This is a genomic window from Psychrobacillus sp. MER TA 171 (assembly GCF_023713305.1).
Classification (GTDB): Bacteria; Bacillota; Bacilli; order Bacillales_A; family Planococcaceae; genus Psychrobacillus.
Genome location: NZ_JAMAWN010000022.1, coordinates 1 through 57313, shown reverse-complemented (window position 1 = coordinate 57313; position 57313 = coordinate 1). Strand labels below are relative to the sequence as shown.

At 37.1% G+C, this 57313-nt stretch carries 65 protein-coding genes, 1 rRNA gene and 1 riboswitch (1 of these 67 cut by a window edge); of the genes, 42 read left to right on the top strand and 24 right to left on the bottom strand.

Annotated features, from left to right (window positions below; translation table 11 throughout):
- From sufB to M3627_RS16565, 5 genes are all read left to right on the top strand, one after another.
- Nucleotides 1–326: the 3' end of a Fe-S cluster assembly protein SufB gene (gene sufB, locus M3627_RS16585; protein ID WP_251556641.1), read on the top strand. The gene continues 1072 nt to the left of window position 1, outside the view; 326 of the gene's 1398 nt are visible here — the last part of the coding sequence; the start codon falls outside the window, past its left edge; its stop codon occupies nt 324–326.
- A gap of 406 nt (nt 327–732) precedes the next feature.
- On the top strand, nt 733–1128 hold the full coding sequence (locus tag M3627_RS16580) for a hypothetical protein (RefSeq protein WP_251556639.1): 396 nt from the start codon (nt 733–735) through the stop codon (nt 1126–1128).
- A gap of 192 nt (nt 1129–1320) precedes the next feature.
- The gene (locus M3627_RS16575; protein ID WP_251556637.1) at nt 1321–1773 is read left to right on the top strand and encodes a hypothetical protein; all 453 of its coding nucleotides are present in this window, start codon (nt 1321–1323) and stop codon (nt 1771–1773) included.
- A gap of 162 nt (nt 1774–1935) precedes the next feature.
- Nucleotides 1936–2460 (top strand): cysteine hydrolase family protein, encoded by a 525-nt coding sequence (locus M3627_RS16570; RefSeq protein ID WP_251556635.1) that lies wholly within the window; start codon nt 1936–1938, stop codon nt 2458–2460.
- A gap of 58 nt (nt 2461–2518) precedes the next feature.
- The gene (locus tag M3627_RS16565; RefSeq protein WP_251556633.1) at nt 2519–3112 is read left to right on the top strand and encodes a hypothetical protein; all 594 of its coding nucleotides are present in this window, start codon (nt 2519–2521) and stop codon (nt 3110–3112) included.
- Nucleotides 3113–3704: 592 nt separating this feature from the next.
- On the opposite strand, the gene M3627_RS16560 is transcribed toward M3627_RS16565, so the two are convergent.
- Complete coding sequence (locus tag M3627_RS16560) at nt 3705–4562, bottom strand: manganese catalase family protein (protein WP_251556631.1); 858 nt, start codon at nt 4560–4562, stop codon at nt 3705–3707.
- 165 nt (nt 4563–4727) lie between these two features.
- Between M3627_RS16560 and M3627_RS16555 the strand changes: the two genes are divergently transcribed.
- The 8 genes from M3627_RS16555 to M3627_RS16520 all read left to right on the top strand — a co-directional run bounded on the left by M3627_RS16555 (nt 4728) and on the right by M3627_RS16520 (nt 12567).
- Nucleotides 4728–4907, top strand: coding sequence for a hypothetical protein (locus M3627_RS16555; RefSeq protein WP_251556630.1), 180 nt, complete (start codon nt 4728–4730; stop codon nt 4905–4907).
- A gap of 490 nt (nt 4908–5397) precedes the next feature.
- On the top strand, nt 5398–6249 hold the full coding sequence (locus M3627_RS16550; protein ID WP_251556628.1) for a DUF72 domain-containing protein: 852 nt from the start codon (nt 5398–5400) through the stop codon (nt 6247–6249).
- On the top strand, nt 6250–7068 hold the full coding sequence (locus M3627_RS16545; protein ID WP_169359636.1) for a sulfite exporter TauE/SafE family protein: 819 nt from the start codon (nt 6250–6252) through the stop codon (nt 7066–7068). It abuts the gene before it with no gap.
- A gap of 32 nt (nt 7069–7100) precedes the next feature.
- The gene (locus M3627_RS16540) at nt 7101–8480 is read left to right on the top strand and encodes a bifunctional metallophosphatase/5'-nucleotidase (RefSeq protein ID WP_353056477.1); all 1380 of its coding nucleotides are present in this window, start codon (nt 7101–7103) and stop codon (nt 8478–8480) included.
- A 42-nt stretch (nt 8481–8522) separates the two neighbouring features.
- Nucleotides 8523–9293 carry a sporulation protein YunB gene (gene yunB / locus M3627_RS16535; RefSeq protein WP_285841733.1) on the top strand — a complete coding sequence of 257 codons (771 nt, stop codon included), beginning with the start codon at nt 8523–8525 and terminating at the stop codon, nt 9291–9293.
- 50 nt (nt 9294–9343) lie between these two features.
- Nucleotides 9344–9527, top strand: a riboswitch (Lysine riboswitch).
- Between the two features lie 88 nt (nt 9528–9615).
- On the top strand, nt 9616–11187 hold the full coding sequence (locus M3627_RS16530) for a Na+/H+ antiporter NhaC family protein (RefSeq protein WP_251556625.1): 1572 nt from the start codon (nt 9616–9618) through the stop codon (nt 11185–11187).
- Nucleotides 11188–11256: 69 nt separating this feature from the next.
- Complete coding sequence (gene lipA, locus M3627_RS16525) at nt 11257–12204, top strand: lipoyl synthase (protein ID WP_205964058.1); 948 nt, start codon at nt 11257–11259, stop codon at nt 12202–12204.
- Between the two features lie 21 nt (nt 12205–12225).
- Nucleotides 12226–12567, top strand: a complete 342-nt coding sequence (locus tag M3627_RS16520) for a YutD family protein (protein ID WP_169359687.1) — start codon at nt 12226–12228, stop codon at nt 12565–12567.
- A gap of 120 nt (nt 12568–12687) precedes the next feature.
- Here M3627_RS16520 and M3627_RS16515 read toward each other — a convergent pair whose 3' ends face one another.
- Nucleotides 12688–13704, bottom strand: coding sequence for a hypothetical protein (locus M3627_RS16515; protein WP_251556624.1), 1017 nt, complete (start codon nt 13702–13704; stop codon nt 12688–12690).
- Nucleotides 13705–13949: 245 nt separating this feature from the next.
- Between M3627_RS16515 and M3627_RS21120 the strand changes: the two genes are divergently transcribed.
- Nucleotides 13950–14468, top strand: coding sequence for an alpha/beta hydrolase (locus M3627_RS21120; protein WP_251556623.1), 519 nt, complete (start codon nt 13950–13952; stop codon nt 14466–14468).
- Between the two features lie 102 nt (nt 14469–14570).
- On the top strand, nt 14571–14927 hold the full coding sequence (locus tag M3627_RS21115; RefSeq protein ID WP_251556622.1) for an alpha/beta hydrolase: 357 nt from the start codon (nt 14571–14573) through the stop codon (nt 14925–14927).
- 136 nt (nt 14928–15063) lie between these two features.
- On the opposite strand, the gene M3627_RS16500 is transcribed toward M3627_RS21115, so the two are convergent.
- On the bottom strand, nt 15064–15330 hold the full coding sequence (locus M3627_RS16500; protein ID WP_169359644.1) for a DUF3055 domain-containing protein: 267 nt from the start codon (nt 15328–15330) through the stop codon (nt 15064–15066).
- An 87-nt stretch (nt 15331–15417) separates the two neighbouring features.
- On the opposite strand from M3627_RS16500, the gene M3627_RS16495 reads away from it, so the two are divergent.
- Both M3627_RS16495 and M3627_RS16490 read left to right on the top strand, forming a co-directional pair.
- Nucleotides 15418–15879 carry a DUF86 domain-containing protein gene (locus tag M3627_RS16495; RefSeq protein ID WP_251556621.1) on the top strand — a complete coding sequence of 154 codons (462 nt, stop codon included), beginning with the start codon at nt 15418–15420 and terminating at the stop codon, nt 15877–15879.
- Entirely contained in the window at nt 15866–16630 is a 765-nt protein-coding gene (locus M3627_RS16490; protein WP_251556620.1) for a TIGR01457 family HAD-type hydrolase, read from the top strand. Before M3627_RS16495 ends, M3627_RS16490 begins: the two co-directional genes overlap by 14 nt.
- 106 nt (nt 16631–16736) lie before the next feature.
- Here the strand turns inward: M3627_RS16490 and M3627_RS16485 are convergent, their stop codons facing one another.
- Nucleotides 16737–16973 carry a YuzB family protein gene (locus M3627_RS16485; protein WP_251556618.1) on the bottom strand — a complete coding sequence of 79 codons (237 nt, stop codon included), beginning with the start codon at nt 16971–16973 and terminating at the stop codon, nt 16737–16739.
- A 128-nt stretch (nt 16974–17101) separates the two neighbouring features.
- Between M3627_RS16485 and M3627_RS16480 the strand changes: the two genes are divergently transcribed.
- Entirely contained in the window at nt 17102–18169 is a 1068-nt protein-coding gene (locus tag M3627_RS16480) for an NAD(P)/FAD-dependent oxidoreductase (protein ID WP_251556616.1), read from the top strand.
- Nucleotides 18170–18221: 52 nt separating this feature from the next.
- Here M3627_RS16480 and M3627_RS16475 read toward each other — a convergent pair whose 3' ends face one another.
- Both M3627_RS16475 and M3627_RS16470 read right to left on the bottom strand, forming a co-directional pair.
- Nucleotides 18222–18548, bottom strand: coding sequence for a YuzD family protein (locus M3627_RS16475; protein WP_169359649.1), 327 nt, complete (start codon nt 18546–18548; stop codon nt 18222–18224).
- Nucleotides 18549–18739: 191 nt separating this feature from the next.
- A complete protein-coding gene (locus tag M3627_RS16470) occupies nt 18740–19219 on the bottom strand; it encodes a hypothetical protein (protein ID WP_251556614.1) in 480 nt (159 codons plus the stop codon).
- 334 nt (nt 19220–19553) lie between these two features.
- Between M3627_RS16470 and M3627_RS16465 the strand changes: the two genes are divergently transcribed.
- Entirely contained in the window at nt 19554–19787 is a 234-nt protein-coding gene (locus M3627_RS16465; RefSeq protein WP_144538629.1) for a NifU family protein, read from the top strand.
- Nucleotides 19788–19831: 44 nt separating this feature from the next.
- Here the strand turns inward: M3627_RS16465 and M3627_RS16460 are convergent, their stop codons facing one another.
- Entirely contained in the window at nt 19832–20503 is a 672-nt protein-coding gene (locus tag M3627_RS16460; protein WP_169359651.1) for a DUF2225 domain-containing protein, read from the bottom strand.
- Between the two features lie 143 nt (nt 20504–20646).
- Here M3627_RS16460 and M3627_RS16455 point away from each other — a divergent pair, with 143 nt between their 5' ends.
- From M3627_RS16455 to M3627_RS16430, 6 genes are all read left to right on the top strand, one after another.
- The gene (locus tag M3627_RS16455; protein ID WP_169359652.1) at nt 20647–21009 is read left to right on the top strand and encodes a HesB/IscA family protein; all 363 of its coding nucleotides are present in this window, start codon (nt 20647–20649) and stop codon (nt 21007–21009) included.
- Nucleotides 21010–21343: 334 nt separating this feature from the next.
- Nucleotides 21344–22555: an NAD(P)/FAD-dependent oxidoreductase gene (locus M3627_RS16450; protein ID WP_169359653.1), complete on the top strand. Its 1212-nt coding sequence runs from the start codon at nt 21344–21346 to the stop codon at nt 22553–22555.
- Between the two features lie 193 nt (nt 22556–22748).
- Nucleotides 22749–22922: a hypothetical protein gene (locus M3627_RS16445; RefSeq protein ID WP_251556613.1), complete on the top strand. Its 174-nt coding sequence runs from the start codon at nt 22749–22751 to the stop codon at nt 22920–22922.
- A gap of 111 nt (nt 22923–23033) precedes the next feature.
- On the top strand, nt 23034–23528 hold the full coding sequence (locus M3627_RS16440) for an NUDIX domain-containing protein (protein ID WP_169359655.1): 495 nt from the start codon (nt 23034–23036) through the stop codon (nt 23526–23528).
- Between the two features lie 364 nt (nt 23529–23892).
- Complete coding sequence (locus M3627_RS16435; RefSeq protein ID WP_169359656.1) at nt 23893–24015, top strand: YuiA family protein; 123 nt, start codon at nt 23893–23895, stop codon at nt 24013–24015.
- A gap of 94 nt (nt 24016–24109) precedes the next feature.
- The gene (locus M3627_RS16430; protein WP_169359657.1) at nt 24110–24439 is read left to right on the top strand and encodes a YuiB family protein; all 330 of its coding nucleotides are present in this window, start codon (nt 24110–24112) and stop codon (nt 24437–24439) included.
- 976 nt (nt 24440–25415) lie between these two features.
- On the opposite strand, the gene M3627_RS16425 is transcribed toward M3627_RS16430, so the two are convergent.
- On the bottom strand, nt 25416–25892 hold the full coding sequence (locus M3627_RS16425; RefSeq protein ID WP_169359658.1) for a divergent PAP2 family protein: 477 nt from the start codon (nt 25890–25892) through the stop codon (nt 25416–25418).
- Between the two features lie 122 nt (nt 25893–26014).
- On the opposite strand from M3627_RS16425, the gene M3627_RS16420 reads away from it, so the two are divergent.
- The gene (locus M3627_RS16420; protein WP_251556612.1) at nt 26015–27517 is read left to right on the top strand and encodes a leucyl aminopeptidase; all 1503 of its coding nucleotides are present in this window, start codon (nt 26015–26017) and stop codon (nt 27515–27517) included.
- 59 nt (nt 27518–27576) lie between these two features.
- Nucleotides 27577–27837 (top strand): hypothetical protein, encoded by a 261-nt coding sequence (locus M3627_RS16415; RefSeq protein WP_169359659.1) that lies wholly within the window; start codon nt 27577–27579, stop codon nt 27835–27837.
- 278 nt (nt 27838–28115) lie between these two features.
- On the opposite strand, the gene mnhG is transcribed toward M3627_RS16415, so the two are convergent.
- The 7 genes from mnhG to M3627_RS16380 are packed head-to-tail and all read right to left on the bottom strand — an operon-like array spanning nt 28116 to nt 33896.
- The gene (mnhG, locus tag M3627_RS16410; protein ID WP_169359660.1) at nt 28116–28490 is read right to left on the bottom strand and encodes a monovalent cation/H(+) antiporter subunit G; all 375 of its coding nucleotides are present in this window, start codon (nt 28488–28490) and stop codon (nt 28116–28118) included.
- Nucleotides 28474–28755 carry a Na(+)/H(+) antiporter subunit F1 gene (locus M3627_RS16405; RefSeq protein WP_169359661.1) on the bottom strand — a complete coding sequence of 94 codons (282 nt, stop codon included), beginning with the start codon at nt 28753–28755 and terminating at the stop codon, nt 28474–28476. The genes mnhG and M3627_RS16405 overlap by 17 nt, the downstream gene beginning before the upstream one ends.
- A complete protein-coding gene (locus M3627_RS16400) occupies nt 28752–29231 on the bottom strand; it encodes a Na+/H+ antiporter subunit E (RefSeq protein ID WP_169359662.1) in 480 nt (159 codons plus the stop codon). Before M3627_RS16400 ends, M3627_RS16405 begins: the two co-directional genes overlap by 4 nt.
- Nucleotides 29231–30721, bottom strand: coding sequence for a Na+/H+ antiporter subunit D (locus M3627_RS16395; RefSeq protein WP_251556611.1), 1491 nt, complete (start codon nt 30719–30721; stop codon nt 29231–29233). The genes M3627_RS16400 and M3627_RS16395 overlap by 1 nt, the downstream gene beginning before the upstream one ends.
- Nucleotides 30714–31055, bottom strand: coding sequence for a Na(+)/H(+) antiporter subunit C (locus M3627_RS16390; RefSeq protein WP_251556610.1), 342 nt, complete (start codon nt 31053–31055; stop codon nt 30714–30716). Before M3627_RS16390 ends, M3627_RS16395 begins: the two co-directional genes overlap by 8 nt.
- On the bottom strand, nt 31055–31477 hold the full coding sequence (locus M3627_RS16385) for a Na(+)/H(+) antiporter subunit B (RefSeq protein WP_251556609.1): 423 nt from the start codon (nt 31475–31477) through the stop codon (nt 31055–31057). The genes M3627_RS16390 and M3627_RS16385 overlap by 1 nt, the downstream gene beginning before the upstream one ends.
- Nucleotides 31464–33896 carry a Na+/H+ antiporter subunit A gene (locus tag M3627_RS16380; protein ID WP_251556608.1) on the bottom strand — a complete coding sequence of 811 codons (2433 nt, stop codon included), beginning with the start codon at nt 33894–33896 and terminating at the stop codon, nt 31464–31466. The genes M3627_RS16385 and M3627_RS16380 overlap by 14 nt, the downstream gene beginning before the upstream one ends.
- 306 nt (nt 33897–34202) lie before the next feature.
- Here M3627_RS16380 and M3627_RS16375 point away from each other — a divergent pair, with 306 nt between their 5' ends.
- Nucleotides 34203–34763 (top strand): DUF5366 family protein, encoded by a 561-nt coding sequence (locus M3627_RS16375; RefSeq protein ID WP_251556606.1) that lies wholly within the window; start codon nt 34203–34205, stop codon nt 34761–34763.
- A 79-nt stretch (nt 34764–34842) separates the two neighbouring features.
- Nucleotides 34843–35430, top strand: coding sequence for a TetR/AcrR family transcriptional regulator C-terminal domain-containing protein (locus tag M3627_RS16370; protein WP_169359668.1), 588 nt, complete (start codon nt 34843–34845; stop codon nt 35428–35430).
- A 27-nt stretch (nt 35431–35457) separates the two neighbouring features.
- Here the strand turns inward: M3627_RS16370 and M3627_RS16365 are convergent, their stop codons facing one another.
- Nucleotides 35458–37320: a transglycosylase domain-containing protein gene (locus M3627_RS16365; RefSeq protein ID WP_251556605.1), complete on the bottom strand. Its 1863-nt coding sequence runs from the start codon at nt 37318–37320 to the stop codon at nt 35458–35460.
- Nucleotides 37321–37571: 251 nt separating this feature from the next.
- Here M3627_RS16365 and M3627_RS16360 point away from each other — a divergent pair, with 251 nt between their 5' ends.
- Nucleotides 37572–38390, top strand: a complete 819-nt coding sequence (locus M3627_RS16360) for an SDR family NAD(P)-dependent oxidoreductase (RefSeq protein WP_251556604.1) — start codon at nt 37572–37574, stop codon at nt 38388–38390.
- Between the two features lie 59 nt (nt 38391–38449).
- Here the strand turns inward: M3627_RS16360 and M3627_RS16355 are convergent, their stop codons facing one another.
- Nucleotides 38450–39685 (bottom strand): MFS transporter, encoded by a 1236-nt coding sequence (locus M3627_RS16355; protein ID WP_169359670.1) that lies wholly within the window; start codon nt 39683–39685, stop codon nt 38450–38452.
- Between the two features lie 134 nt (nt 39686–39819).
- Between M3627_RS16355 and M3627_RS16350 the strand changes: the two genes are divergently transcribed.
- From M3627_RS16350 to M3627_RS16340, 3 genes are all read left to right on the top strand, one after another.
- Complete coding sequence (locus tag M3627_RS16350; protein ID WP_251556603.1) at nt 39820–40569, top strand: peptidylprolyl isomerase; 750 nt, start codon at nt 39820–39822, stop codon at nt 40567–40569.
- Nucleotides 40570–40587: 18 nt separating this feature from the next.
- Nucleotides 40588–40815 (top strand): hypothetical protein, encoded by a 228-nt coding sequence (locus M3627_RS16345; protein WP_240949709.1) that lies wholly within the window; start codon nt 40588–40590, stop codon nt 40813–40815.
- Between the two features lie 257 nt (nt 40816–41072).
- Nucleotides 41073–41318, top strand: a complete 246-nt coding sequence (locus M3627_RS16340) for a hypothetical protein (protein ID WP_251556602.1) — start codon at nt 41073–41075, stop codon at nt 41316–41318.
- Nucleotides 41319–41506: 188 nt separating this feature from the next.
- Here M3627_RS16340 and M3627_RS16335 read toward each other — a convergent pair whose 3' ends face one another.
- Nucleotides 41507–41944: a general stress protein gene (locus M3627_RS16335; protein ID WP_251556601.1), complete on the bottom strand. Its 438-nt coding sequence runs from the start codon at nt 41942–41944 to the stop codon at nt 41507–41509.
- Between the two features lie 214 nt (nt 41945–42158).
- Nucleotides 42159–43328 (bottom strand): MalY/PatB family protein, encoded by a 1170-nt coding sequence (locus M3627_RS16330; RefSeq protein ID WP_169359673.1) that lies wholly within the window; start codon nt 43326–43328, stop codon nt 42159–42161.
- 76 nt (nt 43329–43404) lie between these two features.
- On the opposite strand from M3627_RS16330, the gene M3627_RS16325 reads away from it, so the two are divergent.
- Complete coding sequence (locus M3627_RS16325) at nt 43405–43665, top strand: DUF1871 family protein (protein WP_169359674.1); 261 nt, start codon at nt 43405–43407, stop codon at nt 43663–43665.
- A gap of 86 nt (nt 43666–43751) precedes the next feature.
- On the opposite strand, the gene M3627_RS16320 is transcribed toward M3627_RS16325, so the two are convergent.
- Nucleotides 43752–43964, bottom strand: a complete 213-nt coding sequence (locus tag M3627_RS16320) for a helix-turn-helix domain-containing protein (protein ID WP_169359675.1) — start codon at nt 43962–43964, stop codon at nt 43752–43754.
- A gap of 122 nt (nt 43965–44086) precedes the next feature.
- On the bottom strand, nt 44087–45424 hold the full coding sequence (locus tag M3627_RS16315; RefSeq protein ID WP_251556600.1) for a sodium-dependent transporter: 1338 nt from the start codon (nt 45422–45424) through the stop codon (nt 44087–44089).
- 193 nt (nt 45425–45617) lie between these two features.
- Between M3627_RS16315 and M3627_RS16310 the strand changes: the two genes are divergently transcribed.
- From M3627_RS16310 to yugI, 3 genes are all read left to right on the top strand, one after another.
- Nucleotides 45618–46175, top strand: coding sequence for an RNA polymerase sigma factor (locus tag M3627_RS16310; RefSeq protein ID WP_251556599.1), 558 nt, complete (start codon nt 45618–45620; stop codon nt 46173–46175).
- On the top strand, nt 46165–47391 hold the full coding sequence (locus M3627_RS16305; RefSeq protein ID WP_251556597.1) for a hypothetical protein: 1227 nt from the start codon (nt 46165–46167) through the stop codon (nt 47389–47391). Before M3627_RS16310 ends, M3627_RS16305 begins: the two co-directional genes overlap by 11 nt.
- Nucleotides 47392–47598: 207 nt before the next feature.
- Nucleotides 47599–47973, top strand: a complete 375-nt coding sequence (yugI, locus tag M3627_RS16300; RefSeq protein WP_251556595.1) for a S1 domain-containing post-transcriptional regulator GSP13 — start codon at nt 47599–47601, stop codon at nt 47971–47973.
- A 67-nt stretch (nt 47974–48040) separates the two neighbouring features.
- Here the strand turns inward: yugI and M3627_RS16295 are convergent, their stop codons facing one another.
- Entirely contained in the window at nt 48041–49351 is a 1311-nt protein-coding gene (locus M3627_RS16295; protein WP_240949710.1) for a sigma 54-interacting transcriptional regulator, read from the bottom strand.
- 136 nt (nt 49352–49487) lie between these two features.
- Between M3627_RS16295 and pruA the strand changes: the two genes are divergently transcribed.
- From pruA to M3627_RS16275, 4 genes are all read left to right on the top strand, one after another.
- Complete coding sequence (gene pruA, locus M3627_RS16290) at nt 49488–51032, top strand: L-glutamate gamma-semialdehyde dehydrogenase (protein WP_169359680.1); 1545 nt, start codon at nt 49488–49490, stop codon at nt 51030–51032.
- Between the two features lie 74 nt (nt 51033–51106).
- Nucleotides 51107–52300, top strand: coding sequence for an ornithine--oxo-acid transaminase (locus tag M3627_RS16285; protein ID WP_169359681.1), 1194 nt, complete (start codon nt 51107–51109; stop codon nt 52298–52300).
- Between the two features lie 82 nt (nt 52301–52382).
- Nucleotides 52383–53627, top strand: a complete 1245-nt coding sequence (locus M3627_RS16280) for a Glu/Leu/Phe/Val family dehydrogenase (RefSeq protein WP_169359682.1) — start codon at nt 52383–52385, stop codon at nt 53625–53627.
- Between the two features lie 75 nt (nt 53628–53702).
- Nucleotides 53703–54866 (top strand): iron-containing alcohol dehydrogenase, encoded by a 1164-nt coding sequence (locus tag M3627_RS16275; protein ID WP_251556593.1) that lies wholly within the window; start codon nt 53703–53705, stop codon nt 54864–54866.
- Nucleotides 54867–54969: 103 nt separating this feature from the next.
- Here M3627_RS16275 and M3627_RS16270 read toward each other — a convergent pair whose 3' ends face one another.
- Together M3627_RS16270 and M3627_RS16265 are read right to left on the bottom strand one after the other, a co-directional pair.
- Nucleotides 54970–55968 carry a cation diffusion facilitator family transporter gene (locus tag M3627_RS16270; protein ID WP_251556592.1) on the bottom strand — a complete coding sequence of 333 codons (999 nt, stop codon included), beginning with the start codon at nt 55966–55968 and terminating at the stop codon, nt 54970–54972.
- 17 nt (nt 55969–55985) lie between these two features.
- Nucleotides 55986–56708, bottom strand: a complete 723-nt coding sequence (locus M3627_RS16265; protein ID WP_251556591.1) for an MgtC/SapB family protein — start codon at nt 56706–56708, stop codon at nt 55986–55988.
- A gap of 545 nt (nt 56709–57253) precedes the next feature.
- On the opposite strand from M3627_RS16265, the gene M3627_RS16260 reads away from it, so the two are divergent.
- A 16S ribosomal RNA gene (locus M3627_RS16260) occupies nt 57254–57313 on the top strand; the annotation flags it as partial.

The window sequence follows — 57313 nt, the reverse complement described above, 5'->3', positions numbered from 1 at the left end:
GAATCGTTCACTTTGGACGTAAAGCAACAGGAGCACGTGCTAACATTGAATGTGATACGTTAATCATGGATAATCAGTCTACTTCTGATACAATTCCATACAACGAAATCTTGAACGATAATATTTCTCTAGAGCATGAAGCGAAAGTTTCTAAAGTGTCAGAGGAACAATTATTCTACTTGATGAGTCGTGGTCTAAGTGAAGAAGAAGCAACTGAAATGATCGTAATGGGCTTCATCGAGCCATTCACAAAAGAACTTCCAATGGAATATGCGGTAGAAATGAACCGTCTGATCAAGTTTGAGATGGAAGGTTCAATCGGTTAATAAATTAATAATTAGTCGTTTCAAATTTATGGCGATTTGTTATTTAGGTGAAGGCGAACTTTATAGTTCGTCTTCTTTTTTTTAGGTTAGGTTAAAGGCTAGAGTTGTTTTTTCTTGAGGAGATTTAGTTTAAAAAATGGGTTTCATCTAATCTAATATTCAAGTATTCCTTGGACTGATGAACAATGGAAAACAAGAATCTTGATAGCAAGCCTTATTTGAGTAATGGGTACTTTAGAAAAATATGGCTATCATTTCGATGGTCTATTTTTTTGTGCAATATATTAAGTTGATCTCAGAATATGCATTGTGAAATGTTACACTTAAATAACGCAACTGTTTAGTTTAAGAATATATGTTCTGGAGTAGTAAAGAAAATAAAGAAAAAATAGAAAAGTGGTTTTTTATGATAATGAAAATGGATATTCGATGTCATTTTTACGGTGAAGAATTTTCTCCAAAAGTGGTTGAACAACTAACGGGTCTTACATTAGTGAAAAAAATTGAAGTAGGGGAAACTTTAAGAGTAGGAATAAATAAAGGAAACGCTTCTGATTATGGTTGCGGTCAACTATGTCCTCCAATAGAATTTCAAGGGAATGAAGATTTTGGACTTGGCTGGATGGCTTTAAACTTATCAAAACAGATAGAGGTCCTTCGCAGATGTGGTACAGAGAAGATTGAATTTATAATTGGAGTTTGGTATGACAAACAGTGCAATCTTGTATTTGAACCTGAGTCACTTAAGTTAATTGGTGAATTAGGAATTCCTTTGCAAGTAAGCTGTTACGAGGATTACTAATTCTTCTTAAACTTACAGGTAGCTTTAACAAAATGTCGGCATCATTTCGATGGTCTATTTCAAAGCATTAAGTTATTCTTAAGTTGATCTCAGACATGCTTTGTGAAATGTTACCATTAATCTAAGCGGCAGGTTAATTATATAAGTTCGAATACATTTTTTATGCAGAGACTTGAATAAGGGGTTGAGGTTTTGGTACAGGAAATAGTGATAGAGGTGGATTTGGACTCATTAGAGAAGAAGTCAAACATTATGGGCAATATTAGTTTTAGTATTGATTATCATCATTATTTTCCAGAACAAGACTGGTCAGACTTTGTAGTTATCGTTTTATCTTGGTGGATAAAATCCTGTAAGGGAATTATTATTTCTGAAATAGGGAGAACATATGAATTCGATTTTATGGATGGTACTCCAATTGTTTTGGCTAAGAAGATAAGCAGTGACAAAGCTGAACTCTCATTTTACGAAAATAGTTCATCGAAAGTCCTCTTTAAAGTAGAGTGTACTATTAAACAATTAAGAGATAGTTTACTGTCTACTTCCAAAAAAGTAATGAGAGCAATAGACAAAGAGAAGTGGCAAGATGATGATAGTGAAGAATTAAAAGATTTGGTAAATTCCTTAGAAAAATACCCTTTTTAATGACCTGAAAAGCATTTAATCTTATTCAACTAACTGCTATTTAAACTTCAAGAAGGAGTAAAGCGTTTTTTCTTATTGAACTGAAGGTGCAGTATGTTGAACAAGAAATTTTGAATAATTACTATTTATATAGAACGTCTATTCTGTATTAGGGGGATGAATATGACAAAAAAGGCGTTACTAATTATCGATGTTCAAAATGGAATGTTTCAAGAAGGAAATGTCGTCTTTAATGGTGAAGGATTACTAAAAAAAATAGATGATTTAATAAAAGAAGCACGATTAACTGAGACATCAGTTTTTTATATCCAACATAATGCACCTGCTGGAAAACCATTAGAATCGGGAACAGATGGGTGGAAGATCCATTCAAAAATTGCACCTGAAGATGAAGATATATTAATACAAAAAGCAACTCCAGATTCATTTTTAAATACATCTTTAGATGAAGAGTTAAAAAAAAGACGGATTGAACATTTATACATTACTGGGATTCAAACGGAACTTTGTGTAGATACAACATGTAGAAGGGCATTTAGTATGGGATATAAGGTGACTTTAGTTTCGGATACACATAGTACCTGGGATTCTAATGAGTTGACAGCACAACAAATTATAAATCATCATAATAGTGCCTTGAATTGGTTTGCAGATGTTTATTCGAGTAGCGAGATTAAATTCAACTGATTTTGACATAACCATCCGAATAAACAAGCGGATGAGTCTGGGGATAAAGGGGATTAATATGAATATAGAACCTAAAAGGAAGGTCTGGGGGAAAGGTTCAGTAGTAATTATTGTACTTATTATAACTTTCATAACTTGGTATTATCCATTATCGTTTTTTAGCCTCTATCAAAGCGTAACATATCATCCTGATTCGAATACTCATAATGGCAAAACCTACGAAGAAGAGATTGGCGAGTTTAAAGCTGCCTATGAGGAGGATCTAAAAAAGGATTTAGAAACTGATAATTACAATCCTACGGTAAATCGTACTCAATTTATTCTTCCAATTTTTGAACAAGAATGGCTAATCGGCACGGACTCTAAAACAATTGACAAAGATAAACTGGATCGAATGCTTTTCGATGTACAACAGGCAAGAAATACCCTATTACACCTTGTCACTGAAGGAGATTATTCCAGAGAAGAAAGGGGATACCTGGTTGATAGTATAAATAATTTCCTGAACTTGGAAGATTATATTAGATTTATTAGAAACGGCAAATATTTTTCGAGAAGTGATTTGCAAAGGATGTTAAGTAATTTACAAGGATATTTCTGGGCAAGTTTTAATATCTATACCACCGTTTTTTATGATGAATCTCATAAATGAAATTTTGAAGCAATTGGTTACAATTGTTTAATAAGCGTCGCTGTTCTAATTTAACCAACGGGTAGCTTTAGTATAAAGCCATATCAATGTAAAATGAGCCAGGAAAATATCCTAGCTCATTTTTTATGTGTATTTTAAATAAACCTTAACCTTTAACATAGCCTTTTTTAATTAAATTTGGCTAGGTTAAAGTTAATGGTTGATTTTGACTAACAATCCTTTTTTTTAGTGACTGTAAACATTAAGATAGAAATATTCAAACGGCTATTAAGAACATAAATAGATTATGAAACTGGGGTTGGTGATAGTTTTTCAGCTTTATTTTTGAGAGTAAATTAATTAGCACGTTTATCGTTGCTAAAGCTGTTCCCGTTTATTGATTGGAGCACCAGACGGCGACTCCTACGGGATGGGTGAAGGCTTATCGCTCACCCCGAGGAAAGCGTCCAGCTGGAGCGGAAATCGAATTCTACTTTGGTGATTATAAGATTTCTTTGCATTATAAATCATCCTCCCCTTTAACTAAGCTTTTTTTATTTCTTATCAATATATAAAAATTCCCAAATCACATTAGTGACTAGGGAAAAGTAATTTAGTTATTCATATCCTGAATTCCAGGGCTATGCTCATTTGGCATATCAGGCATTAAAGGTACCGGAAATCCTTTTGGAGGATCAACTACGGAAAGTGTGCCGTCGTTACGACTCGGGCTCTGACCTTGGAATATTTCGCCTATGCGAGTTGGGTCCAGCCTAAAGTTGAATTGTGCATTATGGTATCCCATCTCTACATATTTTCTGCATTCTGGATATTTATTTATATCGTAGTTTGGTACAGGGAATAGCTTGCCCCAATCCACGCCTAACGTTTCTAAAGCTTTAGCAAATGCGTTTTGGTGAGCATTATCTCGAACTATAAGAAAAGCTAGGGTCTCTCTGAACGTTTTGTTAGAACTCATTTCATAAATACGTGTTTTTTGAAGCACACCTGTTGACTCAAGGACAAGGTTATTTAGCAAATCGGCGATCAGGTTTCCATGAGAATATACCCAAGATCCGTTCCAAGGGTTCCCTGCTGCATCAAACGGAATAGATGCCTGTGCGCCAATGATGAAATGGTGTGGGTTCGCATGTCTCGTAGCATCATTTAGCGGTGCATTGTCTACTCCAGCATTACCTGGAATAGCTGACTCACCAGAATTATTTAGAAGTTGATTGATTGTGTTTTGTACTAGCTCTACATGTGCGATTTCCTCTAGGAAAATTCCGCGGAGTAGATCTCTAAACTGAGTGTCTTTCCCTCGGAAATTCGAGCTTTGAAAAAAGAATTGCATCATAGTTCTCATCTCACCATAATGGCCACCTAGTATTTCTTGTAATACTCTCGCTGCTTCCGGATCTGGACGGTCAGGCATAATAGGATTTATTAGTTCCTCTTTATAGTAATACATGCTAGTTCCTCTTTTCTGGATTCAAATTAGATTATACTTTCGTACATGTTTTATGTTGTACTAATAATGGCGGTTTATTCCTGTACTAAAGATTTTCATTGAAAGATATCTGGGTTTATATAAACTAAGGAGGAAGACAATATTATTGTTTTGCGGAAGGAAATAATGGGGAGATATAAAGAAGTAAATGCGGAAGCTAAAAAGTATAGATTTAATAAAATAGTAAAACACAAAATAATAGAAAACTCCTTTCTTAAGGATGCACCACAAGATTACATAGATTCTTTAGTGGAAGTTGGATATGGTGCAGTGTCAGATGGTTATTTTATGTTCTATTCAGGCTAATTGAGGCTGAGAAAATCTATGATACTTCGGTAAATCCAAAAATTAAACACATATTATTATTCGGAGATAATTTTACAGGGGACGCGATGGGATTTTTACCTCATGAAGATTGGGCAAGGCAATAGTTGAAATTTGGCACGAGGACTTATACATTTGGCAGAGAGAAGAAAGTTCTTTTAGCGATATAGTAAAAAAAGCTTTCGCGAAGGAACTTTAAAATTTAGCGCAACAGTTTGAGTAATTATCGCAACACTTACAGAGAAAAGCGCAACACTTTGAGATTATCTGCAACACATCTGCAACACTTTATTTTCCCGCAACAGTTCGAGTAATATGCGCAACACTATAGCTCGTACCTGCAACACTTACCTAGAAAAGCGCAACACTTTGAGATTATCTGCAACACATAGGCACTTTCCATCAACTCATTTTTTTGTCTGTTTGATGAGGGAAATGATATGATAATTAGTAATAACGAAGAGGTGGTTTAATGATAAAAATTGGGTTAACTGGTTGGGGGGATCATCCAGATCTTTATGTTTCTTCGCCTAGGGAGAAGCTGCAGGATTATAGTGCACATTTTCCGATTGTCGAGTTGGATGCATCGTTTTATGCGATTCAGCCGCAGCGAAATATAGAAAAGTGGATTCGGGAGACACCTGATAATTTTCAGTTTATCGTGAAAGCCTATCAAGGGATGACAGGGCATTTGAGAGGGGAGAATCCTTTTAAGTCTCCAGAGGAAATGTTTGAAAGCTATCGTCAGATGCTTGGGCCGCTTAAGGATGCGGGGAAGCTTGCGATGGTGCTTGTTCAGTTTCCACCTTGGTTTGAGTGTGAGAAGGATAATGTGCAATATATGAGAAGAATTCGAGAGGAGCTAAAGGATTTTGAGGTGGTCATTGAGTTTCGCCACCAGTCCTGGTATCTTCCGGAGTATAAGGATTCGACTCTTCAATTTTTAAAGGATAATCATTTTCACCATAGTGTCTGCGATGAGCCACAAAATGGTGAAGGGAGTATACCTGTAGTGCCGGTTGCTACTTCTGATAAAGTGTTGGTCCGTCTACATGGGAGAAACTTTTATGGGTGGAAGAATCCAGGGAACAACGAAAAGTGGAGAGAAGTCCGCTATTTATATGATTATAATGAGCAGGAGCTTGCTTATATTCAGTCAGTTTGTGAGGTTTTATCTAAACAGGCTTCCGAGGTGCTTGTTGTATTCAATAATAACTCTGGTGGTCATGCGGCTAAAAATGCTAAAGCCTTTCAGCAAATGCTTAATATAGAATTTGATGGACTTGCGCCTAAGCAATTAAATCTTTTCGAAGGGGATTTTTAAATGGAATGGTTTTTATTAGTACTGAGCGGGCTTTTTTCAGGGACGATCGGTGCACTAGTGGGATTAGGAGGCGGGGTTATTTTAGTACCAGCCGTGCTATTCCTTGGTACGACGCTGGATTTGATTCCTAATATTACGCCTCAGAGTGTTGTAGGTTTATCTGTTGTTATGATGATTTTTATTGGTCTGTCTTCTACGCTTTCTTATATGAAGTCTAAGACGGTGGATTTTAAAAGTGGATTTATATTTTTTATAGGAAGTATCCCGGGAACCATTTTAGGTGCTTGGGTAAACAAAGGATTAGATCTCCCTTCGTTTAACCTATACTTTGGTATATTGCTTGTCATTTTATCCGTTCTTTTGCTAGTTCGTAAATATTTGAAGCCCGTTCAATGGTTTGTCAAGCATGGCAAGAAGCGTACCTTTGAGGATGGGGAAAATACATATGTATATGGATATCCAGTCTGGTTTGCACTAGCTTTAACCTTTTTTATAGGTTTTGCTTCCGGGTTGTTTGGAATTGGTGGAGGCTCGATGATTGTGCCGGCCATGATTCTATTATTTCTGTTTCCGCCCCATGTGGCAGTCGGAACGTCTATGTTTATGGTCTTTTTATCGTCTATTGTGAACTCTGCTACACATATATCTTTAGGAAACGTACCATGGCTATATACCATTCCTGTCATCCCTGCCGCCTATATTGGTGCTAAGATAGGTGCTAAGCTCAATAAAAAGCTAAACTCGGAAACGCTTGTGACAGCACTTAGAATAGTACTGCTATTGCTAGGAATAAGATCTATTATAGATGGGCTATTTTAATAAAGGCGAGCGATAGCCCGCATAAAAAAGAGGTGAGAAAGCTGAGAGAGACCATTCATATTTATCATACAAATGATTTGCATAGTCATTTAGAAAATTGGCCGTCTATCCATCACTTTCTCTCTGAAAGACGTAAAAAGCATGCAAGCGATTCCTCTCTGATATTAGATATCGGTGATCATGTGGATCGCTCGAATATATACACAGAGGGGACACTTGGGAAGGGGAACGTGAAGCTCTTAAATGAAGCCCGATATGATTATGCAACGATTGGAAACAATGAAGGAATCACATTGAGTCACGAAGAATTGGATTCATTATATGAACAGGCTAAATTCGAGGTCATAGTTTCCAATTTTACGGATTTGGAAGGGAATATCCCTAGGTGGGTGAAGCCTTATAAAATTCATCAGACGGCCTCTGGAATACGAATTGGGATTATAGCTGCTACTGCGGATTATAGTGTTTATTATGAAAAGCTTGGGTGGAGATTGCAGGATCCTCTTCCTAGACTGCAGGCAGTTGCTGATCAGATTTCTCCTCATGTCGATGTCCTTATTTGTATGTCTCATTTAGGAAAGTCTAAGGATGAAGAGCTATGTGAGCTGATACCGTCTCTGGACTTAATTTTAGGAGCACACACGCATCATTTGTTCGAGGAAGGGAAAATGGTTGGGAATACATTGCAGGCCGCTACAGGGAAATTTGGGATGTATGTGGGCTATGTGAGTCTTGAATATGACCATTCCATGAAAAGAGTTGTTTCTAAACAGGCTGTTGTCTACCCTACAGACGAGTTGCCAGTCCCTCAAAATGCAGGACACACGATGGAAAATTGGGAGCGAATCGGTAAAGAAAAGCTATCTTATCCTGTTTTTACAAGCAATTCCTTGTTAAAAAAAGAGTGGTTCAATGGGTCTGAGTTAGCGAATTTCTTTGGAAAGGCATTGCTAGCATACACGAATGCAGATTGTGCCATGTTTCCTGCAGGAATTTTCTTAAAGGATTTACCGGAGGGACCTGTCACTGCTTGGGATCTACATCAATGCCTGCCTCACCCCATTAATCCATGTATCGTTACATTAAGTGGAGCTGAGCTGCTAGAGGTGATGGAGCTTTCAAAAAACGAAAAATGGCCAAATTTAGAAGTGAAGGGTCTCGGATTTCGTGGTAAGTATTTAGGGGCTATTTTATTTGAACAGGTTGAACAAGATATGCATGGGCAGCTTTTGATTAAAGGTGAGCCATTAACGCTACATCAAACGTACCGACTGGCGACGCTAGACATGTTTACTTTTGGATTTTTCTTTCCTTCCTTTAAGACCGCGAAGAAACAATATATTATGCCAGAAACTATTCGGGACGTTATAAAATGGTATGGAATAAAGGAAGAGCATAAATGTAGGGCATAATAGACCTCCTCGTTACATAAAAGTAATGAGGAGGTTTTTTCGTTGTTTTATCGCAAAAAGAAGAAGCGTTTCATATTTTTTAGCACTCAACGCAAATTAGCCATCTTTTTAACATGCTTTTTATTGTCAGTGGCTTGGGTATTCTATTATATAAATGCGCAACTAACTCCCACTTACTTACAATATGCTGAAGTGCAAACGAACAAGATTGCATCTATGGTAATAAGTAAGGCGATTAACTCGCGTACGGCAAATGTTCTAGATGTAAACGATATTATTGAAGAGGTTCCTTCGGATAGCAAAAATATGGTCACAACCAAATTCAATACAGAAATTATTAACCGAGTGCTATCTGATACAAATAGTTTAGTACAATCCCATTTAGAACAGGCTGAACAAGGGAATTTATCAAGTCTTCCTTACTTGGATGATATTGAGTATGATAAGCAAACAATGGAAGACCAAGGTGGAGTCGTATTTTTTGTTCCGATGGGGCAAGCAACGAATATACCTTTGATCGGGAACTTAGGTCCAAAAATACCTATTCGATTCCACGTGATCGGAAACGTTCAGTCAAATGTGGTGCCTACTATTACCGAGTTCGGTATTAATAATGCGTATGTAGAAATTAGTATCCACATTAAGGTGAATGTACAAATCATCGTCCCGCTTGCTAGTAAAATGAGTGTAGTGGAACAGAATATACCAGTAGCCATGGGTCTAGTTCAAGGGCAGGTTCCTCACATTTATACAGGTGGGGATGGGTCGGCTGCTCCATCGGTGGAGGTACCTATACCGTTACCGGAAGATTAAAAAAACTTCATTTTTCTTAAATTACTGTTAGAATAGATAAAAATGAATAATAAATAGGTAGAGGCCGCATTGCTTAATAGTATGTTACGGGAGGGTGACTCCAAGGATCGTAATAGAAAGGAAGTTTTGCCGAAACTAAGTATGTCTAGTCAAGGATGCTTAGTTGGGGTTATTTTGAACAAGAATAACACTGTCATGTATATGGGGACATATAGATGGGGAGCTACAAAAGTGAAACAAAGTGTTATAACTAAAATTTCATGTATAAGCCAACCTATAAAATACTATAGGTTGGCTTTTCTATTTTCAAGGAGGAACAGTTTTGGAGAATACAATTTTTTCGTTAGTGCCACCGCTATTGGCAATCATCATGGTTTTATTGACAAAAAGGGTCTTGTTATCGTTAGGAGCAGGTATTCTTTCTGCAGCCTTACTAGTAGAGGAATTTAGCCCTGTTGGATCTTTGTTAATGTTATGGAATTCCTTTAAAATCTCTTTTTGGGATGGGGGTTTAAATGTATATAACATATATATTTTATTGTTCATTCTCTTGTTAGGTGTAGTTACTGCTTTTGTCAGCCTGTCAGGAGGAAGCACAGCTTTCGCTAATTGGGCGATCAAGCGAATTAAAACGAAAAGAGGCTCTAAACTATTAACAGCCTTTTTAGGAATCATTATTTTTGTGGACGATTATTTTAATGCATTAGCAGTAGGGCAAATTGCAAGACCAATTACGGATTCGCATAAGGTTTCTCGTGCAAAGCTAGCCTATTTCATCGATTCTACATCAGCACCGATATGTGTAATCTCACCAGTTTCTAGCTGGGGAGCATTTTTGATAAGCCAGCTAGGTGTTATTTTCACAACACATGCTGTAACAGAATATACTCCGCTAGAAGCTTTTATCACAATGGCGCCTATGAACTTCTATGTAATAGCTACTTTGGCGATCGTATTCTTTACGGCTTGGACAGATTTTGATTTATTTGAGATGAAGAAGCATGAAAAGCGTGCGAAGGAAACAGGAGTATTATTTGATCCTAATAAAACTAATCCGGGAGATATGGATGGAGATTTTCCTGACAATCAGTATGGGAAAGTGATCGATTTATTACTTCCAATCATCTCTCTAGTAGTGGTGACGTTAGGGTTGATGTTCTGGACGGGCTATCAGTTGTCCGGAGGAAGTTTAGATATATTTGTCATCTTTGAAAATACAGATGTTCCTTTTTCATTATTTATAGCTGGATTGGTAGCAAGTATTTTAGCTTTCCTGTTATACGCTCGCCAATTCAAGGTTAACCCAAATGCTAACATGAGCTACGTGTGGAAGGCTTTACGTACAGGCATTCAATCTATGCTTCCTGCCATTTTGATTCTTGTATTCGCATGGGCATTATCTTACCTTATTACAGCCTTAGAAACAGGTGCATTCCTTGCAACGATTGTTACAGAAAATAATATCCCAGTAGGTATTATTCCAGTATTACTGTTTGTGCTGACTGCTTTTATGGCCTTTGCTACAGGTTCATCCTGGGGTTCGTTTGGTATCTTGCTTCCGATTGGTGCAAGCATTATTATGGCAATCGATCCTCAGCTATTGCTACCAGTATTAGCAGCAGTATTGGCAGGAGCAGTTTTCGGAGACCATTGTTCACCGATTTCGGACACTACGATCATGTCGGCTACGGGAGCTGGAGTTAATGTCATTGATCATGTGATGACACAGCTGCCTTATGCAATAACTAGTGCGATAATAGCTGCAATCGGATACTTAGTATTAGGATTGACAGGCTCTGTCATGATAGGATTAATAACAGTAGTAGGAATCCTCATTCTATTATTTGGGTTTTGGACCCTTAGTAATAAAAGTGGGAACAAGTATTCTATTTAGCTTTTTTAGAAGGTTGTTTGAATTCAAATAATATGGTACATTGACAACAGTGAAGTCAGATTATTTGAAATGGGGGATGGAATCGTGACATCATGTAAGCCACCAAAAGAACAACATGAGCGCAAGCCTGAATGGCTCAAAATAAAGCTAAATACGAATGAAGATTATAAAGGCTTAAAAAAATTAATGCGCGAAAACAATCTAAATACTGTGTGTGAAGAGGCAAGATGCCCTAATATTCATGAGTGCTGGGGATCTCGTCGTACTGCTACATTTATGATTCTTGGAGCAATTTGTACAAGAGCATGTCGCTTCTGTGCTGTAAAAACTGGCCTTCCAAATGAATTAGATTTAGCTGAGCCAGAACGTGTGGCAGATTCAGTTGTTATTATGAATCTTAAGCATGCGGTAGTGACGGCTGTAGCAAGGGATGACTTAAAAGATGGCGGCTCAGAGGTTTTTGCAGAAACGATCCGTGCAATTCGAAGAAAAAATCCTTTTACTACAATTGAAGTTCTTCCATCGGATATGGGGGGCATTGAGCAAAACATCCGTAACATTATGGATGCGAAGCCAGATATCCTGAATCATAATATTGAAACGGTACGTCGATTAACTCCTAGAGTTAGAGCACGTGCACAATATGACCGTTCTTTAGAATTATTAAAGCGTGCAAAGGAAATGCAACCAAGCATTCCTACAAAGTCTTCGTTAATGCTAGGTTTAGGGGAAACGTTTGAAGAAATCATTGAGGTTATGGATGATTTACGTGCAAATAACGTTGATATTATGACTATTGGTCAATATTTGCAGCCTACGAAAAAACATTTAAAGGTTCAAAAATATTATTCTCCAGCTGAGTTTGGAGAATTGCGTAAGATAGCAATGAGTAAGGGTTTTTCACATTGTGAGGCAGGCCCGCTTGTAAGAAGTAGCTATCATGCAGATGAGCAAGTTAATGCTGCTGCGAAGCAAAGACAGCAACAAGGTGAGGAATTACTAGCTGTTCAAGAGTAATAGCTAATGGATGGTGAATGTATGATAATAGCAGAAGGCTTCACTTATGAAGTAATAGAAGATTACCGTGATGCGTTTAAAGAGGAAGCTTTTTTGGAGCGTTACAGCGAAATTTTAACAAAGTACGATTATATTATGGGAGACTGGGGATATGGTCAGCTTCGCCTAAAAGGATTTTTCGAGGATCGTAACCAAAAGGCAACATTCGATACGAAAATTAGTACGATGAAGGATTATTTGTACGAGTATTGCAATTTTGGCTGTGCTTATTTCCTTGTTAAAAAAACAGGTGTGGCTCCAAAACCAGTAGTTTTAGAGCTAGTAAAAGATAAACAAGAAAACCTTGAGCAGGATCAGTTATGATCTAGCTCAAGGTTTTTTTCTGTAGTAGAGTTATCATGAAAAGTAGGGTTCTGAGTCATAATAATACCCTTTGGCTTTCTGCAGAACAAGCTTCTTGAGGTGAGCAAAGAGAATAAGCTATCAAGACTCAGTTTCGCTGTTATTTTTCTTAAGAATAAGATTAACTTTTTCTACCATTTCAACAATCTCAGGGTGTATTCTATTCTCTTCTTCTAAGATTGAATTAGCTGAATCTATTTCTTTGAACACACCTTGTATTGATTTTAATTGATTCATCTGCTCGGATGTTGGTGGCTTGTTGTCGATTTGGTAAAGTAAGTTGATTAGGTTCGCTAAAGAGACTACTGTTAGCTCTGGATTTAGGTTAGTGGCCATTTCCAACAATCTCTCTGCATTACTAATATCCTCTATCATTGGACCGATGGCCAGCCATCTCTTTTCCTCATCTTGAAGATCTTTCTCACTTTCTTGAATAAAGGAAGCGTTAGTTGTAAAGGCCATGTCTATGAATTGAAATGCTTCCTGAAAAAAGGCATAGGATGCGGTCTCATTATAGTGATTATTTGTGTTTTCTTTTTTGTAAAAGGTTTCTTTCAAGTATCCTTGTTCATCTTTATCAAACTTGAAACTCTGTACAGTTCTATCAGAGTGCTGCGCTTTAATCATGACAATTAATGGTTTTTTTTCAAAAGTGGTTGTACTAAAATCTATATAGCCTAATTGAACATATTCATCAAAAAGAGGATAGGTTTTATCACCGTCTTTAACGACCAACAACCACTTCTGCCCATCATCCCATCCATAACGGCCGTTCTCCATTTTTCCTGCATCCACATGCAATTCAATTATTTCATCTTCTCCATCCTCATCGATGTCAATTGATGCCGTTTTATAAAGCGCATATGGATACTTTTCAATATCTTTTGCCAGAATCATAGAATAATCCCTGTTCGCTTCCTCACTCATCGCCAACTCTAGTGTGTTTTTTTCCTCCTCTAGATTGTCTTTTTCTAATGAAAGTTGTTCTAGCTGCTTTTTAAGCTTGTTAATTTCGTTGGCTTGATCTGTGTCTGACTGATCAGTGCAGCCCACAAGTATACCTATTAAACATACTATGCCCAGTAAAAACCCTCTCATTTTATTATTTCCCCCTATATATCAGTAATAAATATTAATTCTCTATTCTTTTGCTTATACCTCTTTCAATTATCTAATTGAAAGAAAAGAATTGATTTCCGCTCATATGAGTGTGCTTAGGTTCAAACACAAAAAGTTATGGCGCTTAATAACCATTAAACATCTATTTTTAGAAATATTTAGTGTGTTAATATGTTATAAGAGAAATAGTAATTGCTATAAAAATACTATTTGGAGGAAAGAGAGTGAATTCAAACACTAACCGTTTAGCATACAATGAAACAGAAATTTACTGGAAGAATTATCAGAGATTTTTTCCTGAAGAATTGCGTATAAATGACAATAACCTACCTGCTGAAGAATGGTGGGTTTGGAATGACTATCATATACATCTAGAGCGAATGACTGCTTTGGATTCGAACATTAAAGTTGTTTTACTACATGGTGCAGGTGGAAACGGGCGACTATTGGCTCCCTATGCTCTGATGCTACAAGCAAATGGATATGATGTTGTATCTCCAGACCTTCCTCCTTATGGTCTTAGTTACACCGAGTCAGTGAAATCCATGGAATACTATGACTGGATAGAAATAATTTCAGAGTTTATTAAACAGGAATTCAACCGAGACGGTAAGCCAATTGTTTTATTAGGGGCAAGTATCGGAGGCATGCTAGCATATCATGTGGCTAGTATGAGTAAGCAAGTGAAAGGTTTAATTGTTACGACTTTTGTAGATACAAGTAATCAGAGGGTTCGTGATTAAATTGCCCCCAATAAGTTAATTAGCCGACTAGGTAAATTCACGTTGGATTGCTTCCCTCTTGTATTAGATTCGTTTCTGATCTCCGTTTCTAAAGTATCAAGAATGAAGTTAATCACAAATAATTATGAACTGACGAAACTAATTATTCAAGATTCTCGAGCTGCGGGGACAAAAATTCCTTTGCGATTTCTAAGAACCTTTTTAAATGCGAAACCAATTATTGAACCTGAATATTTTGATGTTTGTCCTATATTACTTGTCCATCCTGAAGTAGATCCGATGACGCCATTTAAATTAAGTGAATCTTTTTATAAACGACTGAAATGTAAGAAGAGATGTGTAATTTTAGAAGGAGCTGGCCATTTTCCTATAGAACAACCTGGAGTCGAACAAATGAAAACAGCTGTCCTAGCCTTTTTGAATGAGATAGAAAATACTTTTGAGTCAAAAGAAGATTAGATGGGGTAAATAAATAAAATGAGCATAGAAGCATCGCTTCCAGCTCATTTTTTTGTGCATTATAACTTAACCATTTAAGAAATGCTCTCTCCCAAGTGTGTTCAGAGAGCTTTTCTGATCATGTCATGGACATAATTTAACTCAGTAATTCTCTTAAATATTCTCTAAGCTCTAATGCTTCCTCTTCGGATCTATTAAAAATATGCTCTAGGTAGCCCGGCTCTTCTACGTCATCTGAACCTATGATGGCTGACCGATTGTATTGTATATCCATTACAAGAACTTTTCCAAAAAATCGAGAGCTCTGTACGATCGCTAAGTCGTAACGCTGAGACTCGCCTGTAAATCCAACAAACCTTGTTTTTGTATCTTCGACATCGTCATATAAAAAGAATCGCTCCACCCTTGACACTCCTTCCTTACCTAACAATTATGGTACTATAGAATAGAAGTAGATATCAACGAAAACAAGAAATTAGGAGGCTGTACCATGTATTTTGTGGACCGTAAAAGTATCGCAATGACACTAAAGCATATGAGAGAATTGTTAGTGTTAATTGATGGCAATAAAGACTGGAATGAAAATGAAATTACCAAGTTAGCCCTGGAGCGAGTTGGACAAAATATGATTGAGTCTGTTATAGATGTAGGTAATTCTATGATTGATGGCTTCATCATGAGAGATCCAGGTGGCTATGACGATATAATTGATATTTTGACCGATGAAAAAGTTATTACACCTGAAATGGATGCCCCATTAAAAGCTGTGATTGAAATGAGAAAAGAGCTTGTAAGACATTTCTTTTCCGTTGACCATAAGCAATTAGAAAGTGTATTGGTGGAAAACCTTCCTTATTTAAAACAGTTCCCTGAAAGAGTAGAAAATTATTTAATTAACGAACTTGGACCAGTTTCGGCATTTTTACCGGAGGACTCCGATGTCCGCCTATAAAGGGTACTTTTTAGATTTAGATGGAACTGTTTATAAGGGACAAACACCAATTCGTGAAGCTGTCGATTTTGTTCATTATTTGCAAAATAAAGGAATCGAGCCTTTCTTTGTAACAAATAATTCATCGATGACTCAAAAGCAATTACAGCAGAAGCTCGCAAAGATGGAAATACGAACATCAGAGGAGCAAATCATTTCTTCTAGTATTGCTGCAGCAAATTATATTGCAGAGCATTATCCTGCAAAAAGTGTTTTCATGATCGGGGAAGAGGGACTAAGCGATGCTCTAGCCTCCGTTGGGATTGAGACGACTGATGAGCTAGCGGAAGTTGTCGTAATGGGAATAGACCATCAGGTCAATTATGAGAAGCTTGCGCAGGCTTGTTTATCAGTGAGAGCAGGAGCGGCATTTATTTCTACTAATAGTGACCATGCGTTTCCAAGCGAGAGAGGGTATCTTCCTGGGAATGGTGCATTCACGAAATTAGTAGAGCATTCTACTGGTGTTGAGCCAATTTTTACTGGAAAGCCACAGCCATTTATGCTGGAGTTTATTCAAAAAAAATATGGCTTTAAAAAAGAAGAGATGGTTATGATCGGAGACAACTATCAAACAGATATCCTTACAGGGATACACATGGGCATTGATACAGCTCACGTCAATACAGGAGTCAATCGTACGGAAGAGCTACAGATGTTATTGAAAAAACCGACTCATTTCTTAGAAACCTTACATGATTGGATAAAATAAATAGTATTAAAAAATGAAAAAAAGGCACTTCCTGTTCGATTGAACAGAAGAGTGCCTTTTTTTCTATTAGTTAAAAAATATTTTAAAATCAGATTTGCGGCTGCTCTTAAAACAAAGGATTTTCTTCAATATATTTGTATATATTAGACACTAATTCTTCAGAGGAATTACCTTCGACGACATCCCCATTTACGATGGCGAATAGCGTTTCAGAGCATAGAGAACAATAGCTGAGGCAGCCATATTCTAGTACGTCTAAATCTGGATCTTGTTCTAATATATCAAAAGCTTCTTGTGAACCATTTGCAAGGTTGCTTATACAAAATTCAACCATTGGATTCATAGCTGTCACCTCACTACATCGTCATGCTACTCTATTTTTTTTAAAAGGTCAATTGAGAAGTTGTATTGTGAAAACTGTCACAATCATTTATAATTTGAGGAGACATTGAAAGAAAAGGGAGAATATTTATGCGAAAATTAGTCTTATTAGGTGGTGGATACGGTAATATGCGCGTATTATTACGCCTATTGCCAAATAATTTACCGGATGATGTAGAAATAACATTAATAGATCGTACGCCATTTCATAGCTTAAAAACAGAATTCTATGCTTTAGCAGCAGGAACTTCATCTGACCAAAATATAAGAGTTGCTTTTCCAGACAGTAACAAACTAAATATTGTTTATGGGGAAGTTGAGAAAATCGATGTAGAAAACAAGCAAGTGATTCTACAAGGCGAACAAACTGTTCCTTACAATGATTTAGTCATAGGGTTAGGCTGTGAGGATAAATATCATAACGTTCCGGGTGCAGAGGAATTCACTTATAGTATTCAAACAATAGGGCGTTCAAGAGACACTTATAATAAAATCGGTGGACTTCCAGCTGGATCTATAGTAGGTATTGTTGGAGCAGGCTTAAGCGGAATCGAGCTTGCAAGTGAACTTCGCGAAAGCAGACCGGACCTTAAGATTAAATTATTTGATCGTAGTCCTCGTGTATTACGAGATTTTCCAGAGCGCTTAAGTAATTTTGTACAAAAATGGTTTGATACAAATGAAGTTGACGTTATTAGCAACTCGAATATAACGAAGGTGGAGCCAAATAAATTATACAATCATGATGAAATAATCCCTGTGGATGTAGTAGTATGGACTGCTGGTATTCAGCCTGCAGCACCAGTACGAGCTTTACCAGGTGAAAAAGATAAGACAGGACGCATTATTCTAACTCAATATCATGATTTACCAAGCTATGAGAATGTATTTGTAGTGGGAGATTGCGCTTCCTTACCTTTTGCACCAAGTGCTCAGCTTGCAGAAGAACAGGCAGAACAAATAGTTAAGGTTCTACAAGCACGCTGGAAGGGTCAGCCGCTTCCAGAGAAAATGCCAGAGATTAAACTAAAAGGCTTCATGGGATCATTAGGGAAAAAACAAGGATTTGCCTATTTGGCAGATATCTCAGTTACTGGTCGCATTGCGAGATTAATGAAGTCAGGCTTACTATGGATGTATAAACGACATAACGGTTAAAATAAAAAGCTTAGGAACGTAAAGAATACGTTACTAAGCTTTTTGCGATTATTTAGTTTGCTATATACCCATACTTTTCAAGAGCCGAAAATACTGGCTTTAATTGAATATATCCTTCACCTATTACTTCCTCGTTAATCATGATTAGTGGATAAAAAAACTCATCATTGGCAATTTGATTGGCAATCGATTGTTGTTTTTCATCTTCTAGAGGCTGCTCTATATCAATATATGAAAATGTTATTTGATGTTCTGGAAATTTTCTGCTGATAGCGGCTTCTAACCATTCGTATGTGTCCTTTGAAGAAGGTGCATTCACACAGCTTGCACATACTATATCGGCACCGTAAACTTCTACAGTGAGCTTTTCTTGTGCCATAATTTACTTGTCCCCTTTATCTGTTTAATCCTTATCCCCTACACATTACATTATAAAGGGGTTACTGAAAAGCTGTCAAAAGGTCCACACCTCTTCATTTTAATAGGAGGCTTCATGAGCAAAGTCAGGACTGGATTAATTTACTAGCCCAATAAGGAGCGATAGGGATATACGATACTTCTTCTCTTATTCTATCTGCCACCTAATGAGACGTACTCCAATTGGTTATCCTTGTCGTAATGGAACACGACGAGACTGTTGCTGTCGTGCTGCGGGTTATACATGTAATAGCTTATCTCGGTCATGTCATCAAATTTGTTGAAGAAACCGATGTGTTTCGACTGCTTGGCCAGTTCGACCTCGAACGGTAGATTACCCTCTGGTTCCATGAGGTGTATCGCATTGTTCTTTACTTCGAACTTGACCGGGAACTCGGCTTTTAGCGTTTCGAAATCCTCAGCTGCAAGTAGATCCATGAAGCGCCTCGACGTTCTATCGGTTTCCTGAAGGAATCCGTTGTAGTCAGCTCTGTCCTCACTTAGTTTATCTTTCAGTTCTAGATTCTCTTTTTCCAGCGCTTCGATTTTTTTCTCGTGATCCGCAAGGTCTTTTTCATTTGAACAACCGACCATCATGATTGAAATGAGCGTCAACGATAGTAATTTTTTCAATTAATTAGCCTCCTGCTATGTCATTAAGTGACATTTTATACCAAAATACAAAATTGTACAATTTTTCTAAAATAAGTGTTGTGAAGATAGTAACAAAAGTTAATAAAAATGGCATAAATTAATGTCCTTTTTTACTAAAAGATATGACATATGCTTATTTTGAGATGTTCAAAACTACCTGGAGCCATTCTATGAATGTCATGCAGAAATCACAGTATGTAATATTCATTCATCTTTGGGCAGACTATTTACCGTAGATGTTTTACGGGAAGTAAACACTTCCATTTAATCAGCAATTATTCTATAATGATTGTAGTGAAAGGAGTCGATCTATATGACTGATACAATTAATGAACAAGTTCAAGAAGTTTTAGATAAATTGCGCCCATTCTTACTACGAGACGGTGGGGACTGCGAGCTTGTTGACGTTGAAGACGGCATTGTAAAACTACGACTTTTAGGAGCATGCGGAAGCTGCCCAAGTTCTACGATCACTTTAAAAGCTGGTATAGAACGCGCTTTACTAGAGGAAGTACCTGGTATCGTAGAAGTAGAACAAGTATTTTAATCCAAAAAAATATGAAAAAAGAAGCCTAACTGGCTTCTTTTTCTTTATGTACGCATTTCCTGCCAGCGTTCCTTGGCCATCTCAATAAGTGAAGGTTCAATAGAAGAGCTTTGTTTTTCTAAGATCATCGAAAAATAGCGTGTAGCTAAATCTCTTGCCCCAACTCGTCTAGACAGCTCTGCTATCATGTAAAGAACTCGTATCTCAGACATTTGAGTTCCGCTATAATCCTCCCTAGAATACGAATCGATATAGCGATCTCTTGCTATTTCTAGAAATCTTTTTTCCTCATCTTTTTGTCCTAATATACGGTAGAGCCAAGCTACTCGCAATGCTAAGCCGGCTATGGATACAAACTTTTCCTTCTTTAAAGATGCACATAAAATTCCTAACTTATAAGCAGTGATCCCTTCTTGAATCGTTCTTTCACCGCCGTACGAACGTGATGTCCATTGTTTAGTTATGTTCTCCTTAATTGCGTCTTTTACACTTGGAGCAAAATATTTTGTGAAATCATCTGTAAACGAAAAGCCACAGTGCTCACATACAAATACATTATAAAGTAATGGATTGATCTCTTTATTTTGGTAGATTGGTTGAAAATCTGTATCATGGGTTTCTAGCTTTATATATTTCGAACGAATCTTAGTTGACTTAAATTTATTTTTACAGTGTAAGCATACTACCTCTTTTTGATAATACGGAAGTATTTCCATTACTTTTTCCCCTTAGAAGCCTATTATTTCTTCTATTATACTGTAAAAATATGTAGAAAGCGATGCGAGTTTCGAGTAGTTTTCCTTGTATAGATAGTGAAAACATTGATATTATATATACATAAGGAAGGAATGTGATCTAGATGACAGAAGTAGTTAATTTGTCTGAAGCGGCAGCTTACCGCGTTAAAGAGATGATGGTCCACAATGAGGAGGAAGGTTCACTTCTACGTGTTTCCGTTAACGGTGGTGGATGTAGCGGCCTTTCCTATGGTATGGGATTTGAAAAAGAGAAAAATCAAGATGACTTAGTTTTGCATCAGCATGGACTAGACATCATTGTTTCCAAGGAAGATGCATCTATACTTACTGGAACGGTCATCGATTATAAAGAGTCGTTGATGGGTGGAGGCTTTACGATTGATAACCCGAATGCAATTGCTTCCTGTGGTTGTGGTTCATCGTTTAGAACTGCTAAAAAAGAAGGCACACCTGAAAGCTGTTAAATAAATGAAAGAACATTTTCTTGCATTAGAAAATGTTCTTTTTTATAAATAAAAAAGCATATACGCTCTTAAAAGGAGAAAGCTAAAAGGACTGAATAGTTTCCTTATTGCATGTTAGTTAAACTTGCATTTGAACTTTTTAATAAATACTAACAATTATCTGTATATTCCTACCTTTAGAATGTTGTTAAATAGTGTTGAAATCCTATTCTAAAAGGTCTAAAATAGGTATAGTGTGAAATTTGTCGGAAAAATGACAAGCTAAAAACGAATGAACGAGATTTATGTATTATTCGGTTGTTATAAAAAATAAAAAAAGGTGGTTGCGATCTTCGTGAAAAGACCAACAGTTCTAGTATTAGGAGCAGGTTACGGTGGATTATCTACTGTAGTAAACCTTCAAAAATTAGTAGGTACAGATGAAGCAGATATAATTTTAATAAATAAAAACGATTATCATTACGAATCAACTTGGTTACATGAGGCTTCGGCTGGTACGTTAAGTCCAGATCAAGTACGTTACGATATTAAAGACGTTATCAATAAAGGAAAAGTTCAATTCGTAAAAGCTACAGTTGAAGGAATTGATGTAAACTCTAAAAAAGTAGCAACAAGTGCTGGGGAATACACATATGATTACCTTGTAATTGGATTAGGCTTTGAAGGAGAAACATTTGGAATTACAGGTTTAGATAAATATGCTTTATCTATTGCAAACGTAAATGCAGCTCGTCAAATCCGTGACCATATCGAGTACCAATTTGCTACATGGTCTACAGAAGAAACAAGAGATGATGCTCGTTTAACAATCGTTGTAGGTGGGGCTGGATTCTCTGGTATCGAATTCTTAGGAGAGTTAGGGAATCGTATTCCTGAGCTTTGTGCGGAATATGATGTTCCAAAAGAAAAAGTACGCGTTGTTTGTGTTGAAGCAGCACCTATGGTTTTACCAGGATTCGATCCTGAGCTAGTTGAATATGCTGTTCGCCAACTAGAAGCAAAAGGAATTGAATTCTCTATTGGAACACCAGTAGTAGAAGCAACTCCTGAAGGCGTTAAGATTAAAAAAGGTGAAGAAGAATTTGAATTCATCAAAGCTGGTACGGTAGTTTGGGCAGCTGGTGTCCGCGGAAACCGTTTAATCGAAACTTCTGGCATCGAAAACATGCGTGCTCGTGTTAAAGTTGAAAAAGATATGCGTGCTCCTGGTTTCCCAGACGTATTTATCGTTGGAGACTGTGCATTGATGATCAACGAAGCAATTAATCGTCCATACCCACCAACAGCTCAAATTGCAATGCAACAAGCTGTAACAGTAGCTCAAAATATCGTAGCTCTTATGAAGGGTGAAAATACGAAGGAATTCGTTCCTGAGCTTAAAGGAACAGTATGTTCTTTAGGTGAGCATGATGCAATTGGTGACGTAATGGGTAGAAAACTTACTGGTACAAAAGCTTCTATTATGAAAAAGGTTATTGATAACCGTGCTCTTTACATGATCGGTGGAGTTCCATTAATGATCAAAAAAGGTAAATTCAAACTATAATATTAATATAACCAAATCTCCTACTGAATTATTCAGTAGGAGATTTTTTGTGGAGGAAAATACCAAAAAGTTTAGAGAAGCGCTTTTAGCTTAATCACATCCAATTATAATTAAATTAGTGGATAATAAAAGGCGTGCTAAGTTTAAGGTTAACTTTTAGTACCTTGTAATAAGGTTAAGGGGGTCGAAGTCAATGCAAACTAAACTAGTTTTAGATATTTCAATTTGCTTGATGCAATTAATAATTTTAACCAATATCGTTCTTTTTGAGGGACAGTGGAATGGAATTACGATGTGGTTATGCACAGCTATATTTGTTCTTTCTTCTGCTGTTTTTGGTTTTAATAGAACAAGAAAAAAAAGATAATTGAGATCCATTAAAAAATAATCGTAACAAGAACTTTCCCTTTAATTTTCTCCCCATTTTCTTGTCTTGAAGGAAATTGGCGCTTACACTTATCTTAAGGGAGTTGGTTTAATGTCTAGAGATAAAAGAGGTAGCGTATGGCTAGGAGTAGCTGGGTTAGTTTTAAATAGTAAAGGTGAATGGTTGGTTGTTAACAAGCGATACGGTGGGTTGGAAGGTAAATGGTCGCTTCCAGCTGGCTTTGTAAATGGCAATGAAACAGTTGACGAGGCTGTGCTCAGAGAGGTATTAGAGGAGACAGCGGTAAATTGTAGGGTCATCAATATGATCGGGTTTAGAAGTGGTGTATTGCAAGGAAAAATAAGTGATAATATGGCTATTTTTCTTCTCGAACCAACAACAGATGAGCCAATTATCCAGGTCCAGCTGTCAGAGCTTTACGAGGCAAAGTGGATTCATCCTACAGACTTATTGCTCGATCAGACAGCCTCCGTTATGTTACATGAGCTAGCAGCAGCTTCCTTAGAGGTGGGTTTTCCAACTATAGATGGTGTAGATCCAGGAGATATATTTGGTTATACGAGTTATAAATTATTCATAAAATAAAAGCTGAAACTAATACGGCATAAGTGGCTAGCCTAGCTTTTTATGCCGTATTAATATTATGTGTTAATTTCTTATATAATAGCTTACGTCATTACGCTCCCCCCATAAAAAGCATCCGCTAGATAAGCCAAAAATAATTTGCTGTATTAATAAAAGCATATAAACCCTAATATTCATTTTCAATTGTTCGGTTTTTTTCAAACAAAAAGGTAAACGTTTTAATTAATAATAAATTAAATAATTAGAATAATTTCATTATTTAGACACATTTATATAAAAAAGTAGAGGATGTTCATTTACAAATATATTAATACGTGATATATTATCTGAATATTATAAATAAATGAATGAGGAGGCGCTAAGAATGACTAAATTACAAGAAGTAACTTCAAAATCATGTCCGTATTGTAAAGGGGAAGGGTACTTTCAATTAAGGCTTGGAGGATCCGAAACATGCGGCTGTTGTCAGGGCACTGGCAAGAAATAATAATAAGGCTTTTTGACAAAAATGTGAAAAGAGATAACTGGATTGAATACCTGCCTCCGTTAAGGTAAACTATTTAAAGATGTAACGGAGGTTAATGACTATGAATTTTACAATTACACAGATGATTCTTTCAGTTCTAATATTTCTAGTAATGTTTTTTGGAATCGCCTTCCTATTAAATATGTTGCTTAGAATGTCTTGGTTTGTAGCTATTCTTTATCCACTTATAGTGATATTTATTATTGATGAGGTCGGCTTCTTTGATTACTTTACAAAACCGGGTTCTTCCTTCTCTGCTCTAGGAGAAAAATTCATGTCACTACATATGGCAGATATCGTTATTTTATCAAGTGGTTTTGTCGGTGCAATTCTAGCAGGAATTGTGATTAAAATGCTACGTAAAAGTGGATATCAGATGTTTTAGAAAGATGGCCTATCTAGGCTGTCTTTTTTTGTTATAGAGCCACTCTACTTAAATCTGTTTAACAAAAGATTTTTATAAATAAACATAAACAGTTTCCTAGTTATATGCAGAGGTTTCAGCTTTAGCGATATCCACTCTATTATTCCTTTGGAAAGCTACGAAGATCGTTATTCTCTTATCTATTGTGTGCTTCCTCTTATGAGGTTTATATTACTGAAGAACAAATAAGTTAAATGGGAGTGGGAAAATGTTATTATTATGGCAACTTTCATTATTTGTTTCAATTTTAACTTTATTAGTTGGTTTTGTTAAAAAGTCTTGGGTCTTCTTATTAATTAGTACGTTTACTTTTATACCGATAGCATATTATTTTTTAGGGGCGAATAATGCTTGGAAATATGTTGGTTTAACTCCTGTCATACTACTTGTTCTTACTATATCACTTTGGTTCATAAGTAAAAAAACGAGTTCAGTTAAATGATAAATCTATAAATAAAACCCTTTAAAAAAAGAAATCAAATAAAAATGAGCTGGGAGAAAATATCCCAGCTCATTTTAATTTAGGCTATGTTAAAGGTTAGGGTTGATTTATGATGCAAAGAAATCTTAGATCAGAGAGTAGAATTGATTTCCGCCCCAGCCGGACGCTTTCCTCGGGGTGAGCGATAAGCCATCACCCATCGCTTACGCGCGTGGTTGTGATGTCTTATCTGTCTCACTCATCCCGTAGGAGTCGCCGTCTGGCGCTCCAATCAATAAATGGGAACAGCTTTAGCATCGATAAAGCGCTTATAAACTTACTCGCATAAATAAAGTAGAAAAACTGTCAACAACCCCAATTCATCAACTATTTAAGTTCTTAATAGCCATTTGACTTTTTATAATGTTTACAGTCACTATAAAAAAGAATTGTTAGTCAAAATCAACCGATAACTTTAACAAAGCTTTAATTTATTCAACCTTCACCTTGATAGCCTTATAAAATAACCGTATAAATAACGATGGATATTAAAATACCGGTTAATGCCCCCATAAAAACTTCAATAGGCTTATGTCCAAGTAAAGTTTTTAGTTCTTCTAGCTTTTCCTCGCTCTTCTTGTGTCCCCAATCCTTTGTTTGATTAACAAAAGTTTGAAAATCTACACGCATCTGATTGATAATGATGGCTTGCTGACCGGCTTGAAATCTAACACCTGTTGCATCAAACATCACTATAACTGCGAACACTGTAGCAACTGCGAAAAGGGTAGAGTCTAACCCCGTTTCAAAAGCAATAGCTGTACACAATGACGTTACAGCAGCCGAATGAGAGCTTGGCATTCCACCTGTAGAAGTGAATAATTTCCAATCTATCTTTTTAGTGACCAGAAAATGTATTGGTATTTTCACGAACTGGGCAAAGAAGATGGAGAAAAGAGCAGCTAATAGTGGAGTATTTTGGAGAATTGCCACAGCAGACACCGCCTTCCTTGTAAAACTTTGTTACTTTTAGTATAACATATTCTCACTATTCGAAAAATCATTCTCGTTGCTATATAATAAGAATGTATCCAAATTATGTAGGGGGAAAAATGATGATTATTAGCACTAACAATGTAACATTCGAAGAAGTACAATCCGAAACACTAGTGGTAGGAATTCCTAAGCATCCTGAAAATACAGAGAAATGGGATGCATTATTAAATGTGTATGGAAATCACATTCTTGATTGGGTAAAAAGTGGTGACATATCATCAGACTCGAAAAAAATAGTTAAAGTCCCAATAGCAGGTCAAGAAACTGTTAAAAGAATATTATTTGTAGGGCTTGGAGACCGTAAAAAGTTAACACAAGAAAATATTCGAGAAGCATTTGGTTTAGTAGGGAAAGAGCTACTTTCTAGCAAGCCTGAATCCCTTGCAGTGTGGGTTCCATCATTTACCTCTGAGAGCGCTACAGAAGCTGATGTAGCTTATTTAGCTGGTGAGGGGATTGGTATGGGAGCTTTTGTTTATGAGGGCTATAAAACAACCTCTAACGTGCCGGATTATTATTTACCAGCTATCGAGCTTTTAACAGATACTGACTTAGAAGAAGCTGCAACTTACTTTGAAGTAGGAAGTATTTATGCGGATGCTGTTAATGAAGCTAGAATTTTAGTGAATACACCAGGGAACGTGCTGACTTCTACACAACTAGGAGAGTATGCTAGGGAGCTTGGTGAGACATATGGCTTTGAAACAGAAATATTAGGTAAAAAAGAAATAGAAGAGCTTGGCATGGGAGCTTTATTGGCTGTAAACCAAGGGTCAGTTGAAGAACCACGTTTAATCGCTTTGAAATATCAAGCTACAGATAACTGGGATGATGTGGTAGCACTTGTAGGGAAAGGAATTACTTTCGATACAGGAGGTTACTCTATTAAAACAAAAACTGGTATCGTTGGTATGAAAGGCGATATGGGTGGAGCAGCAGCAGTTTTAGGTGCTATGCAAATTATTGGTGAGCTTCGCCCTAATAAAAACGTTATAGCTGTAATTGCTTCAACGGACAATATGATTTCTGGAAATGCATTTAAGCCGGATGATGTTATTACTTCTATGAGCGGAAAAACGATTGAAATTCTTAATACAGATGCAGAGGGACGTTTAGTTCTTGCAGATGCGGTAACATATGCAAAACAGCAAGGTGCTAATTACATTGTCGATGTGGCTACTTTAACAGGTGGAGTAATCACCGCATTAGGATTTGACAAAACTGGAGCACTAACAAATAATGAAGAATTTTTTGAAACCTTTATGGAATCCTCTTTGGAAACAGGAGAATTTGTATGGAGACTTCCGTTAACTGAAAATGATAAGAAACGCATTCGTAAAAGTGACGTCGCAGATCTAAACAATTCCCCTGGAGGAGATGGCCATATGATTTTCGGTGGTGGTTTCGTAGGAGAATTTGTAGAAGATACACCATGGATTCACTTAGATATCGCAGGTACGTCCGATGCAAAAGCAGCATATGACTTTGGACCAAAAGGCGGTACTGGTGTAATGGTTCGTACTTTAGCAACGCTTATTGAAAGAATGGCAGACGAAGAGTAGGATAAACGCACAGGACACTTATCCCACATAGCATACACTGTGTTGAAAGGAGGGACATTATGGTTAGATATCAACGCGGTGGTTATGGGGGAAGAGGTCCAGGAGGTCCTAGGGGTCCAGGTGGCCCTGGAGGATTTGGAGGTTACGGAGGATTTGGTGGTGGCTTTGGTGGATTTGGAGCTCCGCTATTAGGAGGCTTTGTAGGAGGACTTTTAGGTTCTTCTATTATTGGATTTGGTGCAAGACAACCATATCCATATCAACCTTATCCATACCAGCCTTATCCTTACTATGGTTCACCATATTCCCCGTACTATTAACTAGTATAAAAAAGCTTTTGCAATTCGTGGAGGATCACGTTTTGCAGAAGCTTTTTTTAGTTGAAACTATTTCCAGCCCCTGGATTATAGTAAAAAAATGAGTGATTGTCGAAAAGTAGAGCACGATTGTAGTAAAGGAGTGCTGAATTGTCGTAATCCATGCACTGGAGGGACATCCAACTCCTCGATGGTAGAAAACTGGCTCTAAATTCAAGGGAGGATACTTTAGCCTTAAAAAAAGAGTAGGGAAAGTCATATGAATTTCCCTACTCTTTTAGCTAATTAGCTTTTACCTTCATATTCTTTCTTTTCTCTTCGACAACTTCTTCTAAGTCATCTCGTACTGTAAGGTCACAGCATTCCACACCAGAATAATACGCAGCTCTTCCCATCATATGACCACCGACAGGGCCAGTAATGAAGAGAAATAATATACCAAGTAAAATTCGAGAATTAAATGTGCCCTCGATTAACCAGAAGTGAAGGAACACTCCTATTAAGATGCTCATTACACCGAGCGTTGCACTTTTGGAAGCGGCATGAGCTCTTGTGTAGACATCAGGTAACCGAAACAGGCCTATTGCAGTGACCAGGATAAAAATAGTTCCAAAGGATATAGTACCTACGATAAGAATATTAGCTATTACGGTCACGTTGAATGATCTCTCCCTTCTCCGTGAACTTAGAAAACGCTATTGTTCCAATAAAGGAAAGAACGGCCAATAAGAGGATGACCTCTAAAAAGAATGGAGTGTCAAATAAAATCGAAATCAGACCTATTAATGAGATTAGGCCGACTCCAATGGCATCTAAGGCAATAACCCGGTCTGGAGTAGTAGGCCCCTTTACAAGACGATATATGAAGCCTAGTAAAGCAGCACTGATAAGCACAACAATTACCCATAAAAAAGTTATCATGATCTACTCACCTCCAAAATTGCTTTCTCAAAAGTATCGCGTATGGAGTTTACTGCTTCGTCAATATCGCTAAAATCGATAGAATGGATATATAACGTTTTGTTGTCATCAGAAACATCGATAACTACTGTACCAGGTGTTAATGTTATAAGACTAGACAGCAAGGTTATTTCCCAGTCTTCAGTCAATACCGTTTCTAGGGCAAAGATTGCCGGACGTATTGGCATTTCTGGCTTCACGATTAATTTTAATACAGAGAAGTTTGATAAAATTAGCTCCTTTAAAAATAAGAATGCTAATTTTATCACAGCCAATACCCGATCCATATAGAATCGTGACTTAAAGGATTTTCGAAGCATGAAAAGCATTACCAAACCGAGCAGATATCCTACTATAAAAGTAGTAGGTTTAAATGATATGGATAGAAACATCCACGTAAGGGCTATAAATACATTTAACAAAATTTGAAAAGCCATTATTTCACCCCTTCAAAGACAGCATCAACATATAAGGAAGGATCTAATAACACATTGGATGCATCAGTCATAAGTGGCACTAAGAATTCAGCTCCAACACCATAAAAAACAGTAACGGCAACTAGAGCTATTGTTGGAACTAATAAACGCTTATAGGATATAGCGTCCAAGTAAGAGGATTCCCCTTTTGGCTCACCCCAGAATGCATAAATGAAAATACGTATCGCGGAAAGTAAAACGATGAGACTGGAAAGTAAAATAAAAATACTTTGCCATAATAATTCTCCTTCGAAGCCACCTTGAACGATTAACATCTTACCAATAAAGCCGCTTAACGGAGGAATTCCAGCTAAACCAAATGCTGCAATCAAATAACTCCAAGCGAGAAGTGGATATTTCTTCATCAATCCACCCATTTTTCGTAAATTGGACGTGCCTGTAATTTTAATAACGATTCCAATCAGTAGGAACAGAGCACCTTTTATCAATATATCATGGATCAAATAAAAGACAGAACCAATCATTCCATTTTCGTTCATAATAGAGGCGCCAAATAGGATTACTCCGACTGCAATGACGATATTATAAATAATAATTTGCTTTAAATCAAAGTAAGCAAGTGCACCTATACATCCAACGATGATTGTAACAATCGAGAGTATCATGAGCAGTTCATGAGTGAATCCAACATCTGTTGTAAAGAACAAAGTGTAGGTACGCATGATAGCATACACGCCGACTTTAGTAAGCAATGCGCCAAACAAAGCTAGTACAGGAACTGGTGGTGCTGCATATGAGCCTGGTAGCCAGAAGTAAAGAGGGAAGATGCCGCCCTTTATCCCGAACACTATTAAGAATAAAACAGCGATTACTGTTACGATTCCTACCTCACCATGCTCGGCCAATTTAACGGAAATATCAGCCATGTTTAATGTCCCAACTACAGAATATAAGTATCCAACTGCAATAACGAATAAGGATGAAGAGACAATATTGACTATTATGTATTTAATAGATTCTTTTAATTGTGTTTTTTCTCCACCCAATACGATTAGTACATATGAAGCCATTAATAATACTTCAAAAAATACAAAAAGGTTAAAAATATCACCTGTTGTAAATGCTCCGTTTATACCTGTTAGCATAAATAGAATAGCTGGATAGTAAAACGACTTTTCTCTAGCTTCATCTATGTAAGTAAAGCTATACCATACAACAAATAAAGTGATGACAAGAGAAGAGGTTACTAAAAGAGCTGAAAACATATCTGAAACCATTGTAATCCCAAATGGTGGAGCCCAGCTACCTAAAGTAAGGGTTTGTACACCATCTGTTTTTACTTTAAAAAGTAAGGTAAAGGCCGATACTAGTGCCGCCAGCAATCCAACAATAGTGACAATTCGCTGTGCTTTTATTCTTTTAGGGAAAAATAAAAGAATTGTCGCAAACAAGAAAGGGATGAGGACTGGGAATAATAGTAGGTTAATCATTGTCTTCAGTTCCTTTCATAAGTTCCATATTGTCTGTTCCCACTTCTTTATACGTTCTATAGGCTAAAACAAGTGAGAATGCTGTAACACCGAAAGCTATTACAATAGCCGTTAATATTAAGGCTTGCGGAAGTGGATCAGCATAGTCGGTTACTCCATCAGCTAAGACCGGAGCAGATTTTCCTCCAAGGCCTCCCATTGTTAAAAGAAGCAAATGGGTTCCATGGCTCAGTAAGCCTGTTCCAATAATAATCCGAATTAAGCTCCGGGAGAGGATTAAATAGACTGCAGCCATAAATAGAAAGCCGATTAAAATGGACATCATAATTTCCATTATTCATCTCCTCCTATCATTTGAATAATTGTCATGGTAACACCCACAACTACTAAATATACTCCGGTGTCAAAAAACATCGCAGTATGGATGGACGTTTTCCCTAGTAAGGGAAGATTAAAATAGTCATATACGTGGGTGAAGAAAGGTACGTTAAAAAAGATAGATCCTGCAGCAGTTGCTAAGGCGATAATAAGTCCTATTGCAGTTACCATCGTATAGTTTAAAGGCAACATATCCTGCACTGTTTTCAAGTCGAATGCCAGTAAAAGAAGGACAATTGCACTTGACATTAGCAAGCCCCCGACAAAGCCTCCACCAGGTGTATAGTGACCAGCAAAGAAGATATGGATAGAGAAAAGAAAGATGATAAAAAAGACTACTTTCGTCGTTGTCTGGATGATTAAATCATTTGTTTTCAACTTTATTTTCTCCTTTCTTTTTTGCCAGTCTTAGTGTGATCATACCTATTATTCCTAGAGAAGCTATAGTAAGAACTCCAATTTCAAACAATGTATCAAATCCTCGATAATCTACTAAAATTACGTTTACTATATTCCCGCCTCCTGCTTCGCTATAGACGGTTTCTTTATAGTACTCCGATATAGAAGGAACAAGTTTTTGAGAGTGTGCAGAAATAGCAATTAAGGAAACCATTACTCCAACACCTAGAGCTATGAGAAAGTTAGTTAAACGGAATTTACGATCTTCCTTACCTTTTTCGTACTTGTTTAATTTAGGTAGGTGGTAAAATGCTCCAAGGAATAATGCCACTGAAACTGTTTCAATTACTAGCTGAGTAAGCGCGAGGTCAGGTGCCTTGAAAATGATGAAAAACAATGCAACTGTATATCCTACAGCACCCAAAGCAATGATTGCGGTGAGTCTAGATTTAGTAATTAATATTGTAAGCGTTCCGATAATAATTAATAACGATAACAGTACTTCAAAAAACTTGATAGGTGCCAAGTTATCAAAGCTAATGACAAAGGCTTCCTTTATCCACAAAGTGCTTGCAAGTAAAATAATAATTGCTCCAAAAATATAGATTAAGTAGGAGCGTATGGAACCTCTCATGTATAAAGAGGACACTTGATTGGCACCACTCTCAAAAAGCATCATTAACCAATCATAAACGCCGTTCAATGTAACCTTGGCTGGCATCTTCGAGTAGGCAACGCTCCACTTAGGGAGTGTTCTGTATAAAAGATAGCCGACAAGGAATATCCCTAACGTCATATATAACGCAGGCGAATCAAATCCATGCCACGCTTTTATTTTGAATCCTACGTCAGAAGGTAGAGCATAGGTGCTCGGTTGAATAGCTGCTACCGCAGGCTTAATAAATGTATTTCCAAAGAAATTTGGGATGAAAAATATCACGATTACAAGTGTTGCTAATATTCCAGGGGAAATAAGCATTCCGATAGGAGCCTCATGCGCTTTTTTCGGCAGCAACTCAGGTGTATGCTTTCCGCGGAACGTGTGTAGGACAAAGTACAGGCTGTAAACGAATGTGAAGACACTTGCAATCCAAGCAACGACTGGTATCAATATCCACCAAGTATCTATTGAATATAGACCAACATGCTGTAACGACAGGGTCGCATCTAAAAACATTTCCTTACTCAAAAATCCATTGAATAGGGGAATTCCGGCCATAGAAAGACTACCAATCATTGCAATCGTAAAGCTAATTGGCATTAGACTCATTAGCCCTCCAAGCTTACGAATATCACGTGTGCCGGTTTCATGATCTACAATTCCAGCAATCATAAAGAGACTTCCTTTAAAGGTTGCATGATTGAGCAGATGGAAGATGGCAGCAAATGTAGCAAATGTGTATGTCGTTACTAAATCACCTGTAACGTGATAAGCAATAGAGCCAATTCCTAGTAATGACATGATTAATCCAAGCTGACTTACTGTAGAAAAAGCCAAAATTGCTTTTAAGTCAGTCTGTTTAACTGCAAAGAACGATCCCCAGAATAGTGTGAGTATACCGACACCAGTAACTAACCATACCCAAACCTCAGAAAGTGCGAAAATAGGAGTAAGTCGTGCAACTAAATATAATCCTGCTTTAACCATAGTTGCTGAGTGTAGATAGGCACTGACAGGTGTTGGTGCTTCCATAGCATCTGGAAGCCAAACATAAAAAGGGAATTGAGCAGATTTTGTAAATGCGCCAAGCAATATTAGCACTAACGCCCAGACGAATAGATCATGCTCGGCAATAGTAGCTGCTTGTAAGATGAGTTCCCTAATAGAGAAAGTCTCACCCATAATGCCTAGCAGTAAGAAGCCACCTAGCATCATCAATCCACCAAATACAGTAATTATCATCGATTTCAATGCACCAAAGCGAGAACGATCGCGAGTATACCAGTAGCCAATGAGTAAGAATGATGAAATTGAAGTTAGCTCCCAGAAAAAATAGAGGCCAATTAAGTGGTCAGATTGGACAACGCCAAGCATAGCCGTCATAAACATTAATAAGTATACGTAAAAATTTCCTAGATTCTCTTTATCCTTATCTAAATAAAAGATAGAGTAGAGAACCACGAGGGATCCTATCCCAGTTATTAATAAAGAAAATAGTAAGCTAAGGCCATCTATGTACGAGACTAATGAAATATCGAGTGATGGAATCCAAGGCATTTCTTCTGAAAAAGTTTTTCCATCCATTACGGAAGGGATATACAATGCATATAAAACTACTAAAATTAAAGGTGCGATTAGTACAAACCATCCAGTATGGATTCTTTTTGCTTTTTTATACAATAAAGGGATAAAAACAGCCAAAATAATAGGCAAGAATATTGCAAAAATCATGGACATGAGAATCCTCCTTCCAACAATATATTTATGTATATGAATAAAATTATACTCCAAATATGATGTGTTTGCATGGCTTATTACTTCCTTCCTATATATAAGCAACCGTATTTTATAAGCGTAAATAATGTGAGATAACTAAAATGGAAGACGGAAGAAAAAATTGAGATTCTTTTAGTAAATATTTGTTGTTTCTCTTCTAGATTGCTCGTGTTTTTTTATGGAAATTTAGATAGGCTCTTGCGAAAGGGGAATACCATCCGATATCATACTAAGTATCAGAATTTCCTATAGATTAGAGGAGCAACAATGAAAAACCCTTATGTGTTTGGCTTTCTTCCGTTAATTACGATCATTTTGTTTAGTTTAACCTTTTCTACCTACACTATGTTTAAAGCAATTGAATTGTTTAAGGTTATTGGTGTGTACAGTGGAATGAAAGAGTTTCTTACTGATTTTGAGATAAAGCTGTTCGTTCTAATTGTATTTGCCCTTATATACTTCATGCTTTTTTCCGCCCTAAAATTAATTGCAGAGACTATTCATGAAATCGGAATGTTATTCTTTTCAAAGGATTATGAGGGGAAAACGATGGCGCAGGCCCGAGGGGGCTATGTCATTTTTCTAGGTGGAGCAATTATTTCCGCTGTCGGGTTTCAATCCATACAAATTCTTATGCTTATCTTTTTAGTTACAGCTTTCATTTATTTTATATATGTTGTATTTAAGCTAAGCAACTCAATGACACTCATTGGAACGTTGGGGCTAGTTATGTTTGAAATAATCGTGTGGAGTTTGTTTCTTGCGTTAGTTATTTATGTAATTATTAAACTTTATAATGGAATTATTGCAAGTCTGCCATTTTTATAATCGACAAATATTGCCTAGGAAATATTGAATGATGTGTCCATGTAATCTTTAAATAGATGTATCGCGAGGAGGCAAGGGGTTGGATACTGTATTTGATAAGATGAATATGCAAACAAAGAAAAAAATACAACAATCGTTCCTTTCCCTATTAAAGGGAAAAGAATTTACAAAGATATCGATAAAAGATATAACAGATAGTGCTTGTATAAACAGAGGAACTTTTTATTTACATTATCTTGATAAATACGACTTGCTCGAAAAAGTAGAAGAAGAGCTTTTGGAAGGGCTCCGATTACATATAGCATCTATAGATTCCAAGTATAAAGTGGAAATGGTGAAACAATTACAAGTTGCAGGCTTTTCCATGGAAGTATTCCGATATATCGAAATGCATGTGGACCAATTTATCGTTTTATTGTCCAAAAACAATACGTCTGGCTTTCATTTAAGACTAAAAAAATTCTTTGTAGAGCAATTCGAGGAAAATTATCAAACAACGGAAATGTCATCTATCGATCCAACCATTCCAACAGATTATTTGTCTGCATTTGCAGCTTCGGCCATATTAGGTCTCATAGAGCAATGGTTATCTCATACACATCGGGAAACACCAGAAGAGGTAGCTGTTTTATACTTGAAAATATTGAACTTCATAAAAAGTGTATAAAAAAAAGAGAAGCTCAACATTGGCTTCTCAATTTTTTTTATCCATAATTCGATTAAAAATTCGATGGTGTATTTTGTTGGACTCTATGCTTTTCATATTTTTAGGTAAATCATAACCAATCCATACTGCTGAAGTATATGTATCGGTTAGGCCAGCTAGCCAGTAATCATAATACTCATTTGTGGTCCCTGTTTTAGCACCGACATAGGAAGAATTGACAGAAATTCCTTTTCCAGTTCCGTTTGTTACTACCTGCGCAAGCAGGCCCCTCATTGTTTGAGCTGTTTTATAAGACCATACTTCTTGGAAATCATCCTCCCAAGCATATAAAACAGTTCCTTCTTTATCTACGACCTTCTGAATTGCACGTGCAGGCTTATAGGTCCCATTGATAAAGCTAGTATAGGCATCTGCCATTTCTAACACAGTGACCCCTTTTGTTAATCCACCTAGCGCAGCAGAATACGTGTGATCTTTTTCCTCTATATTTTCAAACTGAAAAGGAGAGATTCTCGCAAAAGCATTTTCAATGCCGACTGTATCTAATAATCTAACAGCTGGTGTATTGTGACTTAAACGAAATGCCTCTTGAATGGTTACATAATCATATACTGCACCACCATAATTTTGCGGGCAATAAGAGCCTATGCACAGTTTTCCGGCGTTTATAGAGCTATTGGGAGTATACGTAGTTGTTTCAAACAATGGTGCGTATACTAGTAGCGGCTTAAAGGCAGAGCCGGGCTGACGAATTGCCTGATAGGCTCTATGGAAGTCTAGTTTCTTGTAATCCTTCCCACCATAAATACTTACTATCTCCCTTGTATCATTGTTAATAACTACAGAAGCAGCTTGTAGATTCGACTTTTTACTTAATAGACTATTAATATACCGCTCATCATCTTCTTGCTTCAGAGGATCCAGTGCAGTATGCACGGTTATTCCATTGGAAATAACCTCATCAACACGAGTCTTTAGCTCATGTTCAATAAATTGCCTTTGCTGTTCATTTTGAGCATTTGCTATTTTGTCCTTAAAGCCTTCTTTATGAGCAATAAGGCTTTCTAATTCATGTAACACAAACGTGCTATATGCAGGATATAATTGCTTTTTCGTTTTCGTCACTAATTTAATTGGTACTTGTTTTATTTCATTTGCTCGTTCGACAGTAAGTCTACCGTTTTTAACGAGGACATCAATTAGAAGCTCCTGGCGATTTTTTGTTGCTTCAAAATTGGTGAGCGGATTATAAATGGTTGGATTATTTGGTATTGCACTTATAAAAGCTAGTTCTGCCTCACTCAATTGATCGATTGAGCGTCCAAAATAGAATGTGGAGGCTGCTCCTATTCCATATACTTGATTGCTGAAATAAATTTCGTTTAAATAATTTGTAAAAATATCCTCTTTGCTCGTTTGTTTTTCCATTTCATGCGCATATAGTAACTCCGTTAGCTTTCTTTCATACGTTTTCTCAGTAGACAAATAGCGGAGGCGGACAAGCTGTTGAGTAATAGTACTTCCTCCTTGTTCCATTTGCTGGGCAGATGCATTTGCAAAGACAGCCCTAAAAATAGCGGTGAAGTTGAAGCCGATATGCTGATAAAATTCTTCATCTTCACTTTGAAGAAAGAGTTCCTGAGCAAATAAGGGAATCTCTTCTAAAGAAAGAGGCTCTCTCCATTCGATATAATCCTCTGAGAATAGTTTTCCTTTGTTATCTAAGAGCACTACAGGGGAGGTTATGGTAGGATTTGATAGTTGAATGGAACGTTCTAAATCCGAATTAAAGGAGGCTGCAGATAGCACCTCTGTATGGATAAAGGAATATAAAATCCACAGTACGGGAAAACATAACAAGATGACTAAAAATCCTATACCTTGTCGCATCATTTTACACTCCAGTTCTTGTAATCTATTTAAAGAATAGCATATTCCATGCTTATTCTATCGACCAAATAATATGAGGTGTGAAGTGTAAAATTGGGTCTATGTAAAAGAAAAGGTTGATTATTCGTAAATGCACTGCGCAGACACTAACGGATGGTAAGACTGCTTCTTGAAATGGATATTTATGTTAAAATTTATGGGGGAGAATCGTAAAAAACTTTAAAAGGTACAGTTAGAGGAGCCAGTAAAATATGAAGCCATTACAAGGGAAAATTGCTGTTGTTACAGGAGCATCCCGTGGTGCGGGTCGGGGGATTGCTTATCAACTAGGCAGTGCAGGTGCAACAGTATACGTAACAGGGCGTAGTGTAAAGGGGAGTACAACCGATAACCGTCCGGAAACCATTGAGGAAACTGCCGACGGTGTCACTTTAAGAGGGGGTAAAGGTATTGCGATACAATGTGACCATACGCGTAGTAGTGACGTAAGAAAGCTATTTGAGAGAATTGGAAGGGAACAGGGTCGGATTGATATTTTAGTTAATAGTGTATTTGGCGGATCCGAAAGCTCGCTACCATCAGGGGATGGACGGCATTTTTGGGAACGCCCATTGGAACATTGGGATGCTATGATGGTTGCTGGGCCACAAGCCTATTTACTAACTACTCGATACGCTGTGCCTTTAATGACAAAGCACCAAAAAGGATTAATTGTAAATCTCACATTTTTTATAAAAGACCAAATCTCTAGTAATTTATATTACGACTTAGCTATGAATGCTATTAATCGAATGACACGAGGAATGGCAAAGGAATTACAAGAATACAATGTTTCAGCCATTGCTGTTTGCCCAGGTTGGATGAGGACGGAAAGAGTGATAGATTCAGGTTTTGGACCCAAGGATGGAGCTAAAGAAACAACAGCATATGTAGGTCGTGCTGTTTTGGCTCTAGCAACAGACACCACAGTATCTAAGTTTTCTGGAGAAACGCTAATGGTGGCAGAACTAGCAAAAAAATATGGATTTACTGATGTCGATGGAACTCAACCTTTGCCGTTTGAAGGATAATCAGGATCACTATATAAAACAAAAAGGCTTCCGACCATTTAGCGTCGAAAGCCTTACACTTATTGTGTATTAGCGTGTAGTTCTTCCTCATGAAGCACTTCTTCAAAGTCTTGGACGGGTTTCTTACCGGCGAAATAGAGTATGAAGAAAGCTATCAGGAATAGGGCACCCGTAACAAAGAAAACAGAGGATATACCGATAAACCCACTAATAAATCCACCAAACATCGGACCTATAATATTACCTAAGAAGCGGAAGCTTGTGTTGTAGCCCATAAGCTCTCCTTGAACTTCGATTGGTGCTTCTCGTCGAATCAAGGCAGTAGTCACTGGTATTAGACCACCTGAAGCAATCCCAAATAGGAAGCGTAGAGCCATCAGTTGCCACAGCTCGGTAACAAAGGCTTGCGGAACGATGAACACAAAAGCAATAAGTAGTAGCATAGATAGAACCTTTTCATAGCCTATCGAGTCTCCAAGCTTGCCCCATGTTCTGGCGAAAAGAAGACTACCTACACCAGTAGCACTAAAGGTTATGCCCGCTAAAAGAGCAACTTCACTGGAGTCAGTTAAATGGGAGACATATAGGGAGAGAAGAGGCTGAATACTAAAAAGTCCAATTTGTATTAAAGACGTAATCATTAGGACATTAAGTATTAGACGATGATGAAAAATACCAGAAACGACCGTCTTTCTAGAATATTCATGCTCATCCTTCGCTTTAACCCGACGTTGTTCTCTAATCCCTATAATAACTAGGAGTGCAGCTATAGATACTGCTGTAGCTGTAATAATAAATGTGTATTGAAAACCAAACGTATCAGCCATAAACCCGCCTATGACAGGCCCGAATAATGTACCAGATACGCTACCCATTTGTAACGTGCCCATGGTCTTGCCTGCAACATCCCTTGCTGTCTGAGAGCTGATAAATGCCAGTGAAGTTGGAATAAAACCAGTTACAACACCCATAAACAATCGAAGAACAAAGAATGCTTCTACCGAATTTATGAATCCCATTAAAAGTACGCTGAGCGCAATTCCGAATCCATTTATGATTAAAATTGGCTTATAACCATATTTGTCAGCTATTCTCCCCCATATAGGAGACATAATAAGTGCAGAAACAAAGGTAGCTCCAAATACTAGACCAGACCATTTTTGCACGTAGGCATCTGTAAAATCACCCATCGTATTAATATATAGGGAAAGGAAAGGCATGATCATCGTCATGGTGCTAGATACTAAGAAAATGGAGAACCACATAATAATAAAGTTACGTTTTTGTACGCTCATTGAAAATCCCTTCTTTCTTTTGACACGTACTCTTATTTAGATTATAAAACATTTCGAGTGACTAAGGAAGTTGAATGTTAAAAGTTTGTCACTGAAAAGTGTGTTTAATTATGATAAACTGTTTTGGGGTGATTATGTTGAAAAAATTAATTATTTTATGTTTATTTACTATGCTCTTCGTTTCAGCTTGTGGAAGTGATTCAGCTGAGACTGAAAAAGACAATAAAAAAGAAACAACAAAAGAAGAATCTGCTGTTACTACTGATACCCAACAAGAGGGCGAATTAATCACATATCCGCAACTTTCAACAGAAGTGGCGGAAAATGAAGCTTTAGTCCAAATGAACACTTCTTTAGGAGCAATTAAAATTAAATTGTTTCCAGAAGAAGCACCGAAAACGGTGGAAAACTTTTTAACTAAAGCAGAAGAAGGCTACTATGAGGGTGTTATCTTCCATCGGGTCATTGAAGACTTTATGATTCAAGGTGGAGACCCTACTGGAACTGGAGCAGGTGGAGAGAGTATTTATGGTGAGTCATTTGAGGATGAATTCACGATGAACCTATTCAACTTTAATGGTGCATTATCTATGGCTAACACAGGACAGCCAAATACAAACGGCAGCCAATTTTTTATCGTACAAGCTTCACCACAAAATGGTATAACAGCTGAACAGCTTATTAAAGGTGGGTGGCCTGAGGAAGTAGCGAAGGCTTATGAAGAAAAAGGTGGAACACCAAATTTAGATCAAAAGCATACAGTCTTCGGGCAAGTTATTGAGGGCATGGATGTAGTAAATGAAATAGCTAAAGTGGAAACTGGTGAAAATGATAAGCCGGTAGAGGATATCCTTATTCAGTCCATAGAGGTTATTCAAAAATAAAGTAGGGAAGTGTTTGCTTTGTTAAACTTTCTTTCATTAGGCTTTTTGTATTTATACTTTCCAGAAGATAAAACAGAGTATATACCAGTAGTCTTAGAATTTATCATGGTATTTATCCTTTGTGTATTATTATTCCGATGGTTTAAAAAGAAATCTGCAAAAGATGCAGCAAAAGCGAAGGAAATCGAAGATCGTGTATTACAGGCAAGAAAAGAAGAAGCGGAGAAAAACGTGCATTCTGAGTAACGTCTTATTATAGCGAGTGAGTGGGCGATTAATCGTTTACTTACTCGCTATTTTTATAATCCCACGAAAATTTACGACAATCGAGCCATAGATTACTGTAATCCCTCTGAGGCGAGCTCGTCCTAAAAGAGATTTACGACAATGGGTCAGTAGTTTACAACAATCAAGCAATTCTTTACGACAATCAAGCCGAAATTTACGACAATCCCTTATCGTCTCACCAATCCTAGAAAGATTTACGACAATGGGTCAACAGTTTGCAACAATCAGGCAATACTTTACGACAATCAGCCCAAAGTTTACGACAATCCCTTGTCGTCTCACCAATCCTAGAAAGATTTATGACAATGGGTCAACAGTTTACAACAATCAAGCAATACTTTACGACAATCAAGCCAATATTTACGACAATCCCTTATCGTCTCACCGATCCTAGAAAAATTTACGACAATGGGCAAGTAGTTTACGACAATCGACTTAAAAGTTACTACAATCCTATATGAGTTTACGACAATCAAACTCTAAGAGCTTTAAAAAGTCTATACCATATAAAAAGAGCCCCTATGATCGTAAAAGTACTCACATAGGAACTCATATAGAATCGTTTTATATTTTCGTTCACAGCTCCCATCTACATATTGGGGAAGCTATCATATTTTTTCACTGAATCTCTGCTAGTTATTATACAAAATCACTCTTTTGGATGAATGAGTACCAGTATTTTGCCGTTTTCTACATCAGAAGAGTAGCGTTCCGCTTCATCATCTGTCACTCCAATTTCCATGAGTGCATGCTTTAATCCGCCAGCAGAAGAGTTAGCTCCAACTACTGCTCCTCCTATAGTTGTCATAATTGGCCCTGCAGCCAACACAGCACCGAACCCAGGTATCAATACAGTCGATAGCCCTACTAGTACGCCAGCTAAACCAATGGCACCTCCTGTTACAGCACCTGCAATAGCTCCATCCTTAGTAGAAGGTTTTACTTCTTGTGTCACTTCAGAATCCCTGTTTGAATTTCTAGCAATAACTGAAATTTCCTCAGTAGTATATCCTTTCTCTTTTAAACCTTCAACTACTTCTTTCACTTGCTGCTCACTTTCATATACTCCAATAACATTATTTTTCATAAATAATTACCTCCTGTTATGTCGCATCTATTCTCTTTACCCTTTCTATTGTTTTTCAAGACATATTTATTAGTTGGTAATAAGTGGAGCATTACGTAACGGTCATTTCGATTCTCTAGGTTTAGTTACTTATGTCATATAAAAAAAGCTGATTATGACGTTAATCACAATCAGCTTGTACAAAGGTTCTTCAATGGAACTTTGATTTTCTCATTTATTTCGATAATGCTAGTTTGAATCTAGCCACTCCGTCTTCGACTGTTGCTCGTGGACACGCCACGTTCATACGAAGGAAGCCATCTCCGCCTTCTCCATACTTCGTGCCAGGCTCTAAAGCGAGTCTCCCTTTTGTTAATAAAAGGTCCATCATATCTTTCTCGTTCAAGCCAGTTCCTCGATAATCAATCCACATTAAATAGGTGCCCTCAGGCATAGAAACCTTCACACCTTCAATTGCGGATAAATGTTCCACTACGTATTTCATGTTGCCTTCTACAACTTCTAAAAGACCTTCTAGCCATTGTTCTCCGTGTTCGTACGCAGCCTGCATAGCTGTAAGTGAGAACACGTTCAATCCCATCTCACCACGTCTAGTTGCACCATTCTCTAAAACTTTTCGTAATTTTTCATTTGGTACAATCGTTGCTGCACCTTGAATACCAGCAAGATTGAACGTTTTAGTTGGAGCAAAGAAAGTGATAATATTATCTGTTTCCTCAGCTGCTACGAGAAGAGGTACATGCTTATTTGGCTTAAAAACAAGGTCTGAATGTATTTCATCTGAAAGGATCAATACATCATGCTGCTTGCACAAGGCTGCCATTTTAGTTAAATCCTCTCTACCCCAAACCTTCCCGCCAGGATTATGAGGATTACAAAGAATAAATATCTTGATGTCTTGCTTTAAGCATTCCTCAAAGGCTGTCCAATCTATTTCGAAAGAATTACCGTTTTCTATAAGGCGACAGGTAACGACTTCTCGCTCTAAATTATTTGGTATTCCTTTAAACGGTGGATAGATTGGTGTATGGACGAGTATTTTATCTCCTTTATGGGAAAATGCATCAACTGCCTCAGCCATTCCAGGTATTACACCATGACGAAGAAGAATCCATTCATTCTGTATTTCTAGTTGGTGTTTAGTAGATACCCAGGTAGATAATGCATCTTTTACTGCTTCTGGTGCGATAGAATAACCAAAAACTGGATGTTCCAAACGCTTATGTATAGCTTCCTGTATAACTGGCGCAAGGCCGAAATCCATGTCTGCTACCCACATTGGTAGTACATCTGTGTCATCCTCAATTGCATATACCTGTTTTAACATATCCCATTTTGCGGAAAAAGTGTTACGACGATTGAAAATAGTTGAAAAATCTGACAAAGTAAATTCCCCTTTCAATTTTAACTTATTGTGTTATTATAACCCTAACTAATAAAAGTAGTAAGGTGAAAAAATAATGGATACAATACAGATGAATAGAAAAGCAGTTTGGATACTACAGGAATGGGATCCTTTCCAATTTGGTATCGATGCATACGAAACGGAGATTGCTGATGTAGTTACTGCTCTTCACGATATCGATCACCCATCAGAGCTTGCTAGAAAAATACAAGAAATCTATGAACATTCCTTTGAACAGTGGATTCCACTTGAAAAGTGTGTCGAAATTTCTTATAAGCTTATTGCAATAAAATATGAAATGAAATGCATTATTTAACGAGCTATTACACTCTTTCAAATATAGGTTAACAAAAGAAAAAGCTTTCGATTCATTGAATCGAAAGCTTTTTTCTAATACCATTCTTATACTTCTTGAAGGCCATCCATCAAATTGGAGGCAGGAACTTCTAAAGCATTAGATAGCTTTAATATAGTTTGTGTTGATGGGACTTCACTACCTGATTCGTACGCTTCCAATTTTCCAGCGCCGATTCTTGTTTTTAAGGAAAGTGTTTCTAAAGAAATATTGCGTTCTTCTCTTAGTTGTCGCAATTGCTCATGTAATTCTTTTTTCATGACTCCATCCACCTCTTTAAAAATTCTTCACATCTTACATCATATTATAGCATAATTTTTTTGAGAACTAGTTTCAAACAATTGTCAGAAAAAGTACAATTTTTGATTACTTAATAATACGTCTATTTTAAAACATTCCAAACGCCTTGTACAAATACGATTAAGATGGCAATTGGAGCTGCATATCTTACAATGATTCTCCATGCATTTAATAAAAAGCCTTTGGAGTCAAGTTCATTCGAAATATCTGCTTTGGTAAAGTTGTAACCGGCAAAAATGGAGATGAAAAGTGCTCCTAAAGGTAAACCAACGCTACTAGTAAAGAAGTCCGCAAAATCAAATATAGATAAGTCTAAGATTTTGATATCCTGTAGTACACCAAAAGAAAGCGCACTAGGAATTCCAACTAGGAAAATTAAGAAACCAAAAATCCAAGCAGCTCGTTTTCTTCGATCGTATTTTGACTTGATGCCGATGGAAACAACGATTTCTAACATGCTGATGGATGATGTTAGAGTAGCAAAAAGTAATAGTATAAAGAATATGATTAAGAAAAACTGTCCAAAAATAATTTGTTCGAATACTGCAGGTAAAATGATGAAAACTAATCCCGGTCCTGCATCTGGAGAGAATCCTAATGCAAACACTGCAGGGAAAATAACTAGACCGGCCATAATCGAAATACCAATATTCAGCACGGAAACACTTAAAGCAGAACTGCCTAGCTTCGTTTCCTTCGGAAGGTAAGATGCGTAAGTAATCATTCCAGAAACACCGACGCTTAATGAAAAGAATGCCTGTCCCAGTGCGAGCAGTGCTGTTTCCCAAGTAAAGTAAGACCAATCGGGAATCAGTAAAAACTTAACACCTTCTATCGCTCCATCCAGAGTTAACGAACGTATAGCTAGTACGACAAAGAAAATGAGTAATAAGGGCATCATCCACTTACTAGCTTTTTCGATTCCACCTTTAATCCCACCTTGAACGATCCAGATAGTTAAAAAGATAAAAGCTCCCTGGCCAATTAATACTTCCCATGGATTTGAGATAACTGTATTAAATAAGTTCTCATAAAAATTATCTGTGCTTCCGTTTAGGCTAAGTGTAATAGAACGGATTATATAAGATAAAATCCAACCGCCGACTACACTGTAAAACGACAGTATGATAAACGAAAAGAAGAAGCCAGACCAGCCAATTAAAAACCATGGCTTGTTAGGAGCCAGTTTTTTAAAACCCGTTACTGCGTCCGCCTGTCCCTTTCTTCCTATGATAAATTCAGCTAGTAAAATTGGTAACCCTATTAGAAGAGTACACAGGATAAAAAGCAAAACAAAGACGCCTCCGCCGTTCGTTCCTGCCATATATGGAAATTTCCATATCGCACCTAAACCAATAGCACTTCCGGCCGCAGCCAATATGAAGCCGATTTTTGACCCGAAACGATCTCGAGTTTTCATATGTATTCCTCCTTCGGTACTTTAACGCTTTAAAGTGATAGTATACTATTTTGCCTCTAAAAAATAAATGGTAACTTATATTAAACGGAAACTCGGTACGATATACAAGCTATTTAAAAATTAAAAGATAAGTGTAACAATTAAAGAGGATCTTACGTTACACCTATAGCAAAAGAGAGAGCGAGGGGGAGCAATGGTTGAGAACGATTTGATCGAACGTGCACAGCAGGGCGATCAACTAGCATATGGGGAGCTCATTCGCTTACATCACCGAACCGTAGAAAAATTTGCTTTTCAATGTGGTGTGCGCGTGCAAGACATCCCTGATGTCACACAGGAAGTGTTTGTAAAGCTTTACCGTTTCCTACACCAATTCCAAAAAGAACGATTTACTACTTGGTTATATAAAATCACATTAAATGCAACGAGAGACTATTATCGTAAGGAAACAAAGGAAGTACAAAAAGAAGCAAAGCTACAAGGCAGTTCATATGAAAGTTACATAATGAAGTCAGCAGAAGAAAAGGTCTTAGTATTTGAAGAAGACCGAGAGCTTCATGAAGCGATACAGCATTTAGATGTAAAATACCGACATCCTATTATCCTTTTCTATTTCCATGATATGTCTTATGGACAAATAGCAGAAGTACTTAATGTCCCCATGTCTACTGTTAAGATTCGGTTGATGAGAGGAAAGGGTCACTTAAAAAATGCTCTACAAATAAGTGGAGGTGAAAACCATGGACGATAAAAAATTGGAAGATCGACTAGCTCTTTTAAAATCATCCTACGATCGGCTTCCTTCAACGATCGATACAGACGATATATTAAAAAAAATAGATAAAGACAAATCATATGAACCGACTCAGGTTAAACGAAATAAAATAAACTGGCAACGATTTGCTGTATGGGGTATTAGCGCTGCAGCAATACTTGTCTTCGGAATAATAGGAGCAAGCTTTCAGGAAGAAAACACACCTACTAATGCCAATCAGTTAGCAGATATTGATGGAGAGGGTAACGTTCCATTAGCAGATGCCTCTATAGAATTCATTGAAAGATTAAAAAACAATTACGAAAAAGAACGAGAAAAACGTAGAGAGATGTTACATCTTACGGAAGAAGAATTTTCAAAGATTCCATTTGTTCGAAGTGCGGATTCAACCTATAAACTATATACAACAGAAACTGGCTTATCATTATTTAATAAAGTCTCTTCCTTATCTAATGAAAATTCACTAAATTTAATATATGATGACTTAATCCGATCTCTCTATCTTCCATCGGAAATGATTCAGGAAATAAAAGATAAGGGCGTAATGTTATCTGAGGAAGAGACTGCTGGTTTTTTTAATGTTTATTCTAGTAGGCTAAAAGAATTGAGAACATATTTTGGGGAAAAGGGTCATATTTCAGAGAAGCAATTGGAAGCGCTGAAGCGGGAAAATCTTTACCCAGGTTCTTTATTAAATTTCCAATATAAAATGAAGGAAGAGCAGTTAGCTGATTTAAAAAATTTATTAGCACCCTCATTTATCGGATACAATTACATTTTTGAAAAAGAACCTTTTACTTATGCAGGGGAATTGACCTACAGCTTGGAGGACTCGGTAGCTACTTTAATGTACCTTGACGAATTTCTTCCAAGTAGTTCCGATTTATATACCGATAAGAATTTATTGAAATTGTACTATACCGAAATATTTTATGCAGTAGTAAAGGGGACTAGCGATAGCCCCGTGTTTGATAAGGGCGTTGTTAAAAAAGAATATCAAGATATTTGGAGCGATATCGTTAATGAATCTAATAGCTCTAATATCATACAGTTTTTATTAAATCCAATCGTGAATGAATTTGAAAGCAATGGTTGGACACAATCAGAAAGCTGGGATGACTTAGATCCTGGAGATATCGATGACGCTCTTCATTTAGAAGGTAATGGTGATTTGGAGCAGTTTGTTGAATAGGAGTGAGAAGTGCATTTAATACGAGCTCTTCAGATCGGTGTATCAGAACAGCTAAAAAGTGCTTTCTAGAATGATAAGGATTTAAATTTCCTTGGACATAGTTGTTAGATGTCCTTTCCATAGCGTTTCCGTGATTTTTGGTCATATACTTTCTGATATGTTATAATTTAACATGACAATATCGTATATAAGAAAGTAGGACGGCATATGACAAAAACATTTAAGGTAGGAGATTTGGTTACTGGTAAAGTGACAGGTATTCAACCATACGGTGCGTTCGTAAGTCTAGATGAACAAACACAAGGTCTAGTACACATATCAGAGATAACATATGGCTATGTTAAGGAAGTAGGAGAATTCTTGACGGTAGGGCAAGAAGTAGAGGTCAAAATTTTAGACATAGATGGGGAAGCAGGTAAAATTAGTCTTTCCATCCGAGAGCTTCAAGAAAAGCCTACTACTCCAAAACGAGATGACAAGCCACGTAAAAGCCTACAGGCACGTGTAGATGAGCATGATGAAGAAGGCTTTAATACACTGAAGGAAAAATTAGCAGGATGGATTCAACAATCCATTCGATAAAAGAAAAAGGTGAAGAAGGGCTAACCCCTTCTTCACCTTTTTAGTGTTTTTAAATTTATTCTTTGATTTAAGCATTTTTAATCTTTCGTAATCTGTATTGCAAATTTTGTCTGCTCATTCCAAGCGCTTCAGCTGCTTTGGTAATATTATTATTATATTTTTCTAATGCTTTTTGTAAATAATAGGTTTCAGCCTGTCTAAGGTATTCGTCTAGTGGAAGTAAATCTTTTTCTGCTGAAACAACGAAGTCTTCGGCATTTTTCATTGTTTCATTTAATCCTTGTATTTTTAACTTGAAATGCAAAGGTAACATATTAAAGCTCAGGGTGCTTTCTGTAGTTACCATAGAAGTTATTTCATCTAGTAGGAGCTCTAACTCTTTTAGATTGCCGGGCCAGTCGTAACTTTTAAAGACTTTTATGACTTGAGGATCAATCTCCTCTAAAGTCGAGGCATAGCGACTTAAATGACGTTGGAAGTAATCATGTACGAATGGCATTATATCCTCTGGTCGATCACGTAGCGGTGGAATATTGATAGTGATGGAAGTAAAGTAATAGTAAAGCTCTTTTGCCAGCTGGTTATTAGAAATCATTTCAATCGGATCTTCTCCAATACTAGCTATAAATAAGTTTTGGTTAGATCCATTTTCTTTTAATACGTCCATCAACTTTTTTTGTAAATCGATGGATAATAAGTCTATTCTTTCACAAAATATAGTGCAGTTACGGAGGCTTTTAATTTCCTTTTCAAATTTACTAATAATTTGATCGTCCGCACTATAGCAATAAAGTGTTATAAATTGCTCGTTTGGCGGAGAAAGCTCATGATGAATTCCTTCCGCAATTAAATCCTTACCTGTCCCTGCTTCCCCAATTAATAGGATAGGCATGCGGACATTAGCAGCTTTAATAGAACGCTCTTTTACATTCTTCATAAGTTGGGACTCGGCAGTTATTGTAGAAAGAGTAATGGACTCATTATATCTTTTTAAGGGCTGAAACAATAGTTTTTCTAGAGCGGTAATATCTCTTGAGAACTCGATTGCTCCTATTAATGTACCATCTTCAAAGACAGGATATGTGTCATTTATTGTGGTGATTTCTTGGCCGTTCCTGCTCCAGTAAGTTTGTTTCGCTCTTAGGACGGGCTTTTCACTATGAAGAACTTTTAGCAGTGTGCTTTCGTGCTGTTCGAACTGGAATAGTTCTAAAATGGAACGATCTTCAATGTCCATCGAGTTTAAGCCTTCTATTTCTTTCATTTTTTCATTATATATAATGGTTTTCCCCATTAAATCTATAGCATGAATGCCTACAGCAACCCGCTCTGTAGCAAACTTATAAAATGGAAGCAGCTTACTGAAAATACTATCCAAACCTATCACCTCAAAAAAAATTTTAACATTTTAGTTAATTTTACTTGAAAAACGCAACAATCTTTTGCATTATTATAAGGGAAGAAGTATTATTAGTGCAAATTTTTTTTGCACTAAAACTTAGAGGAGGATTTACATGTTACCATACAAACACGAACCTTTTACTGATTTTTCTAAAGAAGAAAATAAAAAAGCTATTAAAGAAGGATATAAAATTGTTGATGCTTATTTAGGTCAAGACTTTCCATTAATCGTTGGTGGAGAAAGAATTACTACTGAAAGTAAAATCGTATCTTATAATCCAGCTAAAAAAGAACAAGTAATTGGTAAAGTATCAAAAGCTTCTCAAGAAATTGCAGAAAAAGCACTTAAAATCGCTGATGAAACATTTAATACATGGAAAAAAGTGAAACCGGAAGTACGTGCAGATGTATTATTCAAGGCAGCTGCTATCATTCGTCGCCGTAAATTTGAATTCTCTGCTTTATTATCAAGAGAAGCAGGGAAAACTTGGGTTGAAGCAGACGTAGAGGTTGCGGAAGGAATTGACTTTTTAGAATATTACGGTCGTCAAATGTTACGCCTTAAAGACGGTCAGCCGGTAGAAAGCCGTCCAGGCGAATATAACCGTTACGATTATATTCCATTAGGAGTATCTGTTGTTATCTCTCCATGGAACTTCCCATTTGCTATCATGGCAGGAACTACTGTAGCAGCTATGGTTGCTGGTAACACTGTGTTACTAAAACCTGCATCTACAACTCCTGTTGTTGCATATAAATTTGTAGAAGTACTAGAAGAAGCGGGAATGCCAGCTGGCGTTGTTAACTTCATTCCTGGCTCTGGTGCGGAAATTGGTGACTTCTTAGTTGAACATCCACGCACTCGCTTAATCAGCTTCACAGGCTCTCGTGACGTTGGTTTAGGAATCGTAGAAAAATCAGCTAAATTAGCTGAAAAACAAATTTGGATTAAACGTACTATTCTTGAGATGGGCGGTAAAGATACAATTGTCGTAGACAAAGAAGCAGATTTAGAATTAGCTGCTCAATCTATCGTAAGATCTGCGTTTGGATTTAGTGGACAAAAATGTTCAGCTGGTTCACGTGCTGTCATCGTAGAAGATGTGTATGATCAAGTGCTTGCTCGCGTTAAAGAATTGACTGAGGAATTATCGGTTGGTGTTCCAGACGAAGACGAGCATTATGTAGGTCCAGTAATTGATGGCTCGGCTTTCAAGAAAATCATGGGTTATATGCCAGTTGGCAATGAAGAAGGTCGTTTAATCACTGGTGGAGAAGGCGATGATTCTAAAGGATTCTTCATTAAACCAACAGTGTTTGCTGATCTATCTCCAACAGCTCGTATTATGCAAGAAGAAATCTTCGGACCAATTCTTGGTGTTTGTAAAGCAAAAGATTTCGACGAAGCAATTGAAATTGCTAACAATACGGAATACGGCTTAACTGGTGCTGTTATTACAAATAACCGCATGAACTTAGAAAAAGCACGTGAAGATTTCCATGTAGGTAACTTATACTTTAACCGTGGATGTACTGGTGCAATTGTTGGATACCAACCATTTGGTGGATTCAATATGTCGGGTACAGATTCAAAAGCTGGCGGACCAGATTATATTCAACTTCATATGCAAGCTAAAACAACATCTGAAATGCTTTAATATTTTGTACTTAATAATGAATTGGCTGGTAGTTTTATTTTGTCCAGCCTCTTCATTTAATAGGGGGAAAACAAATGTCAGTATCAAGTAAATTGATTGAACAAACAGATAAGTTTGGTGCAAATAACTATAATCCACTTCCAATCGTCATTTCTGAGGCTGAAGGTGTTTGGGTAAAAGATCCAGAGGGTACAAAGTATATGGATATGCTTTCTGCATATTCAGCTGTAAACCAAGGACACCGTCATCCAAAAATCATTCAAGCGTTAAAAGACCAAGCAGATCGTGTTACTTTAACTTCTCGCGCATTCCATAACGACCAGTTGGGTCCATGGTATGAAAAAGTAAGTCAGTTAACGAACAAAGAAATGGTTCTACCGATGAATACTGGAGCTGAAGCTGTGGAAACAGCATTTAAAGCAGCTCGTAGATGGGCTTATGATGTTAAAGGTGTTGCTGAAGATCAAGCTGAGATTATTGCTTGTAACGGTAACTTCCATGGAAGAACGATGGGTGCTGTTTCTTTATCTTCAGACCCAGAATACAAAAGAGGATTTGGCCCAATGCTTCCGGGTATTAACTTAATTCCTTACGGTGATTTGGAAGCGCTTAAGCAGGCAATTACTCCAAACACAGCTGCATTCCTAATTGAACCGATTCAAGGGGAAGCTGGAATCATTATTCCCCCAGAAGGATTTATGAAAGCTGCACTTGAATTATGTCGTGAAAATAACGTGTTATTTATTGCAGATGAAATTCAAGCGGGATTATGTCGTACGGGTAAAATGTTTGCTTGCGAATGGGAAGACATGGAACCAGATATGTATATTTTAGGTAAGGCATTAGGAGGGGGAGTATTCCCAATCTCTTGTATCGTAGCTAACCGTGATGTTCTAGAAGTGTTTAATCCAGGTTCACATGGATCTACTTTTGGTGGGAATCCTATGGCTTGCGCAGTTTCACTTGCAGCACTTGATGTTTTAATAGATGAAAAGCTAGCTGATCGTTCGTTAGAGCTAGGAAATTATTTTATGGATGCTCTAAAAGAGATTAAACATCCTTCTATTAAAGAGATTCGTGGTCGTGGTTTATTCATAGGAATGGAATTGACAGAAGCAGCAAGACCGTACTGTGAAGAACTAAAAGAGCTTGGTTTACTATGCAAAGAAACGCATGATACAGTAATCCGTTTTGCTCCACCTTTAGTAATTTCAAAAGAAGAACTTGACTGGGCAATTGAGAAAATTAAAAAAGTATTTACTATTTAATAATTGTATCCCACATCGGAAATGAATTGTGTTACAATTATTTCCGATGAAATCATTATGAATTAAAGAGGCGAAATAATAAATGGCTGAAAATCTAAACCTGTTCACATCAACGCAGGCTGTCATTAAAGAGGCTTTGCAAAAATTAGGCTACGACGAGGCAATGTATGATTTGTTAAAAGAACCACTTCGTATGTTAGAGGTAAGAATTCCAGTAAGAATGGATGATAATACTGTTAAAGTATTTACTGGTTACCGTTCACAGCATAACGATGCGGTTGGACCAACAAAGGGTGGAGTCCGTTTTCACCCAGGCGTAACACCTGAAGAAATGAAAGCACTTTCTATGTGGATGACTTTAAAAGCTGGAATCGTTGATCTTCCATACGGTGGAGGTAAAGGTGGAGTAGCTTGTGATCCACGTGAAATGTCAATGGGAGAAATTGAACGTCTAAGCCGCGGCTATGTACGTGCAATTAGCCAAATTGTTGGACCAACAAAAGATATACCTGCTCCAGACGTTTTTACAAATGCGCAAATTATGGCATGGATGATGGATGAATATAGTCGCATGGACCAATTTAACTCTCCAGGATTTATTACTGGTAAACCTTTAGTTCTTGGTGGCTCTCAAGGTCGTGACCGTGCAACAGCACAAGGTGTTACAATTATTATTAATGAAGCAGCTAAGAAACGCGGCATTGATATGATGGGTGCTAGAGTGGTTATTCAAGGTTTCGGAAACGCAGGAAGCTTCCTTGCTAAGTTCTTGAGCGATCAAGGTGCAAAAGTAATTGGTATTTCTGATGCTTACGGTGCTTTACATGACCCTAATGGCTTAGATATAGATTATTTATTAGATCGTCGTGATAGCTTTGGAACAGTAACAACTTTATTTGAAAACACTATTTCTAATGAAGAGTTATTAGAATTAGATTGTGATATTTTAGTGCCAGCTGCTATTGAAAACCAAATTACTTCTGATAACGCGCATAATATTAAAGCGAATATAGTTGTAGAAGCAGCAAATGGTCCAACAACATCTGAAGCTACTAGAATTTTGTATGAACGTGGAATTCTACTAGTTCCTGACGTATTAGCTAGTGCCGGTGGAGTTACTGTATCTTACTTTGAGTGGGTACAAAATAACCAAGGTTACTACTGGACAGAGGACGAAGTTAACGATAAGCTAGTGAAAAAAATGGTGGATGCATTTGAAAATATCTACGAAGTAGCTTCTACTCGTAATATAGATATGCGTTTAGCAGCATATATGGTTGGTGTACGTAGAACTGCAGAAGCATCACGCTTCCGTGGTTGGGTATAATCGATAGGTTGAACCGCTTGTATTTTGCAAGCGGTTTTTTATATGATTAGACTGTAAAGAAAGGGGATTAAGAATATGAATGCATTTTCTTTTTATAATCCGGTTAAATTAGTTTTTGGAAAAGGACAATTATCGAAACTTCCAACGGAGCTTTCTGTGTTTGGAAAAAAAGTTCTTGTAGTGTACGGTGGCGGAAGTATTAAAAGAAATGGCTTATACGATGAGGTAATGAGCCATTTAAACGAGGCAGGCATGGAAGTCTTCGAATTAGCTGGAGTTGAGCCTAATCCAAGACTGTCTACTGCAAAACGAGGAGCCGACCTTTGTAAGGCTGAAGGAATTGAAGTGGTACTAGCAGTAGGGGGCGGTTCTGTAATAGACTGTACTAAACTTATTGTAGCTGCGGCTAAGTATGATGGGGATCCATGGGATCTAGTTACTCGTAAAGCAATTCCAAAGGAAGCACTTCCTTTTGGTACAGTTTTAACTTTAGCTGCAACTGGCTCTGAAATGAATTCCGGTTCTGTTATTACAAATGAAGACACGTTAGAAAAATACGGTTGGGGAAGTCCATTAGTTTTTCCTAAGTTTTCAATATTAGACCCTGTTAACACGTTTACAGTTCCATTAGATCAAACGGTTTACGGAGTTGTAGATATGATGTCGCATATGTTCGAGCAATATTATAACAATGCAACTAATACCCCTGTTCAAGATGAAATGATAGAGGGGACTCTACGTACTGTTATCGATGTGGCTCCTAAGCTTGTGAACGACTTAGAAAACTACGAGCTAAGAGAAACTATACTGTTTGCAGGAACACTAGGTTTAAACGGATTCTTGCAAATGGGTTATAACGGGGATTGGGCAAGCCATAACATAGAGCACGCTGTATCAGCTGTTTATGATATTCCTCATGCGGGGGGATTGGCAATCATTTTCCCAAGATGGATGCGTCATAACCTACATGTAAATCCTGAACGCTTTGCTAAGCTGGCTGTTAAAGTATTTCAAGTAGATCCTTCAGGAAAAACAACGGAAGAAATAGGGCTAGAAGGAATTGAAAAATTATCAGCTTTCTGGGCTTCATTAGGTGCACCGAAAAATCTGTCAGATTATAATATAGATGATTCTAATATTGATTTAATGGTAGAAAAAGCAATGGTACGTGGCGAGTATGGTAATTTTAATAAGTTAAATGCCGACGATACTAAAGCAATTTTAACAGCTTGCCTCTAACTAATAGAAGAAAGTCGTTTTTAAAGGCTTGATTCACTCATTAAAGTAGAAAGATATATAGAAACAAAAAGACATCCAATCGAATTGGATGTCTTTTTTAATCTCATTTATTTTTATCATTTGTCTTTAAAACAGTTTTAGTATCTTTATGATGCTTCCATGTTCTAACTCCATCATCTTCATCAAAGGAGATAGTAACGTCAGCTACGCCTTGTTGACTTAGGATAAGATTCTTTAGGACATCATGGATATCATCAACTGTTGCAAAGGAAAGTGAGGCATCTACTTCAGCAATTAATGTTACATGTAGATATTCTCCTTCTTTAATAACTTCTAACTGTTGTATGTCTTTCACTTCTTTTACATCTGAAATGACATGTGCTATATGCACTAACATCTGTTCATCGGTTTCTCCAAGAGCTCCTCTTGCATTATCAAGGAAAACTTTACCTACAACATAGAACATCATTAAACCAATTAGGATAGAGGCAATACCCTCAGCTTGTAGAAAACCTGTAAAGTGTGAAATTAATACAGCTACAAATGCAAGGATGCCACCTGAAGTAGCAACTAAATCCTCCATGAACACTAGCTTTGTAGCAGGTTTTGCTCTATTTAAGTGTGTAAAGCTTGTAGTGAGGGGGGCAAGGAAAGTTCCTTTAATACCAACTTCATGTAAAATTTCTTTTCCTGCCTTATATAAGACAACAAACTCTAATATTATTGCAATAGCAAGGACAGATAACGTAATTGCTAGCCCACCGGATGCTACTGGGTGCTGTATATGATGCCATCCTTCTTTTATCGTTTCATACGACAAGATTCCTACTAATATAACTGCTCCCAAGCAAACGAGGTTTACCAATCTACCAAAACCATTTGGGAATTTTGGTGTTGGCGCTTTTTTAGAAAGAGCAGAGCCTATAAAGACGAAAAATTGATTGGCTGCATCTCCGATTGAGTGCATCATCTCTGCGAACATTGCTACGTTCCCTGTTAAGAAAAATGCTCCGCCTTTTAAAGCTGCGATAATTGTATTAACAACTGCTGCGATTAAAGATGGTTTATTACCACCCTTTAGTAAAGTGAAAAATTGTCCCATAGATAGTTGCTCCTTTTTTAAATTGATTCTAATTCCAAAGTTTCCACGAATTCCAATTCTGCAATAGAATGATAAAACTCTACCGTGTTTTTCTTAGTTAGAATAGATAATCGGATATGAATTTCATGTTTTATCTCATCATTCTCTAATTTAATATCTTTTATCCGAATACTATCGATATAAAAGCCACAGTCTTTTAAGTAATAGTACATTTTAGATATGCTTTCTTGTTTTAATACAATAACCTTTAATGATAATTCTCTGGATCGTAAGCGCTTCGGACCGACTTTTGATAGAAGAGGAGGGATTACTTCTATACCTATTAGTACGATAACAACGGTAAGGGCAGCTTCCAGATAAAAACCGGCACCTACGGCTATACCTATTCCGCCGGCTCCCCAAATCATTGCTGCTGTAGTAAGTCCACTTATACTGTCGTTGCCCTTGCGTAGAATGACACCTGCTCCGAGAAAGCCGATACCGCTTACTATTTGTGCGGCCAATCGTAAAGGATCCATAGTTATATTTACTCCATCATGACCATGATGCGCTTTGTAAGCTGACTCTATTGATATGTATGTTAGTAAACAACTAAAGGTTGCAATGACGATGCTTGTTTTAAGGCCAATTGGTTTCTTTTTTAATTCTCTTTCAATCCCAATAACTAAACTTAGGGTTGCCGCAAAACCTAATTTTATTAATATTTCACCATATCCGTTTAGATAGGGAATCCAATCCACCGTGGTGCCTCCTTTCATATAGATAGTTAAGAATATGTGGAAATTTTAATCTTATACTTACATACCCAGTTTTCTAATTAATATCACTTGAAGAAATAATTTAGTTTTGTAAGGAAACGACTTATAAAAAGGTGGGAGGGAGTGTTTATATAGGTTGGAACCCATAAAAAGCAAGGTTTACCCCTAGATAAACTGGTGTATTATGTGCAAACAAAGGATAAGGATCAAATTTTTAAAGAAAAACCTATAAAATTTAATAAAAGGTATTGCTTTTTGTTTTTAATCGTTGTATATTAATACATGTCCTTTAGAACATGTGAGTAACGACTTAAAAGAAATTAAAAAAAGTTGTTGACAACTTAACTGAAGCGAGATATACTAATAAAGTCGTCAAAAACAAAACGACGCAATGAACATTGAAAACTGAACATGCAAAACGTTAAGACATACAGCATCAACAAGCTTCGGCTTGATTGAAGCAAAACAATTTTTGACATCATTTAATGATGATGCCAGCAAAACAAAATGAGCTTTTTAAGTTCTCTATTATGGAGAGTTTGATCCTGGCTCAGGACGAACGCTGGCGGCGTGCCTAATACATGCAA

Coding starts and splice junctions, on each gene's coding strand:
- M3627_RS16420 (WP_251556612.1), top strand. CDS start 26,015: ATGATTATTAGCACTAACAATGTAACATTCGAAGAAGTACAATCCGAA.
- M3627_RS16360 (WP_251556604.1), top strand. CDS start 37,572: ATGAAGCCATTACAAGGGAAAATTGCTGTTGTTACAGGAGCATCCCGT.
- M3627_RS16335 (WP_251556601.1), bottom strand. CDS start 41,944: ATGAAAAATAATGTTATTGGAGTATATGAAAGTGAGCAGCAAGTGAAA.
- M3627_RS16580 (WP_251556639.1), top strand. CDS start 733: ATGATAATGAAAATGGATATTCGATGTCATTTTTACGGTGAAGAATTT.
- M3627_RS16445 (WP_251556613.1), top strand. CDS start 22,749: ATGCAAACTAAACTAGTTTTAGATATTTCAATTTGCTTGATGCAATTA.
- M3627_RS16275 (WP_251556593.1), top strand. CDS start 53,703: ATGAATGCATTTTCTTTTTATAATCCGGTTAAATTAGTTTTTGGAAAA.
- M3627_RS16565 (WP_251556633.1), top strand. CDS start 2,519: ATGAATATAGAACCTAAAAGGAAGGTCTGGGGGAAAGGTTCAGTAGTA.
- lipA (WP_205964058.1), top strand. CDS start 11,257: ATGGGGGATGGAATCGTGACATCATGTAAGCCACCAAAAGAACAACAT.
- M3627_RS16480 (WP_251556616.1), top strand. CDS start 17,102: ATGCGAAAATTAGTCTTATTAGGTGGTGGATACGGTAATATGCGCGTA.
- M3627_RS16390 (WP_251556610.1), bottom strand. CDS start 31,055: ATGGAAATTATGATGTCCATTTTAATCGGCTTTCTATTTATGGCTGCA.
- M3627_RS16415 (WP_169359659.1), top strand. CDS start 27,577: ATGGTTAGATATCAACGCGGTGGTTATGGGGGAAGAGGTCCAGGAGGT.
- M3627_RS16490 (WP_251556620.1), top strand. CDS start 15,866: ATGTCCGCCTATAAAGGGTACTTTTTAGATTTAGATGGAACTGTTTAT.
- M3627_RS16430 (WP_169359657.1), top strand. CDS start 24,110: ATGACTATGAATTTTACAATTACACAGATGATTCTTTCAGTTCTAATA.
- yugI (WP_251556595.1), top strand. CDS start 47,599: ATGACAAAAACATTTAAGGTAGGAGATTTGGTTACTGGTAAAGTGACA.
- M3627_RS16310 (WP_251556599.1), top strand. CDS start 45,618: ATGGTTGAGAACGATTTGATCGAACGTGCACAGCAGGGCGATCAACTA.
- M3627_RS16320 (WP_169359675.1), bottom strand. CDS start 43,964: ATGAAAAAAGAATTACATGAGCAATTGCGACAACTAAGAGAAGAACGC.
- M3627_RS16435 (WP_169359656.1), top strand. CDS start 23,893: ATGACTAAATTACAAGAAGTAACTTCAAAATCATGTCCGTATTGTAAA.
- M3627_RS16485 (WP_251556618.1), bottom strand. CDS start 16,973: ATGAATCCAATGGTTGAATTTTGTATAAGCAACCTTGCAAATGGTTCA.
- M3627_RS16570 (WP_251556635.1), top strand. CDS start 1,936: ATGACAAAAAAGGCGTTACTAATTATCGATGTTCAAAATGGAATGTTT.
- M3627_RS16355 (WP_169359670.1), bottom strand. CDS start 39,685: ATGAGCGTACAAAAACGTAACTTTATTATTATGTGGTTCTCCATTTTC.
- M3627_RS16545 (WP_169359636.1), top strand. CDS start 6,250: ATGGAATGGTTTTTATTAGTACTGAGCGGGCTTTTTTCAGGGACGATC.
- M3627_RS16380 (WP_251556608.1), bottom strand. CDS start 33,896: ATGTCCATGATTTTTGCAATATTCTTGCCTATTATTTTGGCTGTTTTT.
- M3627_RS16285 (WP_169359681.1), top strand. CDS start 51,107: ATGTCAGTATCAAGTAAATTGATTGAACAAACAGATAAGTTTGGTGCA.
- M3627_RS16475 (WP_169359649.1), bottom strand. CDS start 18,548: ATGGCACAAGAAAAGCTCACTGTAGAAGTTTACGGTGCCGATATAGTA.
- M3627_RS16520 (WP_169359687.1), top strand. CDS start 12,226: ATGATAATAGCAGAAGGCTTCACTTATGAAGTAATAGAAGATTACCGT.
- M3627_RS16400 (WP_169359662.1), bottom strand. CDS start 29,231: ATGGCTTTTCAAATTTTGTTAAATGTATTTATAGCCCTTACGTGGATG.
- M3627_RS16465 (WP_144538629.1), top strand. CDS start 19,554: ATGACTGATACAATTAATGAACAAGTTCAAGAAGTTTTAGATAAATTG.
- M3627_RS16270 (WP_251556592.1), bottom strand. CDS start 55,968: ATGGGACAATTTTTCACTTTACTAAAGGGTGGTAATAAACCATCTTTA.
- M3627_RS16305 (WP_251556597.1), top strand. CDS start 46,165: ATGGACGATAAAAAATTGGAAGATCGACTAGCTCTTTTAAAATCATCC.
- M3627_RS16405 (WP_169359661.1), bottom strand. CDS start 28,755: ATGATAACTTTTTTATGGGTAATTGTTGTGCTTATCAGTGCTGCTTTA.
- M3627_RS16365 (WP_251556605.1), bottom strand. CDS start 37,320: ATGCGACAAGGTATAGGATTTTTAGTCATCTTGTTATGTTTTCCCGTA.
- M3627_RS16280 (WP_169359682.1), top strand. CDS start 52,383: ATGGCTGAAAATCTAAACCTGTTCACATCAACGCAGGCTGTCATTAAA.
- M3627_RS16550 (WP_251556628.1), top strand. CDS start 5,398: ATGATAAAAATTGGGTTAACTGGTTGGGGGGATCATCCAGATCTTTAT.
- M3627_RS16555 (WP_251556630.1), top strand. CDS start 4,728: ATGGGGAGATATAAAGAAGTAAATGCGGAAGCTAAAAAGTATAGATTT.
- pruA (WP_169359680.1), top strand. CDS start 49,488: ATGTTACCATACAAACACGAACCTTTTACTGATTTTTCTAAAGAAGAA.
- M3627_RS16395 (WP_251556611.1), bottom strand. CDS start 30,721: ATGATTAACCTACTATTATTCCCAGTCCTCATCCCTTTCTTGTTTGCG.
- M3627_RS16460 (WP_169359651.1), bottom strand. CDS start 20,503: ATGGAAATACTTCCGTATTATCAAAAAGAGGTAGTATGCTTACACTGT.
- M3627_RS16455 (WP_169359652.1), top strand. CDS start 20,647: ATGACAGAAGTAGTTAATTTGTCTGAAGCGGCAGCTTACCGCGTTAAA.
- M3627_RS16495 (WP_251556621.1), top strand. CDS start 15,418: ATGTATTTTGTGGACCGTAAAAGTATCGCAATGACACTAAAGCATATG.
- M3627_RS16315 (WP_251556600.1), bottom strand. CDS start 45,424: ATGAAAACTCGAGATCGTTTCGGGTCAAAAATCGGCTTCATATTGGCT.
- M3627_RS16515 (WP_251556624.1), bottom strand. CDS start 13,704: ATGAGAGGGTTTTTACTGGGCATAGTATGTTTAATAGGTATACTTGTG.
- M3627_RS16350 (WP_251556603.1), top strand. CDS start 39,820: ATGTTGAAAAAATTAATTATTTTATGTTTATTTACTATGCTCTTCGTT.
- M3627_RS21115 (WP_251556622.1), top strand. CDS start 14,571: ATGAAGTTAATCACAAATAATTATGAACTGACGAAACTAATTATTCAA.
- M3627_RS16325 (WP_169359674.1), top strand. CDS start 43,405: ATGGATACAATACAGATGAATAGAAAAGCAGTTTGGATACTACAGGAA.
- M3627_RS16440 (WP_169359655.1), top strand. CDS start 23,034: ATGTCTAGAGATAAAAGAGGTAGCGTATGGCTAGGAGTAGCTGGGTTA.
- M3627_RS16560 (WP_251556631.1), bottom strand. CDS start 4,562: ATGTATTACTATAAAGAGGAACTAATAAATCCTATTATGCCTGACCGT.
- M3627_RS16375 (WP_251556606.1), top strand. CDS start 34,203: ATGAAAAACCCTTATGTGTTTGGCTTTCTTCCGTTAATTACGATCATT.